Raw genomic sequence first — 56,071 nt, forward strand, 5'->3', positions numbered from 1 at the left:
TTCATTCGCCTTGCCAGCCGTATAAAAATCACCGTTACAAGCAAAGGTGGCACAGGCAGCGAAGAAATCATCAAGGCGGACGCCCCCAAGATCACCCTGCCGCTGACAAATCCGGCAGGCTCGAAGATCACTTTGGGAGCCAATGATCCCATCGGACAATACCCGGTGGCCACCAACACTGCCGACGGGGACATAACCGGCTATACCACTCTGGAAAGCACAGGCAACCTTACGGACGGCTTTACCGTCGGTTGCATCCTGCTTCCGATGCTGGAAGGCCAAAAGATTCCGGTTCGCATCGTTTTCCCATCGATCACCTTCAACGGGTTGGCAGAACAGACCGACAAGCTCTATACAGCAGAGGTCACCACTCCGGCGGGAGGATTCGCTTCCGGGAAGCAATATAATTACACGGTTAATATCACCGGTAACCAAGTCGGGTTTACCGGATTATCCATTGAGCCATGGAATGTTAACGATGGGCAACTCCCTAACGGAAACATAACGGAAGATTTCGACTAAGACAAAAACAGGAAGTACGATGAAGTATCTAAAAGTAACATATAAGTTTGTGAGTTTGCTATTCTTCGGACTATGCATTGGCCTGGTAACCGGTTGTACGGATGAACAAGCGGTCGAAGGTCCGGAGTCCGGCGTTATGTCGGAAATTCATTTTCAGACTTCCGCTTTCACTCGTGCGGATGGAACCAACTTGGAATCCGGAGCCCAAGTTCATATCTATCCTTATCACCAGAAAACGGGTGTTACGGCGCCTATCATTACCGGTGGTAAAGCCTATACGGTCAACGGAGCGGATTTAGCACCGGCAGGTGAAGAAGCTACCGCCATGCTCCTTCCTTCCGGCACATTCGGATTCTATGCCGTATCGACTAATAGTTCAAGCGAGGCAGTCCCGACGTTTGATACGACAGCCGAAAACGGGATACCCTTTAAAAATGAGAACAATACGAATACAGGCAATGGGAATAAAGGCATCACGACCGGTCTGAAAAATGGAGTAGACTACCTGTTTGCTTCGGCAACGCAGCAGATCCAGTATGGCAATGGGCAGAACATAGCCCTGAAATTCAAACATGTCACGACACAAGTCCAACTAACGATCGTATTCTCCGAAACAGCATGTGCAGTGTCGAACGACGCTGCTAAAAACTTTGCAAACGCGACTGTTTGCATACAACAAACCAGTACGGAGAAAGCTTATATGCGTTTATACGACGGACAAATCCGTTTTGAAAATATGACAGGGACAACACCTGTGGCTTGTGGTACTGCTGCCGCTTCTTTAAGCACATCCTCCATGCTTTCTATGGCAGTAGATAAAGAAACGGCTACAGTGCCGACAACAGCTGTTCCGGTCAACCAGATAGCCATCTGTAATATGATGCCTCTGAAAGAAAGCAGCGGCCAGAAGATGTGGATACGTGTAGTTATTGAAGGATTAAAGGTGGGAGATGAGACAAACGCGACTACACACACCTACACCGGCGAATTGGAAGCGGCAAACGGTTGGAAGGCTGGTGAAAGTAACCGTTATACACTGACGCTGTCAGGTGGTAAGGTTAGTTTTTCCGGCGCGACCGTACAACCCTGGGTAACCGGTTCCTCCGGTGGAGAAGTAGGAAACGTAACCGACAAAACGGAAACCGAGTAAAGAAATGCCGCTATGAGACAATTATCTGAAATACTTATTGCTTTAGGCAGTCTCCTGTTGTACGCCTGTACTGTGGAAGACTACCCGCAACCTGCCGGTGGGGAAACCGTTGAAGTCCGTTTCACCGCTATGGCCGGTTTCGCAACGACTAAAACGCCCACAGGTTCGGAGGGTCTCACACCGGAAGCCAAAGTAACAGTGCATGCCTGGAAAAACACTAAACCTTCGGGCTCGACAGCACCGGCTTATTCGACTAATTATAAGGTAATCATCAAGGAGGGAGCAGCCGACGTGCTGGAAACGGAGACTCCCATGAATTTACAAACTGGAGTGCCTTTCTTTTTCTATGCCTTGTCGACAAATGACGCCGTGCAAACAGTCCCGGTATTGAAAGAAGGTCCCCACACGGCTTCTTTGCGGAACGGTGTGGACTATCTGATGGCAGTAGCCGATAACGGTGGCAGCGGATATACATTTAACAAGGAAACTCCAACCATCCCCCTCTCTTTCCGTCACCTGGCAACCCGGGTGGAACTGACGGTTTCTGCGGCGGACAAGGATGGTTATACAGCCGCCTCCGGGCTATCGGTAGGAATTGCGGCGATCGACAGCACCGGCAGTTATATCGACCTGTCTGCCTCTTTTACATCAGGCAATACTCCCTCTTCCATGATTTTCTGGCCCTCTTCCGAAACGGATGCCGCCACGGGAGGCATACCGCTCGACCAGCCGGACGGGCAGCGGAAAGAGGCACAGCCGTCCGATACGGATTCGAAAATATTCACCGTTTCTTTTATCCTGCTTCCGGTCTCTTCCTCCGCACAGGGCGTTCCCCTGCAACTGGACTTTTCAGGGTTAAGTTTCGAAGAAAACGGCGCAAACCCGGTTGAAAAGAAAAGTTATACGGCAGAAATCATGGCAACCGGCGATGGGGTGTTGACACTAAAAGGGGGTTATACCTATAAATATGAAGTCAAGATCGCCCGCTATTCGGCCACATTCAGCGTACCTAAAGTGATTCCCTGGGAAGTACAGGGGATGGATATAGACCACATGGAAGAGGTAACAATAACAGAATAAAGATATGAAGATAAATTATATACTACTGACGATTCTCTTGCTGGCCATCTCTTGCCGGCAGGAGGAAGAGATAGACGGGGCTACTTTATATCCTGTCGATTTCAACTTGCCCGGAATAGAGGTTATTACCCGCGCAGCAAAAACAGAAAGCCTGCCTTCGGATGCCACCCTCACCATTGCCGCCTACAATTCGGACACGCATGAGCTGGCAGCCCAGGGTAACTATCAGGTGTCGGACGGCTCGCTCGTTCCGGCGGACAACGGCAAGCCGCTTTACCTGGCTGCAGGCACGTATGACTTTTGCGCCGTTTTTCCCGCCCAAACACTTGCCGACGACGGCAAGTCGGCTGCGATCAGTCGGGGAACAGACCTCTTAGGTTCCGTAACCCGGGCGCAGATGCAGCCGAAGGAAACAGCTATTACACTCGATGACCTCAGCCATTTGGCTTCACAAGTTAAATTTACTTTACGGCTGGTCTCTACGAACACGACACTCAAAACTTTCAAGGTAAAGACTATCGTAATCGGCGATATGGTAAAATCAGGAAAACTGTTATTGCCGGACAACAAACTATATATTCCGGAAACGGAAGTCACAGACCGTTACGAGTCGTTGACAATCGACAATTCCGACGGTACCCTGTTCAATTATTCAACTACGGCGCCAAGCGGACAGACCGGTAGCCATTATAATACCCAGAAAGAGCCTTTGCTGGTTTTTCCGAGGGCGGCGGAACCTTTTACGATTACGGTAACGGTGGAATCCCAGGAAGAGAAAGAGGCATCTGCAAGTGCTAAAACATACCGCGCCACCATCCCGAACATTGCATTTGAACCTGGCAAGCAATATCAGTTTATGGTGAATTATGGTTGGGATTATATGAATTTCACGGTATCCATATCCGCATGGGACAACTATAACAATACCCAAGATGAAACCGGTAGCGGGGAACAGGAAATCGCATCGTCCGTTACGGTGGATGAATGGGGAACTCCGGTCGATTTAGGGGGAAATTTAGGAGGAGAATGAACCATGGAGAAACGTTCTGAATTTTATATCGGCTTGCTGCTTCTGTGGATACTTTTAGTAGGAGGCTGCACGAAAGCAGAAGTTCCGGACAGCGCCGGCAATGAAACGGACGGCTTGGTTCCTATTGTGTGTACTCTCCACCAAGAGGCGGTTACTGTTGTGCAGATGTCGGACACGGAGAGCGATACAAAAAGTGTGGCTACAAAGGCCGGCGGTGATGAGACAATAAACGACCTGACCATCCTCCAGTTTACTGGTACGGATGACAATGCGCCGTGTATTACTTCACGTTACCTCTATAAACCGGTTCCGGAAGCGGGAACAACCGACCAGTATTCAATCGGTTTGCGTGCAACGGAGAATGAAAGCTATATCCTGTTTATTGCAAATGCCGGAAATGTTTTTGCCTCTTATGAGAACATGAATAAAACCTTGGGCGATTTTAGACAAGAGGCGATGGAACTGGACCAGAAGACAACTAATGACTTGAATATCCTGATGATTGGTGGACAAACAGTAACGATCGCTACGGGGAATACCAGTGATTTAATATCGATCGTACTGAAAAGACCGGTAGCCCGTATCCGCTTTACTTGGGAGGCGAAGCCGACTGTGACGAATACGCAATTTACGCCTTTAGCCCTGAAACTCCGGAATGTCCCGAAGACGTTTAAATATATGGACGCTGTAGAAAAAACAACGGAAGTATATCCGGCAAGTTCGGCTGAAAATTTCAAGGACTATACTTCAATCGTTGACCGTATAGACGAAGGTTTCACTTGGTATATCCCGATGAACCGCCGGGGCATAAAAGAAGATAAAGTGATAAAAGCGTGGGAGAAGACAGCCGGGAATGCCCCGGACAAGTATTGTACCTATATCGAATTGAGCGGCATCTTCCGTACCCCGAATATGCCGGACCAGTTGGCGACCTACCGTTTTTATATAGGAAGCCATACGGAACAAAACGGAACAGTCAACTACAACAATTACGATGTCGAGGCAAACGGGGCTTATGACGTAAAAGCCACAATCGTAGGAGTCAACACATTCGACCTCCGGGTGACGAAAAAGAATTTCGTCTATTCGGAACCAGCCAATTGTTTTATGGTATCTCCCGAAGCGGGAAGCGAAGTGTCGTTCAGCCCATACAGAGCGCCGGGCGTGGATGTGGCGGGCAGCGGAATCGTCTACACAGACCGGATGATAGAAGACCGGTATAGCAAGATAGCCGGTGTCAAAATCCTGTGGCAGACATCGGAGAACCTGATTACTGCTATTATCGCCCAAGGTATGATAAATGTCGTCCCTAATCAAGACGGCACCTCCGGCAATGCCCTGATTGCCGCATACAGTGAGGCGAACGAGATTCTTTGGAGCTGGCATATCTGGGTGACACCATACGCACATATTATTAATGATAACCGGGTAGATGTGTTGGTGGGAACACGGCAATCCTATAACGGGCAGGAATGGATGGACAGGAATCTGGGAGCCTCCAATACGTTAACGCCTGCTGTTCCGGAATTGATGTATCAATGGGGTAGAAAAGATCCGTTCCTGAAAAATTATTATACAAGTAGCACAGTTCCGACAACTGCCCCGTTAACCTCATCATTGAAGGAGCCGAATGTCTTTTATAAAGTAGCGGATGGCAGTCCCTGGTATAAAAAAAGTACGCAAACCGCACGTCTATGGCAGGACAACGTGCGAACTGTTTTCGATCCCTGTCCGCACGGCTGGCGCATACCGCAGAAGGGCAGTTGGGATGGTTTTACCCAGAATGTGAATTTTTTCACATGGCGTGCGGATCGGTATTCTTCTTACAATTTCGGATCGGGAGATGTTGCCATCTACCGGTTGGGAGGAAAAACAGCATATGATACCGGAAATTCAAATCTTCCTTCTTCTGCTTCTTCCGCCAGTGAAGGTTATTTATGGTCTTCCACAAATTCCGAAGGGAGTAATAATGCTTACTGTCTGTACCACCAAAGTCTGACAGCATCCGGAAATCAATCAAACGGGACAGTCAATCCTAATGCTTTATATAGCCAATCCTATGGCTTTCCGGTACGTTGTGTAAAGGTCAAAAATAATTAGTAATGGAAAAGAATCGATTAAAATCAGCAATCCGGTTTGCAAGCGCCTTATTGGGAGGAATACTTCTGGTAGCTTGTAGCCGGGAGACAGATATGCCTATAGTTGAAAAATACAGGACTGTAGAGTTAACGGTTAGTATGCATGTGGCGAGTTTTCTAAATTCTGCTGTTACCCGTACCCCGGAATCGCCATTACCTGGTGACCTGGGCGATGAAGAAAACAGGATTCACAATATTACAATTTTCCAGTTTGACGGGACCGGCGATGATAGCGACCCGTTGGTGGTACTACGCTATGCCGATTCAAATTTGGATAAACTGAATTTGGGATTGATGCAGCCTATAAGCAATCCCGGTAAGCAGCAGTTCCTTTATTTTGTAGCAAATACAGAAAACTTACAAAACTTTTCCGGGACATATGGTGAGTTGCGGCAACAACTGATTTCGGTTAATGAGAATGGTAAATCGGATGGTCTCATGCCGATGACGGCCTCATTGGTGACTGCTATCAATCCACAACAGCAGAGCCTATCTGTAAAGTTTAGCCGGAAATTGGCCAAGATTAATGCCACCTGTTCCATTGCTTCGGTTTTTTCGTTTACTCCTGTCCGTTTACAATTAAGAAATGTTCCCAAAACAACCAGCTTAATGAATAGGTCTGAAACCGTACCGGAAGCTACATCCGAAAAATTCCAGAACTATCTTTCCGTGTCAGAAAATATAACCGGAGGATATACCTGGTATATACCCGAAAACAAGCGAGGAAAAGGAACGGCGACCGGAGAAAAAGATAAAACAGATACGACCGCACCCAACGGACAGGGAGAGTATTGCACGTATGTCGAAATCAGCGGATTGCAGAATGATGGAATTGCCCCAAAATTGGTTTCGTACAGGATCTACCTGGGGAATGACAATGTTTCGGATTACAACGTCGAATCAAACCGGATTTATAATGTCGATTTTTCTCTTGCCGGGATGAATACGGCTGATAAACGGATACAAGTCGTAGAATTACCGGCGCCCCGTGATGCTGCTAATTGTTATATGGTTTTACCCGGAACAACTGTTTTGATTAATCTGTTGGTTGCTCCCGGTGCTGCGGTTTCAGGCATTGCTGACTATGCAACCTGTGTAGGTACCGCAGCTTCCTCTAAAATTAAAAGTATTGGAGTGGTTTGGCAAACGGCCGATACTCCCGACGGGCTGATACAAGACCTTACCTTTTTTGAAAGTACCGGCCAGGCATTGTTTAAAGCCTCTCCCGGAGCCTCCGGCAACCTGTTGCTTGCAGCATACAGTGAAGCAGGGCAAAAGGGAGATATACTCTGGAGTTGGCACATCTGGATATCCGATTATGATCCGGGCAAAGGAGCCACTACAGGCGAGGTCCCGGGTGGAAACGTTTATTATATCAGCCAAGATGGAGGAACCTGGATGGACAGGGATTTAGGGGCAACGACAGCTACACCCGGAGCCATTACAACTATCGGCTATGCGTATCAATGGGGTAGAAAAGACCCGTTCCCTTTAAGTAATGGTATTTCTTCCAACATTCTCCGTCCTTTATATAATGGGGAAGGAGATTATTTAAGATCTGGAACAGTCATAGAAGGTAGCGATAATCAAGCAAATTTGATACAAAAAGCGATTGCACATCCGGATGTATTTTATACGGATAATAGTAGTAGCGATATGGAAAAGGGAAAATGGTGGACAGAGTCGACTACTTATCCTTTATGGACAAATGATACAAAAACGATGTTTGACCCTTGTCCGGCTGGTTGGAAGATACCGTCTTCAGCTTTTATAGGAAATATGAAAGGTTATACTATGCAAAATTGGAATACTACGACACGCGGAGCCTATTATCGTGGCGTATCCTGGTACCAGTATTGCGGTTATTTGAGTTATATGAATGCAGGAATAGGAGAACCCGGCAGTACAAGCGTTTACTGGTCGTCGGCCCCTCTCAAAATGTATCAACTAAGTCAAAATGGTGGGCAATTATCTTCTTCCAATCGTCATTTAGGATTCGGATTTATCGGGCGGTGCGTAAAAATACAATCAACAAATTAACTAACAGCAATGAATAAAAAAGAACTATCACAAACCCTTTCCCACCGGTTGGGAATTACTTGTAAAGAATCTCAGCAATACCTCGACACCTTGTGCGACGTCTTTAACGAAGAGTTGCGGAAAGGTAATTCCATTTGCCTGCAAAACTTCGGCCAGTTCAGCTGCTGGCAACAGCCCGGCCGCATGGGGCGTAACCCGCGTACAGGCGTTCCAGCCCCCATCCCTCCCCGCAAGAGTGTCAAATTCAAGCCGGGCAAGGGGCTGATGAAAATTCTGAACCCTTGAACGCAGATCATTTATTGTTTTAAAAGAAAATAAGTCTGCGTTCCTCTGCGTAATCTGCGCCCGTCAGCGTCCGGTAAATACGAGCAAACGCACCGATAAATCAGCATTTATCATTTCAAAACAATATCAAAATAATCTGCACTAAATCGCATGGATAGATACGGAGAAGAATACATCTTGTCGGTTTTGATGGTTTCGCCGGAAGACAATTATATGGTGGAAATTGTCTTCCCCGGCGCACTGGCCACCAACTACGGAATCTGTCTTCCTGCCGTGCGGGAAATGAAAGCTGCGGCCGGAATCGTAATAGGAGAACTGCGTTTGACGGAGCGTTTCTTTCAACCACTGCGAAAGCTATAACCGATCTGTCCGGTGGCTTTTCGGGCGCAGAGGGAAAATCAGAATCTTCTGCGCCCGTTCTATGTATCAAGACTTAAAAGATTTATTTGGAAAGGAAATCCCTTCGGTCAAGAAGTTTAACCTTAAATTGAGTACATTACCCGCTGAAAAGCATCCTTTCTATTACAAGGCAGCCTATGATGCCGCTTTTACGGAGTGGGACACGCTTGCAAAAAGTTACCGTACGTTTCTAACAAACCTATTGTTGCACGACAAGCAACGTACAGCCGATTACCTGCGCCGGCACACGGTGTTCGGCTCGCTGGTCTACATCCTCCGCGAACCCGTCCTACTTCGGCGACTGCTCTCGCTATCGGAAGGAAAGGGCAACGGCGGCGTCCCGTCGTACAGGCATCTGTCTTTCTGCCTACTCCTCGCTTTCGACTTCTCCGAAACAGTGGATTACCTAAGCGACAAACTGCGCAAAGACTCCGCCACAACCGACGACCTATGCGACCTGATGGACCTGGTTCGCTTGGATAATGAGCCGGGACACCTCCGGCCGCACACGTTGTATTAGGTGTCAGTATCATCAGCAGCAAAAGGTTTGCTGGAAAAGGATTTCATCACTTTTGATAAAGGGATCTATCAAGTTTATGATCAATTTTTCTTGCTTTGGTTGCGCTACAAAGAAGGGGGCTTATTGTAAAAAAACATCCAAACTTCTTATTGCAAATCTTTCGCTCCGAAGCAAAGAGGCAACAACGATTCGGCACTCTCCGCTATAATCACTTCCTTTGTCCCGCATAACAACACCTTCATCGGTTTGCCGTAGCGTTGTTCTGTTTCCAACAAGACCTGGCGACAGGCGCCACAGGGTGAAATACTTTCTACCTGGCGGCCATTTGTGGCGGCAGCGATGGCAAGCGCAACAACCGGGACATCCGGATACCGATGGCTGGCATGAAATAAGGTCACCCGTTCCGCACACAAACCGGACGGATAGGCGGCGTTTTCCTGATTGCTTCCGGTCACAATCGTACCGTTTGCCAACAGGGCGGCTGCCCCTACATGAAACTTCGAGTAAGGGGCATACGACTGTTCCGTAGCCTTTACGGCTGCTTGCATCAACGGCAATTCTTCATCCGGCAACTCGACAAGCGGATATATTCTGATTCTTGTTTCCAGTTTGATCTCTTTCATAAGGCAACATTTAATGTGATATTGGCAAAAATACTAAAAATTAAGCCATAATTTGAACGCAGAGAGTTTTTCTTCGCTAATCGTCACTTTGGTTTTATAAGGCGGACGTACCGTTACTACGATCTTTCCGTTAAAATAAGGTTCCGCATGGTCGATAGCATCAATGCAAACAATGATCTGCCGATTAGCCCTAAAGAAACAAGCCGGATCCAATTGATCCGTCAATTTATTGAGAGATAAATCAATGATATGTTCCTGACCATTTTTCGTAACAGCAAATGTCACCTTGTTTTCCGAATAAAAATAGGCAATATCGTCAACCCGTAACGTCCAAAAACGATCGACTCCTGAAATCAGGAAACGAGACCGGTAACGTTTTTCCTTCTGTTGCAGTGCATCAAGTAAAGTCTCCAGATAATCCTGCGATTTGACATATTCGCCCCCCAGCAATGTCTCATATTTCAGAATGGCATCCGAAAGACGCTTTTCGTCTACCGGCTTCAGTATATAATCGATACTGTTGACAGCAAATGCCCGAACCGCGTACTGATCATAAGCAGTCGTAAATATAACAACCGAAGTAGGTTTGGCTACCGAAAGAAAATCAAACGAATTGCCGTCTGCCAACTGTATATCGAGAAAGATAATATCCGGATGCGGGTGTTCCCGGAACCACAGGACCGCTTCGTCTACACTGCCCGGCAGGACAGTTACGTTCCACTCCGGACGCAGGCGCGTCACCATCGAATTCAACAAACGGGCCGCCGGTACCTCATCTTCTATTATGACTACATTCAATTTATTCATACCAACAACGGAACTTTTACGATAAACATTTCTTTTTCATGTAAGGCCCGGATTTCCTCACCCAACATCAGCTTGCAACGATTTGACAAATTCTTCAACCCGATACCGGACGATTCCCTGCTTTTACGGGGCTGTACAGGGTTGGAAACGACCAGACGATCTTCCTGCACGAAAATATCGATCTTCATCGGCCGGGCGGAGGTAATCGTATTATGCTTGATCACATTTTCCACCAACAATTGTAAAGTAAGCGGAGGAAGCATCGCTTCCGTCAGGTCGGCAGGGATATCGCACACACAACTGATACAATCTCCCAGCCTCACCTTATGCAAAAACAGATACGAATCCAGGAACTCCAGCTCTTCTCCGAGTGAGACCAGCGTTTTATCCTGGCTTTGCAGGACATACCGGTATACACTGGATAAGTTTTTGGTAAAACGGACCGCATTATCAGGATTGTATTCGATTTCGGCAATCAACGTGTTCAAGCTATTGAACAGGAAATGAGGATTCAGCTGGTTTTGTAAAGCGGTGTAGCGTGCCGTATTGTTTTCCTTTTGCAACGCTGCGGCTTCCTGCTGCAATTTCAATGTGTTCTGGATAGAACGGTTCGCCAGCAACAAGCCTAAAATAACCAACTCGACCAACCAGACGACCAGCAGAATACGCCACCCTCCATTGGGAAAGATAAGCGGATCGTCCATACCGACCAGCATCTTGGCTACGACCAGCAGACTGTAATTCAACAAGAGCAACAACAACATTACGATCGCATAGATCACAACTATTTTCCATCTTTTCCGAATGTTCAACGCATACTGATCATTCATCCACGAACTGATCCTCAACGTCGAATACCCCAAGACATTGAAAGCTGCCACAAAGAATACAAACGCCCCTTTCGAATACAGAACATCCGCCACATGGGCGGATAGTTCCGTATAATTTACGAGTAAGAGATAGGAAAAAGCTCCTAACCCGGAAAACAACAAACCATATAAAATTGCATTCCACTTCATACCCGTTTCATCCAAATTACAGAATATTTATTTCACACACAATCAATATTTATTTAACGCCTTTATCAACCCGGAATAATAGCCCTGGGCAAGTGCTTTGGCTTGTACGTAATTTAGCTGCGAAGTCTGCCGGTACGCCTGTGCTTCTATCACTTCCACTACCGATATTTTCCCTTCCGCATAACGCTCCAAGGCCATCCGCTCGTTCTCGCGCGCTTTCCCCAACGAGTTTTCTGCCAGTTCCACCTGTTCAAGCGCCTGGGACAAAGAGGTGCGGGCTGTTTGCACTTCAAGGTTCACCTGATCTTCAACTTTGTTGATCTGATCGTTTGCCATACCAATTTTCATTGTAGAGGCCCGCTTCTCATTCCTGCGTTTTCCCCACTCGAACAAAGGTACGGACAATTTGGCATATACCACATAGTTAGGATCCAAATCCGCACGAAAATCATAACCCGGAGACGAGTAACTCCCGTCCAGCCCAATGTATAACTGTGGTTTGTAGCGGGAATCCGTCAACCTCAATGAGCTTTCCGCCATCTTCAACTGATCGTATGCCATACGGATCTCCGGTCTTCCTGCTCCGTCCGATATCCAGATATCATTCGTATAGCCGACCTCCGGAATGCTTCGGTCTATTTCGGTCGGATCCTGCAAATTCACTCCGATCAACGAATTAAGGGCCATACGGCCTGTCTCGAAATTACTTTTTGCCTGCAACAACTGATATTCCGCCTCATTCTTCTTTACCTCGACCATCAGTAATTCTTGCCGGTCAACCAAGCCCGCCTCTACCCGCTCGCGAATCGTTTGCTCTAAGGTAGACATCGAATTGCGGTACTCAAGCACCACATCGACAATTTCCCTCCGCGCCACCGTATTCCAATATTGCATATCCGTCTGGTAACAGACAGCCGAGCGAAACAATTCTTCCTGATTGGAGGCTAACGAATGACGATGTCCGGCCATACGGATCGATTCCAGAATCCGCCCTCCCGTATAAACAGGTTGAAGCAAAGAAAGGGAAACACCGTATTTCAAGTCACGGCCTTCAAACGTCATCGGTTGTTCAAGGGCAGGAAGATCCAATGTCAACTGGATCGGTTGCCCGGTATACTGGAAATTGGCATTTCCGGACAGCTTTGGTTTCCAGTCAGCCTTCGCCGCTTTTTCCAGCTCGATGCTGGCCGAAATATTCTTATCTGCCGATTTCAGATCATGGCTGTATTCCAAAGCCATAGACCGGTATTTCTTTAGCAATGAGCTTTGTTGGGAATAAGAAACTCCGGTCCAGAGCAGGAACACACTTATCAATAGATACTCTTTTCTCATATCTGTTCTTTTTTTACCTTATAAAATAGAGTATACAATGCCGGGGTTACAAACAAAGTCAACAGTGTGGCAAACGTCAAGCCGAAAATAATAGTAGCAGCCATCCCTCCGAACGCCACATCGAAAAGAAGCGGAACCATTCCGAGGATAGTAGTCGTTGCAGCCATCAGTACCGGACGTGTTCGGGAGACGGTAGCTTCGACAACCGCCGTGTACGGGGTAACACCTTTCTTTCGCTGTACGTTGATTTCATCCAGCAACACGATCACATTCTTTATAATCATCCCCAACAGGCCCAACCAACCGGCAATAGGAAAAAAGCCGAAATCAAAACCGGTCAACAACATTCCTACTGCCACTCCGATCAACGACAGGGGTAAAACACAAAGGATAATTACCGGTTGCCGGAAGTTTCCGAACAAAGCGACCAAGACAACCACCAACATCAAGAATGCCAGCGGAAAAAACTTGGCTATCGCCTGCATGGCTTCTCTTTGGTCCTTATATTGAGAGTCCCAGAAAAAAGAATATCCTTCCGGAAGTTTCATCCGTTCCACCTCATGACGAATCTCGCCATGTACCTCCGCCATCGTGTACCCCGGTTTCACACCGCACATGGCAGACATGGACAATTGCCGGTTATAGGTACGCACTTGCGGAAACTCCCAGGTTGTTTCAATCCGCTCCGTCACTTGCGACAAAGGAGCCGACCGTTCGCCGTTCCATACGGAAAAGTTTCCTAACGAACGGGCATCCGTCACCTCCGCCCCATCCGATTTTAACAGGACAGGAACCTTTTTCTCATTATCACGATAAATACCGACCAGCGTTCCATCGTTGATAGATTTGACGGATTCCATCATCGAAGCTTTTGTTATGCCTAACGCGCCTGCTTTTACCGGATCATAGACCGGACGGATCATCATCGACATATTTCCCCATTCATTACGGGCATCGGCCACTTTCGGATTACGCCGCATAATCTCTATAGCCTCTCCGACCAACGAATCCAACACTTGCGGGTCCGGTCCGAGGAAACGGGCTTCTATCACCGCCTCAGTCAGCGGACTCAACTCGAACTTATTGACTTTAATCAGCGGGCCCGGAAAACGTGTACGAATCGAGTCCTGCAGCAAGGCATGCAATTCCCGCGACTCTTTGGAGGATTTACATTTGACCAGAACTTGTGCATAATTGGACTGCGGCCCAAACGACACATTAGAAAGATAATAGCGCGGGGGTGTACGCCCGACATAAGTTGAAATCATTTCTGTTTGCTCATACTCCCGGATATAATCCGCCATTTCCGTCGCCAACCGGTCCGTCTCTTCTATCTTCACGCCTTCCGGCAACCAGATATCCAAGGTGAAATATTGTTTATCCAAGGCCGGGACAAACACTTTCGGGATAAACCTGAAGCTCCAGGCTGACAATACCAGCATCACAACCAAACTACCGAGCGTAACTGTCCGGTGCCGGATCACCCAATGCAGGGAAGAGCGGAACTTCTCATAATATTTACCGGAAAACAACGAATCCTGCAACTCTTCGGGACGCGGGCGGCGGACGTATTCCTGAATAAAGAAAGGCGTCTGCGTCAAAGCAAATATCCAACTGAACATCAACGAAACGCCGATAACGACCACTAACGAAGACAACAGTTCGCCGGTGATATGAGGCGAATAATAAATAGGCAGGAAGGTCAGGATCGCAATCACGGTAGCCGCCAACAAAGGAAGTGCCGTTGCCGAACAAGCCCGCATAATCGCCACCCGTTTACGCATACCGCGCTGCATATTGACCAATGCCGAGTCCGACACAACAATCGCATTATCGACCAACATTCCCATCGCAATAATAATAGCCGCCAACGACATTCGTTGCAAAGCGATTCCCGATCCGAACATCACGATCAAAGTCGCGAAAATGGAAAAGACCAATCCACTCCCGACGAGAATACCGTTCTTAAATCCGATAAAGAACAACAGGATCGCCACAACGGTAACAACCGATATGATCAGATTGAGGATAAAGCCCTGATTGGCGACATCCGATTCGTAACCCTGGTCGTATATGGATTGCAATTCGAATCCTTCGGGCATGGTTTCGGTTAACTTGCCGATACAGGTTTTCACTGCTTCCGCCATATCCACCACATTTCCCGTCGGGACGGTAGAGATGGCAATTCCGACAGCCGGCTTGCCATCTATCCGCATCAGGTTGGAGGCCGGTTGCTGATAACTCTCTTCGATCGTCGCGACATCGGCCAGACGGAAATGCTCTCCGGTACGCGAAACGATCGTCAGGTTCCGGATATCATCCAGCGAATAGAAATTACCGGTCGATTCGATCCGGATACGATTCTGTCCGGCATCGATGCCACCGGCATCCACCACTCGGTTCTGGGCATCAAAAGCATGGGCGATATCGGCTGTCGTAATACCGCTACGTGCCATCACGGAGGGACTTACAGACACATCGATCGTTGGCGTCCGGACTCCATATATTTCAATTTTAGCGACATCTTTAACCTTCAGCAGTTCGTTCTTGATCTGTTTGGCCTGGTCTTCCAGTTCACGATACGTATAACGGTCTCCCGTCAGGCCATAAAACACGCCCAGAACATCACCGAAATCGTCATTCACAATAGATGTACCGGCGCCAGCCGGTAACTTTCCCTGCACATCGTTCACTTTCCGGCGTAGCTTGTCCCACAATTGCTGCATCTCATCGGCACGGATTTCCTTTTTCACATAAACTGTGATTTTTGATAACCCTGCACGATTCTCCGTCTTCAGATAATAGAGTTCGCCAAGCGATTGAATCGCTTCTTCCAGCACATCCGTCACCTGCGACTGCACTTCCATCGGAGAAGCTCCCGGATAAGGCGTCAGTACCAAAGCCTGCTTAATCGTAAAAGGAGCATCTTCCAGCTTTCCCATTTTGACATACGAGAAAAGCCCACCGGCCAGGACTAAGACCAGCAACAGCACCGTGACAGCTTTCTTTTGCAGAAAATACTTGACCAGCTTCATCGTTTTCCTCTTTCTGAAATTGATACTTCCATTCCGTCCGACAAGAAACGAAGTCCGCTTGTCGCCACGACCTCATCCTTCTGCAACCCCTCTTCTATCCGAACAGTCCCGTCCGGCAACAATTCACCGAGCGTTACAGACTGCCGGGCAACACGGTTTGTTTCAGGATTTACTACCCAAACATAATCCCCTACCGAAGGACGATGACAGAGGGCAGCCTGCGGGATGGTTATATTCCCGGAAACCACAGGGGCAGATTTCAGGAAAGCCTTTCCGGACATACCGGACAACAATCTGTTATCCTCATTCGGCAAGATAGCCGTCAACAGATAGGACAGGTTATTGCGGGTCGTTCCTTTGGATATCTCGACCACGCCTGCTTTATATATTTGATCGGGTTGTGTATCGAAACGCAGGCGGATCGTATCGCGGGGCTGTATGGAACAGGCGATATCCTGTGTCACATAGACTTCTATTTTAAGCCGGTCGATATCGATAAAGGAAATCACAGGTTGGGAAGCTTTTACATCCTGAAACTTTTCCAGATAAACCTCTCCGACATAGCCATCGAACGGAGCGAGCAGTTTCGTGTCTTCCAACTCATTCACGGCTGTTTCGAAAGCAGCTTTTGCCGATGCATAATCCGCTTTAGCTTTCTCATAGACACTGGCCGCCACATTTTCTTTCTCAAACAAAACCTGTATACGCTCATATTCGGCTTTTGCTTGCAGAAACACAGCTTCCGCACGGTTACGGCGAATCCGGAAATCACGCGGATCGATACCGGCTATAATACTCCCACGCCTATACCGGTTACCGGTATACACGTCAAACTGGTCGACCGGACCGCTCACACGAAAAGAAAGTTCGGAGGTCCGGAACGGTTGGGCGATAAAGGCAAACTCCGTATCGCCATCCATAGAAACGGATGATACGCGGGCCGTATTCACCTCTATGCCCTGCTCTTTTTTTATATCCTTATCTTTACAGGAGACAAACAACAGGGCAATGCCTACAAGCAGGACGGGATTCAATCTAATCTTCATATCTCATCTTTTAAATTCCGTCCAAAAGTAAAAGACCTTTCCTGCTGTTATAGGAAATTAGTTTCCGAAACCGGAAAAAACACTTCCGAAAAGGAAATTCAGCCTGCCGGAACAAAAAGTTTCAGCATATTCGATCCTGTGAAACTTTTGTTTCATCGGCATGGAACTTTAGTTTCTCCGAGATGGATTTTTTGTTTCTTCGGCATGAAACTTTTAACCAATGCCGGAAATAATTATCTTTGTCTCTGAAATAATTACAATAACAGATCAGTCATGCGATTAACACTACGAATTCTTTCCATACTTGTGATATTTTCCATTACAGGGACAGTTCTGGCAGCAAGCCAGCGGAAAGTGCCGTCATACGAAAAGTACATCAAACAATATAGCAACCTGGCCATCCAGCATCAAAAGAAATACCGCATACCGGCGAGTATCACGCTTGCGCAGGGCTTGCTGGAATCCGGCGCCGGGCAAAGCGAACTGGCGCGCAAGTCGAACAACCATTTCGGCATCAAATGCCACTCCGACTGGCGGGGCGGACGCGTCTATCATGATGACGACCTGCGGGGAGAATGTTTCCGTAAATATAAGAATCCGGAACAATCGTATGAAGACCATGCCCGTTTCCTCGTCGATCGTCCGCGCTATGCTCCCCTGTTCAAACTAAAGGTTACGGACTACAAAGGTTGGGCACGGGGCTTGCAGAAATGCGGGTATGCAACCGACCGGGCTTATGCCAACCGGTTGATCAAACTGATCGAAGACTACGAGCTCTATCGTTACGACACCGCCAAGGGAGGCGCATCGAAACCAGCCAAGCAGCCCGCCCGCGTCTCCAAATACACGGTCTACCGGACAAACGGACTGCTGTATGTTTACTCCAACGGACGGGACAGCTTCGACGATATTGCCGCCAGCCTCGGCTTCCGGGTGAAAGACCTGAAGAAGTATAACGAAGTGCCGGAAGACTTCCCGCTGCAGAAAGGCGACATCGTCTATTTAGAAAAGAAAAAAAAGAAAGCCGACAAGCCGAATTACGACCATGTCGTGCAGGTGGGCGAATCCATGCATAGCATCGCGCAGAAGTACGGAATACAGATCAAGAGCTTATATAAAATGAATAAAAAGCACTATGATTATATTCCCGAAGAAGGAGATGTTCTAAAACTTAGATAAGTAAGACAAAAAAATAGTATCTTTGCAGGCAAATTTCAGAAAAAAATGAGTGACCAACGTTACAACCTACGCGGGGTATCCGCTTCGAAAGAAGATGTTCACAATGCAATAAAGAACATCGACAAGGGAATATTTCCCAAAGCATTCTGTAAGATCATCCCCGATATCCTGGGCGGTGATCCCGAATATTGCAACATCATGCATGCCGACGGAGCCGGAACCAAATCATCCCTGGCCTATATGTACTGGAAAGAGACCGGGGACTTGTCCGTTTGGAAAGGCATCGCACAAGACGCATTGATCATGAACATCGACGACCTGCTGTGCGTAGGTGCAGTCGACAATATATTAGTTTCCTCGACAATCGGCCGCAACAAACTGCTGATACCCGGAGAGGTGATCTCCGCTATTATCAACGGGACGGACGAACTATTGGCCGAACTCCGTGAAATGGGAGTCGGTTGCTATGCGACAGGCGGAGAGACAGCCGACGTGGGCGACCTGGTTCGTACTATCATCGTCGACAGCACGGTTACCTGCCGCATGAAACGCGCCGACGTGATCGACAACAAGAACATCAAAGGTGGTGATGTGATCGTGGGAATGGCTTCCTTCGGACAGGCCACTTACGAAAAAGAATATAACGGTGGAACAGGCAGCAACGGTTTGACCTCTGCCCGTCACGACGTTTTTGCCAAGTATCTGGCTAAAAAATATCCGGAAAGCTATGACGCTGCCGTACCTGATGAATTGGTTTACTCCGGCGGTTTGAAACTGACGGACCAGATCGAAGAATTAGGTATCGACGCCGGAAAGTTGGTGCTTTCCCCTACCCGCACATATGCTCCGGTAATTAAGGTGCTGCTGGACAAGCTGCGCCCGCAGATCGACGGGATGGTACACTGTTCCGGCGGCGCACAGACCAAAGTCATGCATTTTGTTGAAAACAAACGGATCGTTAAAAACAACCTCTTCCCCGTTCCTCCCCTTTTCCGGATTATCCGGGAACAGAGCGGTACGGACTGGAGCGAGATGTACAAAGTATTCAATATGGGGCACCGTATGGAAGTCTACATCGCGCCTGAATATGCGGAAGAAGTGATCAGCATCTCGAAAAGTTTCGGCATAGATGCACAGATTGTCGGCTTCGTCGAGGAAGCGGAAAAGAACGAATTAATCATCGAAAGCGAGAATGGTCGCTTTACCTATTAATTATAAATGGCCGAAAGCAATTTATTAGAGAAGTTAGACGGATTGGTGAGCCGTTTTGAGGAAGTCGGTACGTTAATTACCGACCCGGCAGTTATTGCCGACATGAAACGGTTCGTCAAATTAAATAAAGAATACCGCGATCTGGAAAAGATCGTTGCCGCTCGTGAGGAGTATGTCAAGGCATTGAACGGTATCAAAGAGGCCCGCGAACTGCTGGACAGCGAACAGGACCCGGAGATGCGCGAAATGGCCCGCGAAGAGCTGGACGCATGCAACAACCGCATCCCGGTATTGGAAGAAGAAATCAAGCTGCTTCTGGTTCCGACCGATCCGCAGGACGACAAAAATGCGATTGTCGAGATACGCGGAGGAACGGGAGGTGACGAAGCGGCGCTTTTTGCCGGCGACCTGTACCGCATGTACGTGAAGTATTGTGAGATGAAAGGCTGGAAAGTCGCCCTGTCCAGTTGTAGCGAAGGCGCAGCGGGAGGTTTCAAGGAAATCATCTTTACCGTCAGCGGGGAAAAGGTGTACGGCACTCTCAAATACGAATCGGGCGTGCACCGTGTACAACGCGTACCGGCCACCGAGACACAGGGACGCGTGCATACTTCGGCAGCCACCGTTGCCGTGCTTCCCGAAGCAGATGAATTCGACGTAGAAATCAATGAAGGCGAGATCAAATGGGACACATTCCGTTCGGGTGGCGCCGGAGGGCAGAACGTGAACAAGGTCGAATCAGGTGTCCGTCTGCGCTATGTATGGAAGAATCCGAATACCGGCGTGAGCGAAGAAATCCTGATCGAATGTACCGAGACGCGCGACCAGCCGAAGAACAAGGAACGGGCGCTTACCCGTCTGCGTTCGTTCATCTACGACAAGGAACATCAGAAATATCTGGACGATATTGCCGACAAACGGAAAACGATGGTCTCCACCGGCGACCGTTCGGCCAAGATCCGTACCTACAATTATCCGCAAGGACGTATCACCGACCATCGTATCAATTACACGATTTACAATCTTTCAGCCTTTATGGATGGGGATATACAAGGATGCCTCGATCAGCTGATCGTGGCAGAGAATGCTGAACGACTGAAAGAGTCTGAACTATAACATTATTTTTAGACTAATTTTTTACACGTAACAACATGAACAAGCAGCAATTATTCGAAAACATCAAGAAAAAGCAATCCTTCCTTTGCGTAGGACTGGATACTGATATAAAGAAAATCCCGCAGCACCTGCTGGATAAAGAAGATCCCATTTTCGCATTCAACAAAGCAATCATCGACGCTACAGCCGACTATTGCGTGGCCTACAAGCCGAACCTCGCTTTCTACGAAAGTCTGGGTGTGAAAGGTATGTTGTCTTTTGAAAAGACAGTCGCTTATCTGCGTGAAAACTATCCCGACCAGTTCATCATTGCCGATGCGAAACGCGGCGACATCGGTAACACATCCGAAATGTATGCCCGTTCGTTCTTCGATCATATCAAGGTAGACGCCGTAACAGTGGCTCCGTATATGGGTGAAGACAGTGTGAAACCTTTCCTGATCTATCCGGAAGCGTGGGTTATCCTGCTGGCGTTGACCTCCAACAAAGGCTCACAGGATTTCCAGATGACGGAAGATGCCAACGGCGAACGCCTGTTCGAGAAAGTACTGAAGAAGTCGCAGGAATGGGCTACTGACGAACAGATGATGTATGTCGTTGGCGCAACGCAGGGCAAGATGTTCCTCGACATCCGTAAACATGCTCCCAATCACTTCCTGCTGGTACCGGGCGTAGGTGCTCAGGGCGGAAGCCTTGCCGAAGTCGCACAATACGGTATGAACGATCAATGCGGACTGTTGGTCAACTCCTCCCGTGCCATTATCTATGCAGACAAAACAGAGAATTTTGCGACCGTAGCACGCGCTGCAGCAGAGGCCGTACAACGCGAAATGGCAGGTTATCTGCATGATAAAGGAATTATTCCTTGTAAAGCATAGGCTATCCCAATAATTTTCACCATTTTTGCAAAATGCCTTGGTGCAAGTCAGGTAATTGCATTTGAAATATATATAAAAAAATAAGTAATGGAGTTTTCAGCCCAACAAATAGCAAGTGTTTTAGGAGGAACCGTTGAAGGCAACCCTGAAGTGAAAGTGAACAACTTCTCTAAAATAGAAGAAGGTAAACCGGGAACATTATCATTCCTGGCCAATCCCAAATACGAACATTTCATCTACAACACTGAAGCAAGCATTGTTTTGGTAAACAATGATTTCACTCCTTCCGAACCGGTAAAAGCGACCTTGGTAAAGGTTGCCAATGCCTATGCTTCGCTTGCCATACTGCTGAATATGGTGGAACAGGCGAAAACGAAAAAGGCGGGAATAGATGCCACAGCCTTTATTGCCGGCTCGGCAACAGTCGGCGAAGACTGCTATGTCGGGAACTTCGCCTATATCGGTGAAAATGTGAAGATCGGCAAGAACTGCCGGATCTATCCGCACGCTTACATTGGCGACAACGTAACGATCGGAGAAAACTGCACGATCTATCCGCACGCAACTATCTATAACGGATGTGTGATTGGCAACAACTGTATCCTGCACGCCGGAAGCGTAATCGGATCAGACGGCTTCGGATTTGCTCCCGAAGGCGATAATTACAAAAAGATTCCCCAGTTGGGCAATGTCGTTTTAGAAGACGATGTCGAGATCGGAGCCAATACGACGATCGACCGTGCCGTTATGGACTCGACCATCATCCGCCGGGGTGTGAAACTGGACAACCTCGTGCAGATCGCCCATAACGTGGAAGTCGGCGAAAATACGGTTATGGCAGCCCAGGTTGGCATTGCCGGTTCCGTTAAGATCGGCAGCCATTGCATGTTTGGCGGACAGGCCGGATTATCCGGTCATATTCATGTAGCCGACCATGTCGTGTTCGGGGCACAATGCGGTGTGATCAGCGACGTAAAAGAGCCGGCTACTCTGCTGGGAGCGCCGGCCATCAACGCAAAGGCGTTCATGCGCTCGAGCGCCATCTTCAACCGTTTGCCGGACATGTACCGCCAGATGGGACAGATGCAGCGTGAGATTGAGCAATTAAAAAAAGAACTTAATAAATAAATCAGATAAACGTATGCAGAAACAGAAGACGCTTGCCACGAGTTTCTCTATGCAAGGAAAAGGGTTGCATACGGGGTTGGACATTCAAATCACATTCCACCCTGCGCCCGAAAATCATGGATATAAGATAAAACGTGTTGACCTGGAAGGAGAACCTGTAATCGATGCCGTAGCCGAAAATGTAGCCGGAACCCAGAGAGGGACTGTGCTCTCCAAAAACGGCATTCAGGTAAGTACCATTGAACATGCGATGGCAGCCTTATATGCCTATGAAATAGACAACTGCCTGATAGAAGTGAACGCTCCCGAATTTCCGATCCTGGACGGCAGCTCACGTTTCTTTAGCGAAGAGATCCAAAAAGCCGGTGTCGTAGAACAGAACGCACCGAAAGATTATTACATAGTAAAGCATAAAATCGAAGTGAAGGATGAAGAGACCGGTTCTTCGCTCATTATCCTTCCGGATGATAAGTTCAGTGTCAATGTACTGATTTCTTTCGATTCGCCCGTGCTTTCCAACCAATTCGCCACCTTGAACGATTTAAGCGAGTTCCCGGCTGAATTGGCGGCTTCCCGTACATTCGTATTTGTCCGCGAAGTGGAAATGTTGCTGCAGAACAACCTGATCAAAGGCGGAGACCTCGACAATGCGATCGTGATCTACGACCAGAAAGTGTCTCAGGAAGTACTTGACAACCTGGCGGACAAGCTGAACATCCCGCACAAGGATGTGAAAGACCTGGGCTACATCAACAACAAACCGTTAGTGTTCGACAACGAACCGGCACGCCATAAGCTGATCGACGTGATCGGCGACTTAGCATTGATCGGCAAACCGATCCGGGGCCGGGTGATTGCAACCCGCCCGGGACATAAGGTCAACAACCAGCTGGCACGCATGATCCGCAAGGACATCAAGCTGAACGAAGTACAGGCTCCGATTTACGATCCGAACAACGCACCGGTGATGGACATCAACCGTATCCGCGAGTTGCTCCCGCACCGTTACCCGTTCCTGCTGGTCGACAAAATCATCGAGATCGGCGGCAACTATATCGTAGGTGTAAAAAACATCACAAGCAACGAACCGTTCTTTACAGGCCATTTCCCACAGGAACCGGTTATGCCGGGCGTATTGCAGGTGGAAGCGATGGCACAGACCGGAGGACTGCTCGTTCTGAATTCGGTTGACGAACCGGAACGCTACTCTACTTATTTCATGAAGATCGACGGCGTGAAATTCCGCCAGAAGGTTGTTCCGGGTGACACGCTGATCCTGCGTCTGGAACTGCTGGCTCCGATACGCCGGGGTATTTCCACCATGAAAGGTTATGTCTTCGTAGGCGATAAGTTAGTGAGCGAAGCCGAATTTATGGCACAGATTGTCAAAAACAAATAATAATTATATAAGGTAATGAGTATATCCCCCTTAGCAGTCGTTCATCCCGAAGCAAAGATCGGTCAGAACACAACGATTGACCCGTTTGCCGTAATCGAGAAAGATGTCGTAATCGGTGAAAACTGCCGTATTCATTCGCATGTAACGATTCTGGACGGCGCACGAATCGGTAATAATTGTAATGTATTTCCGGGAGCCGTAATTGCCGGTATTCCCCAGGATCTGAAGTTCAAAGGAGAACAGACAATCGCCGAGATCGGCGACAACACAACGCTCCGCGAATGTGTGACTATAAATCGCGGAACAGCCTCCAAAGGGAAAACGGTCGTAGGCCGCAACTGCCTGATCATGGCTTATTCCCATATTGCCCACGACTGCGTGCTGAAAGACAATATCATTATCGGTAACGCTTCGCAGATTGCCGGGGAAGTAGAGATTGACGACTACGCCATCGTGAGCGGCGGCAGCCTGGTCCACCAGTTTTCACGCATCTCCAAACATGTAATGGTACAGGGCGGCTCGCGCATCGGCAAGGATATTCCTCCTTACACGCTGATCGGACGCGACCCGATCGTCTACTGTGGTATCAATATCGTAGGCTTGCGCCGTCGCGGTTTCACCAATCAGCAGGTATTCCTGATCCAGGATATCTACCGGACGCTTTACACGCGCGGCCTCAACAATACGGAAGCATTGAAAGCAATCGAAACGGAATACGAACCCAGCGAAGAACGTGATTTGATCCTCAACTTCATCAAATCATCTCAGCGCGGTATTGTCAGAGGTTCGATTGATGAGTAAATAATGTGATAATATGGCAATGTGCCAATGTGCCAATTAAATTCATACTCCCATTGGCATATTGGCACATTATTTTATTGGCACATTATTTTTATTTTACTACTTTTGAACCAACAAAAAACTAATAACGATTATGGTATTTAGATTTCTAATTCTATCAGATGAAGTTGACGACTTCAAACGCGAGATAAAAATCGACTCGGAAGCTACATTCCTGGATTTGTACAATGCCATTATGGACTCTGTTGGGTACACAAAAGATCAGATGTGTTCTTTCTTCATCTGCGATGACGACTGGAGCAAGAATACGGAAATCACCCTGGTTGAGATGGACACCACTTCCGAAGTGGACAATTATATAATGGAAGATACACGTCTGGAAGAACTCCTGGAAGACGAACACCAGAAGTTGCTTTTCGTCTTCGATTATATGACCGAACGCGCTTTCTTCATGGAACTCCGCGAGATCATCCCCGGAAAGGATCTGGACAAGCCCGTATGCAGCAAGTCTATAGGTGAACCGCCTGTGCAAATCATGTCGTTCGACGATATGGACCCGAAAGCCGGCAGCACCGAAATCGGCGAAGATTTCTATGGTGATTCCGAATATGATATTGACGAACTCGACAAAGAAGGTTTCGACGGACTCGGCGACGGACCGATGGACAATCCGTACGACGACGAGCGTTTCTGATTAATGAACTCCCTTGTCATCCTATTAGGGCCGACAGGAGTCGGCAAGACGGAACTGAGCCTGCGCATAGCAGAACATTTCGGTTCACCGATCATTTCTTCCGACTCCCGTCAGCTCTACAAAGACCTCCCGATAGGCACGGCCGCCCCTACGGCTGAACAAATGGCACGCGTGCGGCATTATATGGTCGGCACCCTGTCACTCACCGATTATTACAGCGCAAGCAATTTTGAAGAAGATGTGATGTCCCTGCTCCGGGAACTTCACCGCACACATCCGACCGTCGTCATGACGGGTGGCAGTATGATGTATATCGACGCTGTTACGAAAGGAATCGATGACATCCCTACCGTCACACCTGAAATACGAACTGCTATTTACAAAGAATTTGAAGAAAAGGGCCTTGCCCCTATCCTTGCCGAATTAAAAGAAGCCGATCCCATACATTATGAAGAAGTAGACCGCAACAACTACAAACGCGTGATCCATGCCGTCGAAATCTGTCGCATGACCGGCAAACCTTATTCATCTTTCCGCACCAATACCCGCAAAGAGCGTCCGTTCCGGATCATACAGATCGGGCTGACCCGTGACCGCGAAGAGCTGTACGACCGCATCAACCGCCGTGTAGACCAGATGATGGCTGACGGCATGCTGGAAGAAGCACGCCGCGTCTATCCTTTCCGTGAACTGAACTCCCTCAACACGGTCGGTTACAAAGAACTGTTTAAATATTTGGATGGTGAATGGACTTTGGACTTTGCCATCGAAAAGATCAAACGCAACTCCCGCGTTTATGCCCGCAAGCAGATGACCTGGTTCAAGCGGGACACTGATATTAAATGGTTCCACCCGGATAACGAAGAAGCAATACTCGCTTATTTAAATCAAAAAAAATTATAAATAATGCCGGAGTTCTGATAGAACTTCGTCGTTTCGTTGGCAAATATATGTAAATATTTACACCCGTAAATTATTCTTGCAAATAAATACTGGTTATTAATCAAAATTAACACAAAAAGTTTCATTCTCACTTCCGGTTTTTACCCAAGTTGCATACCGACTTTTATCAATCCGATTATAACAGTCAGAATACAGCCATTTTGGCTTTAGTTCTATCAGAACCACGTATAAAACAAAAACATAAATCGCCAAAAATATTCTCTCCTTTATTGTATTCGAGATATGATGGCATAAAAAATCGGACAGTATTCTTTTTAATCTATAATCCTATGTTGAAAAAGTTAAATTTAGTAAGTACTATTTTGCTAACGGGAGCTTTGGCTGTTCCGGGAGGAGCTTGGGCAGATACAGCCCCGGTAAAGCAAGGTGTCAGCATTTCCCAACAGAATGGGAAAGTAACATGTACAGTGGAAGATTCTTTCGGCCCTGTGGTCGGAGCTTCCGTAGTAATAAAGGGTACGACTAACGGAAACGTATCTGACAGTAATGGTCAGGTCGTTTTAGAAGGTCTGAAACGAGGCGATATCATCCAAGTCTCCTTTATTGGGTATATGACACAAGAGATCCCCTACACCGGACAGGCCAGTATCAAGATTGCCTTGAAAGAAGATTCCCAGGCCTTGGACGAAGTAGTAATTGTCGGCTATGGTGTACAACGCAAAGAGAGTCTGACAGGAGCTTTGCAGACACTCAAAGATGAAAAACTGACCGACATCACGACTCCGTCGGTTGAAAACATGCTGAACGGAAAAATATCCGGCGTTTTTGTTGCCCCGGGCTCGGGACAGCCAGGTGCTAAAGGCGCTGTAATGGTGCGTGGTAAAGCCACGTTGAGCGGCTCGACAGCTCCCCTATGGGTAATCGATGGCGTAATTGTCGGAGATGGAGCCGGTCTGTTGAATCCTGCGGATATCGAGACCATGACCATCCTGAAGGATGCAGCCTCTACCGCTATCTATGGTTCCGAAGGTGCTAACGGTGTAATTCTTATAACAACCAAATCAGCCAAAAGCGGTAAAATGCAGATCAACGCTTCTGCTAAATTGGGTGTCAGCACACTGAACAACGGTAATCTGAAAATGATGAACGGTGCCGAGTTGTATGACTATTACAATTCTTTCAACAACCCGGAAATGGTCAATTTCACACGTTGGAATCCGGAATTACGTAATTCCAATTTCGACTGGTGGGATCTCGCCACACACGCCGGATTCACACAGGATTACAATTTATCCATTTCCGGTGGGAACGAAAACTTAAAATCCTACTTGTCTGTAGGTTATTATGATGAAGATGGTGCCGTAAAAGGGTATGATTATTCACGTTATACGTTCCGCTACCGTTCCACCTATACCCCGTACAAATGGTTGACAATCAGACCGTCTATATCGGGTGGTATGCGCGATGTAGAAGATGCGCAATATTCGGTTACTGCCATGTACTCCATGCTTCCTTGGGATAGTCCTTATGATGAAAAAGGGAATTTAGTTCCGGACCGTTATCAAGGATGGGTGAATAGCCAGCAGACAAACTATCTGAATGACCTCTCGTATGGCAACCATACGGATTATAAAACATACGAATTCCTCGGTAATCTGGATTTCGACATCAAGATCACAGATTGGCTGACATTCCGTTCAACCAACAGCTATCAGTACACGAACTACTATTACCATTCCTACTCTGACCCCCGCAGTAACGGAGCTTTAGGCGTAAACGGACGTATCGAGGAATATCAAAGCAACACAACCCGCCGCTACACCAACCAGTTGCTGAACTTCAATAAGATATTCGGCAAACATTCGGTGGAAGCCATCTTGGCCTATGAGTTCAAAGACTATCAAGGCAAAGCGACAAAAGCTATCGGTACGGGATTCGCCCCGGGCTTTGAAGTACTGGACGTAACAGCCCTGCCCGAAAAGGTCGGAGGCAGTTTGAGCGAATCGGCAAGCCAGTCTTTCTTTATGCGCGCCAACTATTCGTACGACAACCGCTATGTAGCTGAACTATCTCTCCGCCGTGACGGGGCCTCTAACTTCGGAACAGATGCACGCTACGGTAATTTCTACTCCATCAGTGGCGGTTGGAATATCCACCGGGAACATTGGTTTAATGCGGATTGGGTAGATGCATTAAAGCTGCGTGCCTCTTACGGTACGATGGGTAACAGACCGGGTGAACTTTATCCGCAATATGCCCTCTATTCCGTCTCCGCCAACTACGACGGCGTACCGGGAACACTGATCAGCCAAGTAGGCAATCCGGATCTGACATGGGAACAAACTTCCACATTCGGATTGGGTCTGGATGCAAATCTGTTTGACAACCGACTGCATATCGTACTCGACTATTATAATAAATACACAACTGACGTACTTTACCGGACACCGATATCCGGTATTACAGGTGTAACCAGCCGCTGGCAGAATGTCGGTGAAATCAGTAATAAGGGTATCGAATTGACCATCGGCGGAGATATCATCCGTTCGAAAGACTGGAACTGGAGCTTGGAAGCCAATTTGGGTCACAATAAGAATATTGTCGAAAAATTGTACGGCGATGATCCTGATTTGGAAATCATCGGAGGTGGCGGTATCGGCATTGCCGGTGAAGCAGACAAAATTCTGAAAGTAGGTTATAGCAGCGATGCATTTTATATGCAAGAGTGGGCAGGCGTTAATCCGGAAACCGGAGCTCCACAATGGTACACGACAGACAAAGATGGCAGCCGCGTCATCACGGAAGATTATGCGAAAGCTGACCAGATAATTTGTCCGCCCTCCACTCCGAAGCTCTTCGGTGGATTCAACACCACGTTAAACTGGAAAAACATAGATTTGAATGCCGTATTCGGTTATTCGATCGGAGGTAAGATTTATAACTATTCACGTCAGGAATATGACTCCGACGGAGCTTATACCGACCGTAACCAAATGAAGCTGAAGGACGGTTGGAGCCGCTGGGAAAAGCCCGGTGACATTGCAACACACCCGGTTGCATCCTATAACAACCAGTCCGGCTCGCAGAAAGCATCTACCCGTTATCTGGAAAACAGCGACTTCTTGAAACTCCGTTCATTGACGATCGGCTACAACCTCAGCTTACCGCAATATTACATTCAAAACATGCGTATATTCTTCGCTGGGGAAAACTTGTTCACCATAACCGGTTATTCCGGTGTCGATCCTGAAATTCCTGCTAAAGACGGTACGACCGTAATTGGTTCCGTAGGACCATCTGTTTACCCGTCTACCCGCAAATTCATGTTTGGTCTTAATTTAACATTCTAACACGCAAAGCACGTATGAAAAAGATTATATCAAAATTTCTTATAGTAACTGCCTGCGCAGGTGTAGCATTGACTTCCTGCGACATCGAACGGTTACCGAATGGAAGCATGGCTGCCGAAGACATTACTTCGGACCCGAACACTTATCTCGACGGTCTGGTACGTGGCGCATACGCCCAATTGAAAACATGGTCCGACCCGATGCACCGTTTAGGTGAGTATGCCGGCGACAATATGATGATTCGCGGTTCTTCCACGGATGCCTTCTATGAATTCATATCCTATTCACGCACGGCCAATAACTACCGTTTGCAGAGTTTCTGGGATTCCGGCTACAAAGCTATCGCCCAGACTTCCAACGTCATCAAAATGATCGAAGAAGGACAAAGTACCGAGATCGATAATAAATTAGGCGAATGTTACTACATCCGGGGCATGATGTATTTCTATCTGACCCGTGCCTTCGCCCGTCCTTATTATCAGGCTCCGGACAAAAACTTAGGTGTCCCTATCGTCAACGGTACGCCGGACGACTTGAACAACTTGCAATTGCCCGACCGTGCAACCGTCACACAAAGTTACGCACAAGCGATCGCCGACCTCCGAAAAGCTGAAAATATGCTGACAGTCAACGATGGTCCCGCCTATGCCTCCAAAGGTGCGGCACAAGCCATGCTGTCGCGCGTATATCTTTATATGAGCGGTACCTATTTGAATCCGAACACGCAATATGCCGATTCTGCCGCTTATTATGCAACACAAGTGATCAATTCCGGCGAATACCAGTTATTGCCGCGCGAAGAGTTCATGTTCTACAACACCTATGTTCCAGAAAACAACAAGGAATCCATCTTCGTCGTTAAACGGGTTGCTTCCGAATTCTCCGGCGATGACCACTATTACGGCATCGGAGGTATGTATGCCAATATCGGAGGTATGGGCTGGGGTGAAATGTTTGCAAGCGCCAAATATATAGACTTGCTGAACGAAACCGGTCGTAACGACTGGCGTCCGGATCAGAAAAAGATTGTCGATGCCCGTGCGAACTTTATCGAACCGCAATATGTCGAAGACGACAACGGTAAATACACCGAAGTATTCCGTTTCATCAAGAACGTTTACGACGCAAGCGGCAAGCATACGAACTACAACTACGTACAGGCCGCATTGAACAAAAACGGGAACCAATACACCTGCTCGGAAACAGTTGGAGACGTAACAAACACTTATCCGATGACGCCGGTCAATGAAGCCCAGCAAATCTATTCAATCAAGTATTCCGACGGTAACACCTACACCGGTGTAATCGACTACCAGATGTCACTAAACCGTGTCTATCCGGAATTCTACATTACAAAATGCTCACGTGAAGGCGAAGACTCGCATCTGTACTCTCCGCTCATCTCCCGCCTGGGCGAACTTTATCTGAACCGGGCCGAGGCTTACGCAAAAATGGGACGTTACGGTGAAGCATTAAGCGACCTCAACACGATTCGCGAACGCTCTATCCCCGGCGCAGGTTATTCTTCACTGGATGCAACGACCGCCCCGACCTTGATCGATAAGGAACGTCAGTTGGAATTGGCCTATCAGGCAGAACGCAGCTACGACGTATTCCGTAACGGCGAAGCACTGACACGTCATTATCCGGGTCCGCAAAACGCGATGGAAGACATACCGGCAACAGAATACCGCGTAACCTATTTCATCCCGCAAACGGCTATAAACTCTTATCCGAGCGGTAGCAAACTAACACAGAATCCGTTGGATAACAGCGGAGTTATCCTGAACTAAATCTTTATATATAAGAGAGTATGCCTGACACACTTGGCATGCTCTCTTTTCTTTTCCGCACAGCCCATCACCCGGTAATTAATCCGCCATTTTGCCGACACCAACCGGCTTTTCTTCAGCAAAACAACACTATTCAGGTATGCACAAATGATGATTTAACGGTTCATTATTTCTTAAAACTTAACAAGCATGAAGGTCCTGACTCGTCAAGATCGCCTGCGAAATGGTATTGCAGTGCTTCATGGGTTTATAGTGCCGTAAAGGAATGAATAACCCGGCAGATAGAATGAACGATGCGGAATGTGTGCCCCCTCCGTACCTACCCGCTATTCATGTTACAGCCGTGAAACAAAAGAAATCCAACTGTAACAGAGAAGGAAGACAGTTGTGACATGCAAAGAAGACAACCGTAACATGCAATAGAGGACCGGTGTTGATCCGTTATTGATTCGCTATTTGCCAGATATGAAATATTAGTTCTGCAATTCTTCCCTGTTTACTTTTTAAACACCAGGTAAACAGCCGCCACCAGGAACAGGAACGCTAACGCATGGTTCCATTTGAACGATTCGCCTTTGAAGGCAATCGTGCTGAATCCGACAAAGACAACCAGCGTAATCACCTCCTGGATCACTTTCAACTGAATCAGGTTAAACGGGCCGCCGTTATCACGAAAGCCCATCCGGTTCGCCGGAACCTGGAAACAATACTCGAAAAAAGCTAAAAACCAGCTAAACAAGATAACACCGATCAACGGCAGATGCTCGAACCAACTGAACTGCTGTTTCATCTTCAGATGCCCGTACCAGGCACACGTCATAAAGACATTGGACACAACCAATAACAGAATAGTATAAAATCCCTGCATAATTTATTTTAGTTTGTGAGGCAGATAATCCTCCTGAATATTCGACATACTGCTCCAAAGGCTGTAGCGCGCCTCCGGGTTAATCGCTTCCAGCCGCGACAAAACCTCCTTCATATCCGAACGGCTGGAACCGGATTCGTATGGGCAATTCTTGATCTGCTTCCTGTAACCCCGCCACGCCGCAATGCGGACCAGCTCCTTCTCCTCCACTAAGCACATCGGGCGGATAATCTCCATATCGAACTTATCCATCTTCAGACGAGGAGGCATCGTCCCGATCGCCCCCTGATGGATCATATTCATCAGAAGCGTTTCGAGAATATCGTCCTGGTGATGCCCTAATGCAATCTTGTTGCAGTTGTGCTGCCGGGCAATGTCGAACAAGGCTTTGCGCCGTGTCCAGGAACAAAGGAAACAGGGAGATTTGCGGGTATCGGTCGAGGCGTCGAAACTCGTCTCGTGCACGAAAAAGGGAAGCCCGTGCTCTTCGGCGCATCCCTTCAGGTAGTCGAGATCCGAACGGTACGGGATGTTCGACATGACAATATGCGTCACGACCACTTCGAACCGGGGCCGGAAGATTTTGGAACGCCGTCCCAGCAGGTCTACCAGCGCCAACGAGTCCTTGCCGCCCGACAGTCCGATCAGGATACGGTCGCCATCCGCAATCAGGCCATATTCGAATATTGCCTTCTTAACCTTCTCTTCTACTTTTCGAAACAGGAGTTCTTCTTCCGTCAGCTTTGCCATACTCTTTTTTAATCGGGCACAAAAATACATATTTATCCCGCGAATTGCATCCTCTACTAAAAATATTATTATCTTTGAAACGGTATAATTATATCATACAATTAAGGTACTATGAATTGGTTATCACATAAACTGTTTTATACAATAGGAATTACGTTACTATGCGGCGGACTGCATGCACAAAGTCTGGCCGAAGCAAAGAAATTATATAATGAAGGGAAATATGCGGAAGCCAAGCCGGCTTTTGAAAAACTGGTCAAGCAGGCTCCCGGTAACTCATCTTATAATCATTGGTACGGTGTCTGCTGTTACGAGACCGGAGATTTAGCGGGTGCCGAAAAACACTTGCAAGTAGCTGTCAAGCGCAAAGTGCAGGAGGCTTATAACTATATGTCCAAGATTTATTACGAGACATACCGTTTCGACCAGGCAGCCGAAATGCTGGAGGACTACATCGACCTGCTGGCAAAAAAGAAACAGGACCCGCAAGCGTTCGAGGCAAGGCTCGACCTGGCGAACAATGCCCAGCGCATGATGGAGAAAGTGGAAGACGTGCAGATCATCGACAGCTTGGTTGTCGACAAAGAGGATTTCCTCTCCGCCTATATCCTGAGTGAAGAAAGCGGAACGCTCGAAACCTATAAGGATTTCTTCCAGACGAACGAGCCGGTGGGCTCGACGGTCTATAAGAACCAGAAAGGCGACAAGATATACTACGCCCATCCGACAGACGGCGACCGCTACTGCCTCTTCACACAATCCATGCTGATGGATGAATGGGGAGACGAAAAACAGTTGCCGATGAATATCAACAGTAACGATGACGACAACTATCCGTTTGTCCTTCCCGACGGTGCCACGATCTATTACGCCTCCAAAGGGAACGGCTCGATAGGCGGTTACGACCTGTTTGTCACCCGCTATAACATCAATTCCGATACGTATCTGGCCCCGGAGCAGTTGGGCATGCCGTTCAACTCGCCTTACAACGACTATATGATGGTGTTCGACGAGGTGAAGGGATTGGGCTGGTTCGTTTCCGACCGCTTCCAACCGGAAGGCAAGGCCTGCGTCTACCTCTTTATTCCGAATCCGGAGCACAAGCGGGTGGAGAGTGAGGACATCGATCTGAAGCGGGCCCGCGCGGCGATCACCTCCATCCAGGAATCCTGGAAGGAAGGTTCCGACTATGCCGAGCTGATCCGTCTTTCCCATACGGAGATTCCTTACGGGGAAGAAAAGATAGAAAAGGATTTCGAGTTTATCATCGGCAATGACATTGTCTACTATAAGTTGGATGATATCAAAAGCCCGGAAGCAAAAGGATATTACGAAAAGGTGGTCGCTCTCAATAAGCAGATCAAAGAGCTGAACGGAAAGCTGGACGGCCTGCGCGCATCGTACGCCCAAGGGAACAAGGCCCGCAAAGACCAGTTGAAGCCGACCATCCTCGAAGCGGAAGAGCAACTGAACTCGCTCATGGATCAACCCGGCGAACTGGAGAAGAAGGCTCGTAATGCAGAAATCAAATATTTGACAAACAAACGATAATACGACTCTTATGTTATTCGAAACGCTTATCATCGCTTTCCTTATGGTTGTGGCCATCGTGCTCGTCCTGCTGGAAATATTCATGTTGCCGGGAATCACGGTGGCAGGTGTAGGAGGATTCCTCTTTGCAGCCGGAGGACTGATTTATGCCTACTCGGTAAGTGTATGGATGGGAAATATAACGTTAGGCGTTTCGCTTTTGGTGTTTATAGCTTCATTTGCATGGCTGCTGCGCTCTAAATCGTTCAACCGGGTGGCTCTGAAAACGGACGTAGACTCGAAGTTAGTGTCCAGCCGGGATTTAGGAATCGTACCGGGTGACGAAGGGATAACGCTTTCCCGCCTCGCTCCTATCGGCAAAGCCCGTATCAAAGGGATCACGGTGGAAGCCAAGTCGATGGACGAACTGATCGATGAAGGCACACCGGTCGAGGTGATGCGCGTAGACGGTTACAACGTACTGGTAAAAAGGAAAAATAATTCATAATTCATAACTATAATTCTATTCACATGGAAATGACCTTTGTTCCGATAGCCCTACTGGGCGCAGCGATACTGCTGTTGGTTATATTCTTTTATTATGTGCCGTTCCTGCTGTGGATCTCGGCAAAAGTTTCGGGTGTCAACATTTCGCTGATACAACTCTTCCTGATGCGTATCCGTAATGTACCGCCTTACATCATCACCCGTGCCATGATCGAAGCCCACAAAGCCGGTCTGAAAACATTGACCCGTGATGAGTTAGAAGCGCACTACCTGGCTGGCGGACACGTGGAAAAGGTCGTCCATGCCCTGGTTTCGGCCTCCAAAGCAAACATAGACCTGCCTTTCCAGATGGCTACCGCTATCGACCTGGCCGGACGTGACGTATTCGAAGCCGTGCAGATGTCTGTAAACCCGAAAGTGATCGACACGCCTCCTGTGACTGCCGTTGCCAAAGACGGTATCCAGTTGATCGCCAAAGCGCGCGTGACGGTTCGTGCCAATATCAAGCAGTTGGTCGGTGGTGCCGGCGAAGAAACAATCCTGGCCCGTGTAGGCGAAGGTATCGTTTCGTCCATCGGTTCGTCCGAAAGCCACAAGACGGTATTGGAGAATCCGGATTCCATCTCCAAGCTGGTACTCCGCAAAGGGTTGGATGCCGGGACTGCTTTTGAAATCCTCTCCATCGACATCGCCGATATAGATATAGGTAAGAACATCGGTGCCTTCCTTCAGATGGACCAGGCACAGGCCGACAAGAACATTGCCCAGGCAAAAGCCGAAGAACGCCGTGCGATGGCCGTTGCACTCGAACAGGAAATGAAAGCCAAAGCGCAGGAAGCCCGCGCCAAAGTGATCGAAGCCGAAGCACAGGTTCCGCAAGCTATGGCAGATGCATTCCGTTCCGGCAACTTAGGCGTCATGGACTACTATAAAATGAAGAATATCGAGGCTGACACCAGCATGCGCGAAGCAATCGCCAAGCCGACAAGCACGCCTTCCAAACCGTTAAAGGACTAACAAAGTTATGATTGCACCTTCTGAACTCATTATCAATCCCGATGGCAGTTGCTTTCACCTGCATCTGAGACCGGAACAGTTGGCCGACAAGATTATTATGGTCGGCGATCCTGATCGTGTGAATACGGTTGCGGCTTACTTCGATACGAAAGAGTGCGAAGTGTCGAGCCGCGAGTTCCATACGATCACCGGAACGTATAAAGGAAAGCGCATCACAACGCTTTCCCACGGCATCGGGACTGATAATATCGACATCGTCCTGAACGAATTGGACGCACTGGCAAACATCGACTTTGCCACGCGTACCATCAAACCGGACTTCCGGCAACTGACAATGGTACGTGTCGGTACTTCAGGAGGCTTGCAACCATTCGTCCCCGTCGGCACATACGTGGCAGCCGAGAAATCGATCGGCTTCGACGGGGTGTTGTATTTCTATGCCGACTCTGCCAAAGTACGCGACAAGGCATTCGAAGCGGAACTCCTTAAACAATTAGAGTGGAAACTAAGCGGCATCCAGCCGTATGTAGTTTCGGCCGATCCTTCGCTGATCGAACAGATCACGCAGGGCGACATTATCCGGGGCGTAACGATTGCCGCCAACGGTTTCTACGGTCCGCAAGGCCGCCAACTTCGTCTGCCGCTTGCCGATCCTGAACTGAACCGGAAAATCGAAGCATTCGACTATAACGGCAGCCAGATCACGAACTTCGAAATGGAAAGTTCATCGCTTGCGGGACTGTCCGCCCTGATGGGACACCGGGCAATGACTGTCTGTTGCATCATTGCCGGACGGGTTGCCAAAGACATGAACACCGAATACAAAGGTTCCATGACCGGCCTGATCGAAACAGTATTAGACCGGATCTGAGAACCGAATCTTCCCGCCGGTTGTTGACATTATATATAATGTATATGGATCATGGAATGGGGAAAGACTATATTATCATCTTTGGAGTGGGGTAAATCCATCTCCAACAGAGAAGAGAAAGAGAGAGTGGCGAAGGTCATTTCCTCTATGGTGAATGATGGGGATATTATCGGTGCAGGCTCCGGCTCGACCGCTTACCTGGCATTAACGAAGATTGCTGAAAGAGTCAAAAACGAACAGCTGCACATCCGCGCTATCCCGACCTCGCAGGAGATCCGCATGACTTGCGCCCGTTTAGGGATTCCCGTCACCAGCCTGTGGGAGCATAAACCGGATTGGACATTCGACGGCGCTGACGAAATAGATACGGAGCATAACATGATAAAAGGGCGCGGCGGAGCGATGTTTAAAGAGAAGCTACTGATCAGTTCCAGTCCCCGGACCTATATTATCGCTGACCCATCCAAGATGGTCACGAAATTAGGTACCCGCTTCCCGGTTCCCATAGAAATATTTCCCGAAGCACTTACTTACGTGGAAGAAGTACTCCGGGCTTATAATCCAAAAGAAATCAAATTAAGAATGGCAGAAGGGAAAGATGGTCCCGTAATCACAGAGAACGGAAACCTGATTCTCGATGCCTGGTTCGACAACATCCCCGATAATTTAGAGAGATCGATCAAATCGATTACCGGGGTTATCGAAAGCGGGCTGTTCATGCACTACAACGTGCAGATCATCTCATAAAGCCCTGGTCTTTCAAGACCTTCAACAAGACATCCGAGAAATATTCATTGTTGGCCTTCGTATAGCGCACATCCGTAAATACCTGGGCCAATGTTTCTTTCTCATTTTCCCGTACGAATTGCTTGTTGACCTCCAGTTCTTCTTTGTCGTGGTACAACGCATCAATAGAGGCAGGCGTATAATCCGTATAAGTTTCCTGATGGATAACAGCGTCAAGCGGCAGGCGTTCCACCTGTTCAGGCATTCCGTCCGGATAACCGACTGTCACTGTCACGATAGGCACAACCAGACGGGGAAGCGAAAGGGCTTCAATAATCTTATCCGCATTATAGGCAGTCGTTCCTAAGTAACAGATTCCCAACCCTTTTTCTTCCGCAGCCGTGCAGAAACTCTGTGCAAACAACATCGCATCGATCGTAGAAGCGATAAAAGTCTGGAAGTTGTCGAAACCGGCCACAGCCTTACGTTGTTCCGCCCACTTGACAAAGCGGTTGGCATCGGCACAGAAAGTCAGCACAACCGGAGCAGTCGTAATCATCGGCTGATTGAAATGGGCGGGAGCCAGCTTTTCCTTATTCGCCTTATCGCGGGTAATAACAACGCTATACAACTGCATATTCCCCGTATTGGAGGCACGGGCCGCTATTTCCAATAATTCATTCAGCAATGTATCCGGGATGTCCTGAGTCGTATATTTACGGATCGTCCGTCTGTTCTTCATATTTTCCAACATAACTTAGTCTATTTAGTTTATGACACAATCTATTAATAGCAAAGACCGAGCGCCCAGATAGGGATCTTGTTTCCTACGCTCTTCGGCTGTCCGTGAATGGCGGCAAAGGCATTCTCCACATCCTTGATCCGATCATAATCCATCAACGGATCGCCGATCATAAATGTATATTTATCATTTACCCGATAATCGCCATTCTGCAAAAGCTCAACCGTTCCGCAGTTCGACATCTGATCGACAAAAAAGGTTTCACCGAGATAAACGCGTTCCATTTCCCGGAAAAGGCTTGCCATCAGATTGGTGTTTGCCGTGAACGACCGGTAGGCACGGGACAGGCCGCCTTCTTCTTTCGTTGCCTGCAAAAGCCGGAGGACGCCTATCTCTTCCGCATAATCCAGCAATTTATGCACACGCGTATTATCTAATTCATATTTCGACGACAAGGCTTGCATGCGGGGTACTTCGGGCGCTTCTTTACCAAGCTGCACCAGCAGTTGTTTCATCTTACGGAACATTCCGAAATTCATCGGGTGGACAGAAACCAAGTCTATATCGACCGAGTCACGGACCATATCTTGCAAACGGAAAATAAAAGCATCCGGATCTTCCCAATAGAAAGGATAGCAACCATGTTCCAGGTAATTCCGGAAGATCGGAACGACATTGATCTCATCCATCACCTGCTGTGTCACTTCCGCATGGTTAAGCAGCAGTTCATCCAGAGGGACCGGCTTAAGGTCAAGCGCTCCCTCGTAGGACAAATATTCACGGAACGACATCGTATGCAATTTGTACCAATCTCCTTTCCCAGCAAAAGGCAGTTCCGCCTTATCACCCTCAAGCAATAAAGGTGCGGCAAATACGATCTGCATCTCAGGGTAAGTTTCATATAAATGCACTATCGCCCGCTCCCAGTCACCATAGCGGTGGACACTATCCAGAAAAAGGTGCCTGCCGCCATCCTCGTAAAACGTCTTCACGATCTCGGGCAACATTTGCTGTTCCTGAAACCATATATTGTCGAGTGGCAAATACAATGCTTCATCCGAATCCCCATAAGCGGATTTGATATGCTGAAGCAACAAGGTTGTTTTTCCGACACCTTTTGCACCGAAAATACCGATCAACCTCTTGTCCCACTTGATCTGCCGGGATAAATAACGTTGGAAACCCAAATTGACACCCTTGAGCAATTGCTCATGGTTTAGCCGATACATGTCCATACTATAACTGATTTGAGACAAAAATACTATATTAAAGCCAATCTACAAAACCAACAACTCACAGGAAGAATAGTTTTTTTCGTACCTTTGCATTTCTAAACCAATAAACAAATGGAAACATCTAAAGTTTATTTCACCAATCTCCGCACTACTCCGTCCAGTAACCTGCTGGACAAGATGGAACGTCTTGTAAAACGTGCCGGGATAGCAAGCATTGATTTCCAAAATCAATTTACAGCGATTAAGATCCATTTCGGCGAACCGGGAAACCTGGCATATATTCGTCCGAACTATGCTGCCCGGATGGCAACGTTACTTCGCAGCCTCGGAGCAAAGCCTTTCCTTACTGATTGCAACACCTTGTATTCAGGCCGTCGTGCCAATGCCGTGGATCATCTGGAGAGCGCTATGGAAAACGGTTTCAATCCTATTTCCGCCAAATGCGATGTGATTATCGCGGATGGCCTGAAAGGAACGGAATACCGGGAAATTGAGATTAACGGTGAGTATTGCAAAGCTCCTAAAATCGGTTCTGCCATTGCAGATGCGGATATCGTCATCACGATGAACCACTTCAAAGGGCACGAACAGACCGGATTCGGAGGTGCTTTAAAGAACATCGGTATGGGATGCGCCAGTGTCGGCGGAAAGCTGGAGCTTCATTCGGCTTCACAGCCCAGAATCGACATCGAAAGTTGCAAAGGTTGCAATATCTGTGTCAAGCATTGCCGCCACGATGCCATTCATCTGAATGCGTCGCATAAAGCGGAGATCGACTACACAAAATGCGTCGGTTGCGGTCAGTGTGTCGCTCTTTGCCAATACGACGGCGCCGTCATGGGCGAAGGGGATACTTCCGAACGTCTGAATTATAAGATTGCCGAATATTCCAAAGCGGTATTATTAGGTAAAAAGCATTTCCATGTCAGCTTCATCATGAACGTATCGCCGGAATGTGACTGTTGGAATCATAATGACGCGGCTATTATCCCGGATTTGGGTATCGCAGCCTCTTTTGATCCGGTTGCCCTTGACAAAGCGTGTGCCGATATGGTGATCAAAGCTCCGATCCTGGAAACGGGCAACCGTCTTTCAGACGCTCCACACCATGATCATCTGGAAGATTGCGACAAGTTCCACATCATGCACCCGGAAACCAACTGGCAAGCAGGTCTGGAACATGCCGAAAAGATCGGTCTGGGAACACAACAGTATGAATTAATAACCGTATAAAACCGTAGGGGCGGTTCGCGAACCGCCCTTTATTATTTATTTTTCACATGATCAATCAAGATACCATCTGCGCCGTATCAACCGCCCCTGGAGCCGGGGGAATTGCTGTAATCCGTGTCTCCGGGCCGGAAGCAATCACGATCTGTAACACGATATTCGTACCGCGTACAGCAGGAAAAGACCTGTTGTCACAGAAAGCCTATACGTTGCGCTATGGTAGTATCCGGCGTGGAGAAGAACTGATAGACGATGTCCTGATAGCCCTTTTCCGTGCCCCCCACTCTTTTACCGGAGAAGATACGATTGAAATCACGTGTCACGGCTCCGTTTATATCCAGCAGCAAATCATGCAGCTTCTGATCGAAAACGGTTGCCGCTCCGCCCTGCCTGGCGAATATACGCAGCGTGCTTTCATGAACGGCAAAATGGACTTGAGCCAGGCGGAAGCTGTTGCCGACCTGATCGCATCGACCTCAGCCGGTCAACATCGCCTGGCACTGAACCAGATGCGCGGCGGTTTCAGCAATGAATTAAAGAATCTGCGTGAACAGCTTTTACATATAACTTCCCTCATGGAACTGGAACTGGATTTCAGCGACCACGAAGAGCTGGAATTTGCCGACCGCAGCGAACTGAGTGCTTTAGCGGCTCATATCGAAACGGTCATATCACACCTGGCTAATTCCTTCAGTGTGGGAAACGCAATCAAGAATGGTATTCCTGTTGCGATTATAGGTGAAACGAATGCAGGAAAATCCACCTTACTAAACGTTTTACTGAATGAGGAAAAAGCTATTGTAAGTGATATTCACGGTACGACACGTGACGTAATCGAAGACACGATCAACATCCAGGGCATCACATTCCGTTTCATCGATACCGCCGGCATCCGTGAGACGCATGACGCTATCGAGAGTATCGGCATCGAACGTACATTCCAGAAACTCGACCAGGCAAATATCGTCCTTTGGATGATAGATGCGGCCGATGCATCCCAACAAATCGCCCAATTGTCCGAAAAGATTCTACCTCGTTGCGAAGGGAAGCAATTGATCCTTGTTTTCAACAAGGCCGACCTGCTTGCCGATACATCCGGCCTCATCCCTGCCGACCTTCCCGAAAACATTCAAACCATCTTTATCTCCGCCAAGCAAAAAGAGAATATCAACGAGCTGCAGGATCTATTAATCCAAGCCGCCCATATCCCTTCTCTATCCCAAAACGATATTATCGTCACCAACATCCGCCATTATGAAGCCCTAACCCACGCCCTCGACTCCATCCACCGCGTCCAGGAAGGCCTCTCCTCCAACCTCTCCGGCGACTTCGTCTCCCAAGACCTCCGTGAATGCATTTTCCATCTTTCAGATATTGTCGGCGAGGTTACGACGGACCAGGTGCTGGGGAATATTTTTGAGAGGTTTTGCATCGGAAAATAGGTAGTGATTACCAACGATTAGCATATATCACCAATGATTATTAAGGCGTTCATTTTGAGCGCCTTTCTTTTTAGCCTTATAAGTGATGGTTATCGTTTATAGGGCTTTTTCCGCTCATTTTTGTACCGCATTTGTTGCTCGCTTGTTACTCTCCGATTTTAGGTCGGAAAGGTCGTGGAGAAAGTTGACTGTGGTTGACTATGATTGACGATAGTTGAACAAAATGGAGAAATAACAAGAGAAATAAACCTCTAAAAAGTAACGAATATGGCAACAAGTAAAATGAAAACCAAAAAGGTATGCGAGTGGTGTGGCACAACATTTTATGCCCAAAAGCTAACAACACGCTTCTGTTCTCATCGGTGCAATAACCTTGCATACAAAGAAACGGTACGGCAGAAGAGAATACAAGAAGTAGAAACCAAAGTCCAAACGATCATCAGTGAACAACCCATATCCGATTTCAAGGATAAAGAATATCTATCGTTCAAAGAAGCTGCGACTTTATTAGGGCTGAGTAAACAAGCCGTATATAAAATGGTATATGCCGGAAAGCTGCAAGCATTCCGCATCAGTAGCAGGTTGTCTTTTATCCGTAAAAAAGATATTGACCGGATGGTAGAAGCTCGTCCTTATGAACAACGACATCCGAAGGACACTATTCCCATCACTGATTTCTATACCACAGCCGAAGTGAAGGAGAAATACCATGTAAACGAGTCATGGATATTCTTGGTAGCTAAGAAGAATAACATACCTCGGACTTTCAATCGTGGCAAGACCTACTGGAGCAAGAAGCACATGGACGCTTACTTTACCAAGAAAGCCCCGAATCCCGACATTACAGAATGGTACAGCACACAGGAAATGCAGGAGAAATTCGATATGACCTTATCTGCTATCTACACTTTTGTTTCCAAGAACGCCATCCCGAAGAAGAAAGAAGGCATCATGGTTTATTATTCCAAGAAGCACGTGAATATAGCCAAAGGTGTGGCTGCACCCGAAGAACCACTGTATTATACGGTAGCCGAAGCAATGGAGAAGTTCAATCTTACCCGTGACCAACTCTATCATTATGCGAAATATCATAATATCCCAAAGGTCAAGAAGGGCAAATACACACTTATCTCCAAACCTGAATTGGATAAGCTACTTGCAGCCCCAAAGATTGAATAAGTTATTTATCGGTGAATGTTGTCACCATTGAATCACCTTATTCCTTTGCACCAAACAAATGTAAGACTCTAAATATTAATCAGTATGACACACACGTGTACAAAAGTAACAGTTCGTCAGAGAGCGATTCGGAATAATCGCATCTCCTTGTATCTGGATTATTATCCGGCAGTTCGTAACCCTGAGACGATGCAGATGAGCCGTCGGGAATATCTCGGCATCTACATCTATGCCCATCCTAAAAATGAAATGGAACGGGAATTCAACAACGATATGCTGAACAAGGCAGAGGCTATCCGTTGTATCAGAGTGCAATCGCTCATCAATGAAGAGTTCGGCTTCTTAGACAAGACCAAACAGAAAGCCGACTTTCTCGCCTACTTCAAAAAGATGTGCCGAAGCAAAGACCAGAAATGGACGTTTGTCTATCAGCATTTCTACAACTTCGTCAAAGGGCAATGTACCTTCGGCGAAGTGAATGTGGATTTATGTAAGAAGTTCCGTGAGTACCTGTTGAGTGCCAAGCAGCTCAAACACAGCAATCGTCCCATATCTCTCAATTCGGCATCCGGCTACTACTCTACTTTCAGAGGATTGTTGAAGATTGCTTACCGAGACAAATGGCTTCGAGAAAACATCAATGACTATCTTGACAAGATTGAACCACAAGATGTGAAGAAAGAATATCTGACACTGGACGAAGTGAAGCAACTTGCCGTCACTCCTTGTGACATCCCAGTTCTTAAAGCCGCCTCATTGTTTGCTTGTCTGACAGGTTTACGCATCAGCGATATTCTCAATCTTCAATGGGAAGATTTTGCCATTGCTCCCGACCAAGGCTATTGCTTGCGTATCAGAACACAGAAAACCCAAACAGAAGCGACACTCCCCATCAGTTACGAAGCCTACGAACTATGTGGTACGCCCGACACAGGCAAAGTATTCAAGGGCTTAAAACGGAGCATGATTAACTATCCGCTGAAGAACTGGCTCAAAAAGGCAGGAATAACGAAGCCGATAACCTTCCACGGATTTCGTCACTCTTATGCGGTCATACAAATCTCTTTAGGCACGGATATTTACACGGTTTCAAAAATGCTAACCCACAAGAACGTTTCCACTACTCAAATCTACGCAGATTTGGTCAATGTAAAGAAAAGAGAGACAGCCAATAAGATTTCATTAAAATGAATATAGCCATGAAACGAGGAATCATAACAAACAACGGACATGGCATCCATATTTCTGATGGAGAAGTATGGATGACCGCTTGGGAGATTGCCGACTTGTTCTATACAACAGTTGGATCAATCAATTCCCGTTTAAAAGCAATATTGAAAGCCAACGTCTTAAAGGGGTATGAAGTTTGCCAATACATAAAGTTGGAGAATGGGAATAGTGCCGATGTGTATAATCTCAACATGATTATAGCCCTATCCTATCAAATAGACACTGGACATTCTGCTGAATTCAGAAAATGGCTTATCAGTAAAGTTGCCTCCAAACAAAAGGGCATATCTCTCTTTATTCCTATAAGCGCAGCTAACATACACAATTGCTAATACCTTTGCTAAAAGTCCAACTTGGTTTTTTTTCTACGTTGGACTTTTCTTTTCTATTTTGGCACAGTTGACCTAGAATAATACTACCTTTTGGTGACAAATGCTGCCACTTTCAGGGAAATGTATTTATACATCTTGCTAATGATATATATTTGCACACAAACGATTAGCATATATTATTATGAAGCAGAAAAAGATAGAACATATTACTTTGAATCTGATTGTTTTCGGGACAATCGCTATCATTGGTGTTTTAGCCCGCCAGACCGTACTTCACTATGGTTGGGATGAGTTCAGCAGTTACCTCATTTTAGTGGTATGCTCCATTATCATGGGAGCTATCTATCTCAATCTGCAAATGGTATTCAGTCAAATTCTTTCGCCAACAATAGAAAAGTGCTTTATGAGATTTGAGTGCTACCGCAATAAGTTTGTGGTAGTTGAAACTCCAATTGCACGCGCTGAACTTGTCGAAAGTTCTATTATTTCGGAATCCTGCATTTCAGAACCAAAAATTGAAATAGAAACGACATCTGACACAACAGAAGAAGTTTCTATTTCATCGTGTTCCAAACTCAACGAAGAAGTGGCAGAGCTTCCAAAGGAAGAAGCCACACCTTCTACCATCAACAATATATCCATCGAAGAATCCAATCAGCCAACAGAATACGAGATATTCCGTGCCAACGCTATGGCTGAAAAAGAACGAGCATCGCAAGAAAAATTAGATAAAGTTCTCTCATATACGAAACAGAACTTGGCTCTCTACCTTAGCGAAACTGATCTCAATCGTCTATGTGGATATATCACGGAATACTTCCTATCCGATTCCTTACCTAAAGTGGAGCAGATAAAGGTTGACACTCAATTAAGAACCATTGACATCATGCACTTTGGCTGGAATATAGGTAAGGCATTTGGCAAGCCACGCCTACAGACTGCCACATTTATAAAGAAAGTATTCGCTCATACTCTACGTGATTCGGAAATATCCACCATTGAGCGCAAAATGTCGCATACGGAATCAGAGTGCAAGATTAAGCTGGATAGAAAAATTGCATAAATAGCCCTTATACAATTATCTTTTTACTATCTGATTTCAAATAGAGCATGTGAAAATTACGGTTTTCATACTGCTCTTAAAAAGAGACTAATGAAGCCCCCCAGATGGTAAGTTTTTAGTTAAGGATATTCATCATTGTGTGCGTACAATAGTATGCGACATTGCATCAATGCGATTTATAACTTCATTGAATTCAGCGTCACAATCATGCCTATTTTGTTGTTCTGCTTCATCTAAGCCAATATGAGCAAAATACAAAGCTTCATTTATGTGTCCCATTGAGAAATGAGCAACTGAAAGATTTGAAAGATTTTGTACATTGTGAGGCTGATAAAGGAGAACGGTGTTGAAGTCATTTAATGCTTGCGGCATTTTCCCTATGAGCCTATATGCTATTCCACGTTGAAGGATTGCCATTATAAATTCCGGACGGAAGGTTGGTTCAATGACATTTGTCAACACTTCCGCTGCCTCTGCATTTTTATTGTCTTCGCGAAGTAATGCTGCTTTGTTGATATTAGAATCATAAAAATAGGGCATTATCTTGATACAGTGATTGAGATATGCCATACATTTCTCTTTCCATAATTCTTCTTTCTTCTCTTTGGTAAGTTTAGCTTTGTTATAGTATGCCATTGCTAAATCCGGATTGAATGTTAATGCCCTATCATAATAGGCATCAGCCTTAGCATATTCACCCATCGCGGAATATGAATTGGCTATATTCATCAGCAAGCTATCATCTTGCGGGTCAATTTTCAATCCTTCTTTATAAATTTCAATACTTTTGAGATAATCCTTCTTCGTGACATAATAATGTCCTAATGCAAAGAAAGGGACAACTGTCTTGGTATCTAGTTTTGCAGCCATCTCGAAATCTGATAACGCTTTGTCATCTCTTGACAACATAAGATAAGCATTCCCTCTACAGATATACACATAAGCATAATTAATACCTTCGATATCTCCGCTTGTTCTTAGGAAATGTGTATATTCTTGAACCTGCCTACCAAAATCGGGTTCATTGGCTATTCTTGTAAGAGTATCGTAGAAGTTTTGTCTGTATGTACTCTTATCCAAAATTCGCTTAATCTGTTCCTCGGCTTGCTTTACAATATCTCTCTGGGCTTTGTCAGCCTCCAGCATCACCTCACGGTTCTTGGTCTCAATGCTATCGAACTTGTCGCCAATGCTCCGTTTCATCTCATTGAGCTCTTGAATCTTCTGGTCTACATTCCAAAGGGCAAGAACTGAGAATACTAAAAACACAATGGTGGTGACTGTACCCCATAATGAAATAGCATCACTGGGAGTCAGTTCAGATATATGCCACCCTAAACCCGTCGTGTGGAACCATACAACCAGCTCAACAATAGCAAATTGCAGTATAACAAGTAAAAAGTATTTCAGATATTTCATAAAGGAGGTTTTAAAATAAATAATCATACTTGCTCTATTATTTTTGCACGTCACACCACAAATAGGCAAGATTTGCGTAAAAATACGAATAATAAATGGAGGTCTTGTCAAATCTTATCATTTTTCTTTTGATATCTGTTTATCCCCTAATAATAATCACCGTTGGAGGAATTAAAAACACTGAGACGCAGAATACTCCCAGCAACTAACATAGCCAACATTACTACGCATTAAATATTCACTTATTATCAATAACTTACCACCAATAACCACCATCAAAAAGTTATTCATCAGTTATATTTTGGTGAATGATTCCACCATTGAAACACCTGTTTCCTTTGCCATCGAACAATTAAAAACGATTGGCGTATGCAAAAAGAAACAGTAACATTTGATAAGCTGCCCGAAGCGGTAGGTTATCTGACCGAACAGGTCATCGAGTTGAAAAAGATGGTAGCAGAACTCCAGCCACCAGCATCAGACAAACACGTGTTGGTTGAAATTGAGGATGCTTGCCGTATCATACGAAAAGCCAAGCCTACCATTTATACATTGGTACGCAAAGGGCAGCTTCCTGCCTATAAGAAAGGCAAGAAACTCTATTTCTACGAAGACGAACTTCTGACATGGATTGAGAATGGTCGAAGAAAAACTTCCGAGCAAACATACGAAGAGATGCTTGCCAATATGCAAGACGGTGTCCGTCATAAACCCAAATCATCCGTGAAACTTTAATAGATGTAGCTATGGATACGTATTCTATTAATCCGGTATCTATCATTGATGAAGCGATTGATTTAAGCACAAGATTGTCCGGTACGGCATTCCCCGTCAGCATATTCCCAAACAAAATCCAACGCATCATCCGTGAAGTACACGAATGCCATAACTACCCTACTGACTATATTGCCGCAGCCATCCTCACGGCAATAGCAGTTGGCATAGGCAACACGCACCTTGCCCAAATCAAGCAAGGATGGACGGAGAGCCCCATCCTATATATGGCATTGATTGGAAGACCGGGAGCTAACAAAAGCCATCCGCTCAGCTTTGCGATGAAGCCGTTTCTTGATTATGATTACAAACAGAATCAAGAATTTGAGAAAATGCTTGCCAAGTACGATGAGCTGATGAGCATGAGTCGCAAGGAACGTGCGGAAAGCGGTAGTGAGCAATTTCCACAAGAGCCTATCCGCAAACGCTTCTTGGTTTCGGATGTAACGCCCGAAGGATTGAGCCTCATTCATGCTCAAAACAAACGTGGGTTATGCTTGTGGGCAGATGAATTATCCGCTTGGTTCAAGAATTTCAACCGCTATAACAACGGTTCGGAGGAACAGTTTTGGCTCTCAGTATTCAGTGCAAAGACTACCATATCCGACCGCAAGAACGCCAAGAGTTCCATCTTCATCAAGCGTCCGTGCATATCGGTTATTGGAACTATCCAAAAGAAAATCTTGAATGAGTTGGCTAAAGGTGAACGTTCCAGCAACGGGTTTATCGACCGCCTCCTGTTTGTAATGCCCAACCTGCAACAGAAAGCACGTTGGAATGACAAGGAACTGCTGGAAGATATAGAGCAAGAGTGGAATGCCATCATTGACAAGCTGATACAATCAGAGTGCCACCTCAATGAACATGGAGAGATTGAACCACAAATCCTTTTTTTCTCAGAGGATGCCAAGAAACGGCTTTACGAGTGGCAGCACCATTTTTCTGAGCTGTGCGACCGGGAAACAAACGACACCATCGTAAGTATCTATTGCAAGCTGGAAATATACATCATCCGTTTCTGTCTGATTATCCAATTAGCACGATGGACTTGCGGAGAATGTGATAAGACCTGTATCGACCTGTTGACAGTGGAACGAGCAATCAAACTGACGGAGTATTTCAAAGAGTCTGCATTGAACGTTCAAAATATCCTCAATGAAAATACGCTCAACAGCCAACAACAGACAATAGTCAATCTGCTTCCTCCATCCTTTACAACCGCCCAAGCTATACAGATAGCCGAGCAAAACGGGATGAAGGAGCGCACGTTTCAACGCTTTCTCAATGACAACATCGGGACATTGTTTCGCAAAGAGAAGCATGGAGAATATTCAAAGATTAACCCGTGACATTTTTGTCGGTATTGACACTATCCAAGCGAAAACGACAATAACGACAAAAGTGACACCCCCAAAAAGAAACATACAATGAGTACACATAGATTCATATTAGAACCCTACAAAGGTGTCAGCACTCGGCATACTTGCCCGAACTGTCACCGCCAAAGATGCTTTTCTAAATACATTGATACAGAGAAGCAAATCAAGTTCCCTGAATACGTGGGGCGTTGTGATCATGAGCAGAAATGCGGTTATCACTTCACGCCTCGTGATTACTTTAAGCAGAATCCATCTGAGAAAGAAAAGTTTGCAGAGAATAGCTTCGGAAGTTATACACCTATTAAAGAAGTAAAACCGATAGCCATCTCCTACATGGATTTGGATATAGTCAACCAATCATTACGAGGCTATTCTGCGAACAAGTTATTTCAGTTTCTATCGGCTCAATTCGGAGAGACGGAAACATTGAATCTTATGAAGAGATACAAGGTTGGTACATCCAAGTATTGGGATGGTGCAACTGTATTCTGGCAAACGGACAATCAGAGTAAAGTCAGAACTGGTAAGATAATGCTTTACAATTCCGAAACGGGTAAGCGAATAAAAGAACCATACAACCATGTTACGTGGGTGCACTCCGTATTACACAAAGGTGATTACAATTTGAAGCAGTGCTTCTTCGGTGAGCACCTGCTTTCCGAAGACAAAAGCTGTCCAGTTGCGCTGGTCGAAAGCGAGAAAACGGCAATTATTGCATCTTACTATCTGCCGCAATTCCTATGGATAGCATCAGGTGGAAAGAACGGTTGCTTCAATGTCAACAGCCTATCCGTTCTGGCAGGAAGAAGCGTTGTATTATTCCCTGATTTAGGTGCAACCGACTATTGGCAGAGCAAAATTAGCCTGATGAAAAGCTGCGGAATTGAAGTACAAATGTTCGATTATTTGGAAGCCAACGCTACCGAAGACGAACGCAAAGAGGGGTACGACATAGCTGATTATCTACTCAAAGTGAAGCCTGACGAAGCCATTCTTCAACAAATGATAAGGAAGAATCCTATCTTGAAAACACTGATAGATACATTCGATTTAAAGCTCATCAGCGTACAACAAGGCACTCCACGACCGAAGGTTTTACCACCCAAGAAGCGAGGATTCAGACTTTGAACTCAGGGAGAAGAATCGAGACTTTTTTACTGTAGCAAGTTAATGTCGGTGTATTACATTCCCCGACCACTTGCTCCTCAAAAAGTCTGAGGAGGCGGCTCCCGATGGTCACACATTATTCACTAAAAACAGATTCAAATGGAAAAGAAATATACAGTAACACTCCGTCTGTCATATCAGCAATACGCATGGCTTGGTGCGCTTTGCAGACGGAGCAAGCAGACTCAAAGCGAAGTGATCCGTTCGCTCATCGAAAACGGTTCGGTACGTGAACGAATCACGCAAGAGCATATTCACATCATCCGTCAACTGATTGGCGAAAGTACTAATCTTAACCAGTTGGCAAGACAGGCAAACACCTACGGTTTCTTCGCCGTAGCTGACAGATGCAAGGAAATGGCTCAGCACATTAACCTACTTATAAAACGGTTGAAAGATGATAGGTAAACAGACTAAAGGGACATCGTTCGGTGGCTGTGTTAGCTATGTTCTCAAAGAGGAGAAATCCAAATTGCTGGAAGCAGTTGGAGTAGAAGGTACACCCGAACAGATTGCGGAGCAATTTGAGTTACAATCGCTACTCAATGATAAGGTAAAGAATATTGTCGGACATACTTCGCTCAACTTCTCACCAGAAGACAGCGAACGCTTGAAACATGATGATGAACTGATGTTGCAAATTGCCCACGACTACATGAAACTGATGGGAATCGAAAACACGCAGTACATTATTGCCCGGCACATCGACCGTGAACATCCGCATTGCCACATCGTCTTTAATCGAGTGGACAATGACGGCAAAACGATTAGCGACAAAAATGACTTTCGCAGGAATGAGAAAGTTTGCAAAATGTTGACCGCCAAATATCGCTTGCATTTTGCCAATGGTAAAGACCATATCAAGGAGGAACGATTGCGCCCTTATGACCGAGCAAAGCATGAGATATACAAAGCGTTGAAAGAGGAACTGTCCCAAGTACAAAATTGGGCTGACTTAAAGGATGCACTTGCCGACCGAGACATTGATATGAAATTCAAGGTCAGCCGAACTACACGGGAAATACAGGGTGTAAAATTTGAGTACAACGGTTTTTCTTTCTCCGGCTCTAAGATTAGCCGAGAGTTCAGCTACTTGAATATCGACAACCGACTAGAAGAGAATGCTTGTGCATCCTTGTTTGAATCACCCAAACAGGAATCCAGACATAAGGAAGAAAATGTACAACAAAGCGTTTCCCATTCCGATGATGGCTCAAGCATCAGTCTCGGCTTGCTAAACGGCAACTCATCCTACGATGCCACTGCCGCAGAAGAAGCCGAGTTCAATCGGCTGATGAAAAAGAAAAAGGCTAAGCGCAAGCGAGGCTTTCATTTATAATCCACTTTTTATTAACACTTTAAATTCAATTATTTATGGAAGATTTGATTCTTGATTTCAATCTCTACTTGTGTGAGAAGTTCGGCTACAGAAACAGTTGTAGCGTGATGCAAAATGCCAATGGCTTTTGTGTGAACATCAGTGAACGTGATCTGGACTGCTACATCCGCTTTTGGGAGTATAGTTGTGGAAGAGGCAATTTCCCCGACTGGTCTATCATCATTGTGCGCAGTAACTTCAAGAAGAACCAAGAAGAAAGCCTGAAAGATTTGGCTCGCTTCTTCAAGGAGTACATGCCACGCTACGGTTACAAATACCTCTGTACCGAAGGTGATAACTACAAGTATTATCAGACACTCGGTTTAAAGCTCATCTATCGAGGATTCTTTGACCAAAACAATTATGGATTGCCGATGAAGGACTTAAATGTCTGACACATCGTTTAGAATCGAGGAGGGGGACTTTTCCTCTCCTTTTCTTATATACCGATAAATCAGAATTTAGAGGCGATGGCAAAACAGCTTTATGATTATTGGTTTGTGCAATTTGACTTTCCGAATGAAAACGGAAAACCTTATAAGTCAAGTGGTGGCAAAATGGTTTGGAATGAGAAGCTGAAAAGAGAAATTCCAAAAGGATGGAATGTCTTAAAACTTGGCGAGCATTGCTCTTTCAACAAAAGAACGAGTAACGGTTATTTCAATCACCCAATCCTTTATTTGGATACGTCAAATATCACCAATAATACAATTGATGAACTACAATTTCTGAATCCTTCGAGTGATATTATTCCGAGTAGGGCAAGGCGATTAGTGCAAGAAGGCGATATTGTTTACTCAACAGTGCGCCCAAATCTTAAGCATTTTGGCATTATTATGAATCCCGATTATAATATGGTAGTTTCCACGGGATTTGCCGTAATAACTGCAAATTGGAGTGCATATCGTTACTTCATTTATCAGTTCCTTATTCAAGCTGCAACAATAGAGAATTTATCTACTATTGCACAATCAGCCGTAAGTGCCTACCCTTCAATAAACACATCTGATATAGAAAATCTAGATTTAGTAGTACCTCCTGATTCTATGATAGAGAAGTATGCAAAAACAGCTTGTAGGTTGTATTTACAGATAGATACAAATTATAAGGAAATAAAGTCTCTTACTAAGCAGCGAGACGAACTTCTCCCACTTTTGATGAACGGTCAAGTATCGGTAAATTCTGATTTAGCAGTCTCTTATATTATATATAAGAACAAAATTATCAGAATTATGAAAGAGAACATCATTCAGGCGATAGTTGCGAAAATGCAGCGTGACTTAGATTGCCGACAAATGGCACGGCTTAAAGCTGTGCTTACATCAGAACTGCATAATGTAGAAATCATTGAAAAGAGCGATTGTGCCACTCAGCAAACGCAGGAGAATGAACATCTTCTTAACTCTTTTATATCAGCCAAAAAGATAGAGGGATGTTCAGATAAGACATTAACTTACTACCGTAATACCATTGAACGGTTGTTAGTCACGCTTTCATTGGCAATTTGTCACATTACGACAACAGATATTCGTACTTATCTATCCGATTATCAAGAAGAACACCAATCGAGCAAAGTGACCATTGACAATATGCGACGCATCTTTTCCAGCTTCTTTGCATGGTTGGAAGATGAAGATTATATCGCTAAAAGCCCGGTAAGACGCATTCACAAAGTTAAGACAGATTCACTTGTAAAAGAGGTGCTTTCTGACGAACAGTTGGAGCAACTTCGAGATAGTTGCACGACCAAACGAGACCTTGCTATTATAGACTTTCTTTCATCCACGGGCATCCGTGTGGGTGAGTTGGTCAAACTGAGCCGTGAAGATATAGATTTCCACGAACGGCAGTGCGTGGTGTTCGGAAAAGGTAACAAAGAACGTGTTGTTTACTTCAACGCCCGTACCAAACTACATTTGCAACAATATCTTAATGAGCGAACAGACAGCAATCCAGCCTTATTCGTTTCCCTCAATTCACCACACTCACGACTGACTATCAGCGGTGTGGAAGTTAGAATCAGAAAAATGGGGCAAGCCCTTTCTATGCCAAAAGTTCATCCTCACAAGTTCCGTCGTACCCTTGCAACAATGGCTATCGACAAAGGTATGCCCATTGAACAGGTACAACGTTTACTTGGTCATGTACGCATTGATACTACACTGCATTATGCCATTGTGAACCAAAACAATGTAAAGTTAGCTCATAAGAAGTATTTGGGATAATAACCGTGCTGATTTCTACTTTAAAATTTGTACTTTTGCAATCTAATATGGAACGCTAATAAAAGCACTATGGACTTGCAGAGAATCAATAAACATAAGCAATCGTTTGATGACATTTGCCATTATATCGAAGACGATAATGGAGCGGATAAAGTAGAAGTATGGTTTGCGAGAGAATTGCAGATTATATTGGGATATGCAAGATGGGAGAATTTTCAAGTAGCATTGACTCGCGCTGTTGAATCATGTAAAACACAGAATATCAACATCGACGACCATTTTCGTGAGGTCACGAAAATGGTTACTTTGGGTAGCGGAGCTAAGCGTGAAATACAAGATTTCATGCTGACTCGTTATGCGTGCTATCTTGTCGCACAGAATGGCGACCCCAAGAAAGAAGAAATAGCTTTTGCACAAGGTTATTTTGCCGTACAAACTCGACGCGCAGAACTTATTGCGGAGCATATAGAACAATTGTCGCGACTTGAAACGAGAGATCGTTTGCGTTCTTCCGAAAAACAATTATCACGTAATATTTATGAGCGCGGAGTGGATGATAAAGGTTTTGGACGCATTCGTTCTAAAGGTGATGGTGTGTTATTCGGTGGGCATACAACAGAAGATATGAAGAACCGGCTTGGCATTAAATCGACACGCCCATTAGCAGATTTTCTTCCAACTCTTACAATTGCAGCAAAAAACCTTGCCACAGAAATGACAAATTACAATGTCGAACAAAAAGACCTTTATGGTGAGCATAGTATAACTACCGAACATATGGACAACAACCGCAGCATCCGACAAATGCTCGGTCAGCGAGGCATACGCCCGGAAGAACTGCCAGCAGCTGAGGACATCAAGAAGGTAGAACGACGCGTTGCTTCCAATGAAAAGAAAATTGAGAAGTCTTCTTCAAAACTCCCTAAACTTAAACCTGAAGACAACGAATGAAATTAATTGACATTATAGAAGTATTCATTGCTGGAGATTGGGGCGAGGAAACTTACTCTAAAGAAACACCTTGTGCGGTAACTTGTGTACGTGGGGCTGATATTATTCCAATATCAGAATATGATTTCTCGGCAATTCCAGTCCGCTATATTAACCAACAAGCATATGCAAAAAAATGTCTTCAAGTAGGAGACATTATCATTGAAAAGTCAGGTGGTAGCCCAACTCAATCCACAGGGCGTGTATCTTTGGTATCACAAGAGCTGCTTGACCATGCCGGGGCTGTTATATGCTCCAATTTTTGTACTGCCTTTCGAGTAAAGAAAGGTTGGAATCCCCTCTATGTCTACTACTATCTTCAGTTTATCTATAATCTTGGGGCGTTTTTTAATTTCGAAGGCAAAACATCCGGTATAAAAAATCTCCAATTGGATGCAGCCTTTGCTGCTATACCAATTGAAGATATTAGTGAAAGCATCCAAAACAATATTGTAGCTATTCTCCAAGGTTTAGAGAGGAAAATCGCTATCAATCGTCAGATAAATCAGAATTTACCGATACTTGACCGTTCATCAAA

51 protein-coding genes and 3 pseudogenes are annotated in these 56,071 nt (G+C 46.2%); 43 read left to right on the forward strand and 11 right to left on the reverse strand.

All coding sequences use genetic code 11. The annotated features are described in order from the left end of the window. From DWU89_RS12615 to DWU89_RS21095, 10 genes and pseudogenes are all read left to right on the forward strand, one after another. On the forward strand, positions 1-522 hold a 522-nt coding region (locus DWU89_RS12615), incomplete at its 5' end, for a fimbrillin family protein (RefSeq protein ID WP_147292115.1). Positions 523-541: 19 nt separating this feature from the next. Further along, a complete protein-coding gene (locus DWU89_RS12620) occupies positions 542-1,672 on the forward strand; it encodes a fimbrillin family protein (RefSeq protein WP_115500001.1) in 1,131 nt (376 codons plus the stop codon). Positions 1,673-1,684: 12 nt separating this feature from the next. Continuing rightward, positions 1,685-2,752 carry a fimbrillin family protein gene (locus tag DWU89_RS12625; protein WP_115500002.1) on the forward strand — a complete coding sequence of 356 codons (1,068 nt, stop codon included), beginning with the start codon at positions 1,685-1,687 and terminating at the stop codon, positions 2,750-2,752. A 4-nt stretch (positions 2,753-2,756) separates the two neighbouring features. Next, positions 2,757-3,782, forward strand: coding sequence for a BF2992 family fimbrillin-A clan protein (locus tag DWU89_RS12630; RefSeq protein ID WP_115500003.1), 1,026 nt, complete (start codon positions 2,757-2,759; stop codon positions 3,780-3,782). A gap of 3 nt (positions 3,783-3,785) precedes the next feature. Next, complete coding sequence (locus DWU89_RS12635; protein ID WP_115500004.1) at positions 3,786-5,882, forward strand: FISUMP domain-containing protein; 2,097 nt, start codon at positions 3,786-3,788, stop codon at positions 5,880-5,882. Between the two features lie 2 nt (positions 5,883-5,884). Beyond that, on the forward strand, positions 5,885-7,960 hold the full coding sequence (locus tag DWU89_RS12640) for a DUF4906 domain-containing protein (RefSeq protein ID WP_115500005.1): 2,076 nt from the start codon (positions 5,885-5,887) through the stop codon (positions 7,958-7,960). 9 nt (positions 7,961-7,969) lie between these two features. Further along, a complete protein-coding gene (locus DWU89_RS12645) occupies positions 7,970-8,245 on the forward strand; it encodes an HU family DNA-binding protein (RefSeq protein WP_115500006.1) in 276 nt (91 codons plus the stop codon). Positions 8,246-8,395: 150 nt separating this feature from the next. Further along, entirely contained in the window at positions 8,396-8,605 is a 210-nt protein-coding gene (locus DWU89_RS12650; RefSeq protein ID WP_187574937.1) for a hypothetical protein, read from the forward strand. Positions 8,606-8,666: 61 nt separating this feature from the next. Further along, positions 8,667-9,164, forward strand: coding sequence for a hypothetical protein (locus tag DWU89_RS12655; protein ID WP_115500007.1), 498 nt, complete (start codon positions 8,667-8,669; stop codon positions 9,162-9,164). Between the two features lie 3 nt (positions 9,165-9,167). After that, positions 9,168-9,293: pseudogene (locus tag DWU89_RS21095) on the forward strand (ATPase); the annotation flags it as partial. A 17-nt stretch (positions 9,294-9,310) separates the two neighbouring features. Here DWU89_RS21095 and cdd read toward each other — a convergent pair. Genes cdd through DWU89_RS12690 form a run of 6 tightly spaced genes read right to left on the reverse strand, consistent with a single transcriptional unit; the run spans position 9,311 to position 17,026 of the window. Continuing rightward, positions 9,311-9,787, reverse strand: a complete 477-nt coding sequence (gene cdd, locus DWU89_RS12665) for a cytidine deaminase (protein WP_115500008.1) — start codon at positions 9,785-9,787, stop codon at positions 9,311-9,313. Positions 9,788-9,820: 33 nt separating this feature from the next. After that, complete coding sequence (locus DWU89_RS12670) at positions 9,821-10,594, reverse strand: LytR/AlgR family response regulator transcription factor (RefSeq protein WP_115500009.1); 774 nt, start codon at positions 10,592-10,594, stop codon at positions 9,821-9,823. Further along, a complete protein-coding gene (locus DWU89_RS12675) occupies positions 10,591-11,613 on the reverse strand; it encodes a sensor histidine kinase (protein WP_115500035.1) in 1,023 nt (340 codons plus the stop codon). The genes DWU89_RS12670 and DWU89_RS12675 overlap by 4 nt, the downstream gene beginning before the upstream one ends. 42 nt (positions 11,614-11,655) lie before the next feature. Then, on the reverse strand, positions 11,656-12,945 hold the full coding sequence (locus DWU89_RS12680; protein WP_244205907.1) for a TolC family protein: 1,290 nt from the start codon (positions 12,943-12,945) through the stop codon (positions 11,656-11,658). Beyond that, positions 12,942-15,980, reverse strand: a complete 3,039-nt coding sequence (locus DWU89_RS12685) for an efflux RND transporter permease subunit (RefSeq protein ID WP_115500010.1) — start codon at positions 15,978-15,980, stop codon at positions 12,942-12,944. The genes DWU89_RS12680 and DWU89_RS12685 overlap by 4 nt, the downstream gene beginning before the upstream one ends. Next, positions 15,977-17,026: an efflux RND transporter periplasmic adaptor subunit gene (locus tag DWU89_RS12690; protein ID WP_115500011.1), complete on the reverse strand. Its 1,050-nt coding sequence runs from the start codon at positions 17,024-17,026 to the stop codon at positions 15,977-15,979. The genes DWU89_RS12685 and DWU89_RS12690 overlap by 4 nt, the downstream gene beginning before the upstream one ends. A 273-nt stretch (positions 17,027-17,299) precedes the next feature. Between DWU89_RS12690 and DWU89_RS12695 the strand changes: the two genes are divergently transcribed. The 11 genes from DWU89_RS12695 to DWU89_RS12745 all read left to right on the forward strand — a co-directional run bounded on the left by DWU89_RS12695 (position 17,300) and on the right by DWU89_RS12745 (position 31,479). Then, on the forward strand, positions 17,300-18,205 hold the full coding sequence (locus DWU89_RS12695) for a glucosaminidase domain-containing protein (RefSeq protein WP_115500012.1): 906 nt from the start codon (positions 17,300-17,302) through the stop codon (positions 18,203-18,205). Between the two features lie 45 nt (positions 18,206-18,250). Continuing rightward, positions 18,251-19,417: an AIR synthase related protein gene (locus DWU89_RS12700; protein WP_115500013.1), complete on the forward strand. Its 1,167-nt coding sequence runs from the start codon at positions 18,251-18,253 to the stop codon at positions 19,415-19,417. Between the two features lie 6 nt (positions 19,418-19,423). Then, complete coding sequence (gene prfA / locus DWU89_RS12705) at positions 19,424-20,533, forward strand: peptide chain release factor 1 (protein ID WP_115500014.1); 1,110 nt, start codon at positions 19,424-19,426, stop codon at positions 20,531-20,533. Positions 20,534-20,568: 35 nt separating this feature from the next. Continuing rightward, positions 20,569-21,411: an orotidine-5'-phosphate decarboxylase gene (gene pyrF, locus DWU89_RS12710; RefSeq protein ID WP_115500015.1), complete on the forward strand. Its 843-nt coding sequence runs from the start codon at positions 20,569-20,571 to the stop codon at positions 21,409-21,411. An 87-nt stretch (positions 21,412-21,498) separates the two neighbouring features. Then, entirely contained in the window at positions 21,499-22,539 is a 1,041-nt protein-coding gene (gene lpxD / locus DWU89_RS12715; RefSeq protein ID WP_115500016.1) for a UDP-3-O-(3-hydroxymyristoyl)glucosamine N-acyltransferase, read from the forward strand. Positions 22,540-22,552: 13 nt separating this feature from the next. Next, positions 22,553-23,938 (forward strand): bifunctional UDP-3-O-[3-hydroxymyristoyl] N-acetylglucosamine deacetylase/3-hydroxyacyl-ACP dehydratase, encoded by a 1,386-nt coding sequence (locus DWU89_RS12720; RefSeq protein WP_115500017.1) that lies wholly within the window; start codon positions 22,553-22,555, stop codon positions 23,936-23,938. A 15-nt stretch (positions 23,939-23,953) separates the two neighbouring features. Then, positions 23,954-24,739 (forward strand): acyl-ACP--UDP-N-acetylglucosamine O-acyltransferase, encoded by a 786-nt coding sequence (gene lpxA / locus DWU89_RS12725; protein ID WP_115500018.1) that lies wholly within the window; start codon positions 23,954-23,956, stop codon positions 24,737-24,739. Between the two features lie 133 nt (positions 24,740-24,872). Next, positions 24,873-25,433: an IS1096 element passenger TnpR family protein gene (locus DWU89_RS12730; protein ID WP_115500019.1), complete on the forward strand. Its 561-nt coding sequence runs from the start codon at positions 24,873-24,875 to the stop codon at positions 25,431-25,433. A gap of 3 nt (positions 25,434-25,436) precedes the next feature. Continuing rightward, the gene (gene miaA / locus DWU89_RS12735) at positions 25,437-26,336 is read left to right on the forward strand and encodes a tRNA (adenosine(37)-N6)-dimethylallyltransferase MiaA (protein ID WP_115500020.1); all 900 of its coding nucleotides are present in this window, start codon (positions 25,437-25,439) and stop codon (positions 26,334-26,336) included. Between the two features lie 329 nt (positions 26,337-26,665). Continuing rightward, a complete protein-coding gene (locus DWU89_RS12740) occupies positions 26,666-29,686 on the forward strand; it encodes a SusC/RagA family TonB-linked outer membrane protein (RefSeq protein ID WP_115500021.1) in 3,021 nt (1,006 codons plus the stop codon). 14 nt (positions 29,687-29,700) lie between these two features. Continuing rightward, positions 29,701-31,479 carry a RagB/SusD family nutrient uptake outer membrane protein gene (locus tag DWU89_RS12745; protein WP_115500022.1) on the forward strand — a complete coding sequence of 593 codons (1,779 nt, stop codon included), beginning with the start codon at positions 29,701-29,703 and terminating at the stop codon, positions 31,477-31,479. Between the two features lie 496 nt (positions 31,480-31,975). Here DWU89_RS12745 and DWU89_RS12750 read toward each other — a convergent pair whose 3' ends face one another. Continuing rightward, on the reverse strand, positions 31,976-32,347 hold the full coding sequence (locus tag DWU89_RS12750) for a DMT family protein (RefSeq protein ID WP_115500023.1): 372 nt from the start codon (positions 32,345-32,347) through the stop codon (positions 31,976-31,978). 3 nt (positions 32,348-32,350) lie between these two features. Beyond that, positions 32,351-33,097, reverse strand: coding sequence for a tRNA 2-thiocytidine biosynthesis TtcA family protein (locus DWU89_RS12755; RefSeq protein WP_115500024.1), 747 nt, complete (start codon positions 33,095-33,097; stop codon positions 32,351-32,353). 111 nt (positions 33,098-33,208) lie between these two features. On the opposite strand from DWU89_RS12755, the gene DWU89_RS12760 reads away from it, so the two are divergent. The 5 genes from DWU89_RS12760 to rpiA are packed head-to-tail and all read left to right on the forward strand — an operon-like array spanning position 33,209 to position 37,769. Continuing rightward, entirely contained in the window at positions 33,209-34,648 is a 1,440-nt protein-coding gene (locus tag DWU89_RS12760) for a tetratricopeptide repeat protein (RefSeq protein WP_115500025.1), read from the forward strand. A 10-nt stretch (positions 34,649-34,658) separates the two neighbouring features. Next, a complete protein-coding gene (locus DWU89_RS12765) occupies positions 34,659-35,135 on the forward strand; it encodes an NfeD family protein (protein WP_115500026.1) in 477 nt (158 codons plus the stop codon). 23 nt (positions 35,136-35,158) lie between these two features. After that, positions 35,159-36,151 carry a flotillin-like protein FloA gene (floA, locus tag DWU89_RS12770; protein WP_115500027.1) on the forward strand — a complete coding sequence of 331 codons (993 nt, stop codon included), beginning with the start codon at positions 35,159-35,161 and terminating at the stop codon, positions 36,149-36,151. Positions 36,152-36,158: 7 nt separating this feature from the next. Continuing rightward, positions 36,159-37,022 carry a nucleoside phosphorylase gene (locus tag DWU89_RS12775; RefSeq protein WP_115500028.1) on the forward strand — a complete coding sequence of 288 codons (864 nt, stop codon included), beginning with the start codon at positions 36,159-36,161 and terminating at the stop codon, positions 37,020-37,022. 51 nt (positions 37,023-37,073) lie between these two features. Next, the gene (gene rpiA, locus DWU89_RS12780; protein ID WP_115500029.1) at positions 37,074-37,769 is read left to right on the forward strand and encodes a ribose 5-phosphate isomerase A; all 696 of its coding nucleotides are present in this window, start codon (positions 37,074-37,076) and stop codon (positions 37,767-37,769) included. Here the strand turns inward: rpiA and DWU89_RS12785 are convergent. After that, positions 37,759-38,502: a nitroreductase family protein gene (locus DWU89_RS12785; RefSeq protein WP_115500030.1), complete on the reverse strand. Its 744-nt coding sequence runs from the start codon at positions 38,500-38,502 to the stop codon at positions 37,759-37,761. The genes rpiA and DWU89_RS12785 overlap by 11 nt on opposite strands. A gap of 32 nt (positions 38,503-38,534) precedes the next feature. After that, positions 38,535-39,725 carry an ATP-binding protein gene (locus DWU89_RS12790; RefSeq protein WP_115500031.1) on the reverse strand — a complete coding sequence of 397 codons (1,191 nt, stop codon included), beginning with the start codon at positions 39,723-39,725 and terminating at the stop codon, positions 38,535-38,537. A gap of 111 nt (positions 39,726-39,836) precedes the next feature. On the opposite strand from DWU89_RS12790, the gene DWU89_RS12795 reads away from it, so the two are divergent. From DWU89_RS12795 to DWU89_RS12820, 6 genes are all read left to right on the forward strand, one after another. Next, on the forward strand, positions 39,837-40,958 hold the full coding sequence (locus tag DWU89_RS12795) for a DUF362 domain-containing protein (RefSeq protein ID WP_115500032.1): 1,122 nt from the start codon (positions 39,837-39,839) through the stop codon (positions 40,956-40,958). 50 nt (positions 40,959-41,008) lie between these two features. Continuing rightward, positions 41,009-42,397, forward strand: coding sequence for a tRNA uridine-5-carboxymethylaminomethyl(34) synthesis GTPase MnmE (mnmE, locus tag DWU89_RS12800; protein ID WP_187574938.1), 1,389 nt, complete (start codon positions 41,009-41,011; stop codon positions 42,395-42,397). A gap of 267 nt (positions 42,398-42,664) precedes the next feature. Further along, positions 42,665-43,576 (forward strand): helix-turn-helix domain-containing protein, encoded by a 912-nt coding sequence (locus DWU89_RS12805; RefSeq protein ID WP_077154853.1) that lies wholly within the window; start codon positions 42,665-42,667, stop codon positions 43,574-43,576. An 84-nt stretch (positions 43,577-43,660) separates the two neighbouring features. Next, the gene (locus tag DWU89_RS12810; protein ID WP_077154854.1) at positions 43,661-44,767 is read left to right on the forward strand and encodes a site-specific integrase; all 1,107 of its coding nucleotides are present in this window, start codon (positions 43,661-43,663) and stop codon (positions 44,765-44,767) included. Between the two features lie 8 nt (positions 44,768-44,775). After that, the gene (locus tag DWU89_RS12815) at positions 44,776-45,138 is read left to right on the forward strand and encodes a lipofamily protein (RefSeq protein WP_077155877.1); all 363 of its coding nucleotides are present in this window, start codon (positions 44,776-44,778) and stop codon (positions 45,136-45,138) included. 181 nt (positions 45,139-45,319) lie between these two features. Continuing rightward, complete coding sequence (locus tag DWU89_RS12820; protein ID WP_077154855.1) at positions 45,320-46,201, forward strand: mobilization protein; 882 nt, start codon at positions 45,320-45,322, stop codon at positions 46,199-46,201. Positions 46,202-46,333: 132 nt separating this feature from the next. Here DWU89_RS12820 and DWU89_RS12825 read toward each other — a convergent pair whose 3' ends face one another. Continuing rightward, the gene (locus DWU89_RS12825; protein ID WP_158543379.1) at positions 46,334-47,620 is read right to left on the reverse strand and encodes a tetratricopeptide repeat protein; all 1,287 of its coding nucleotides are present in this window, start codon (positions 47,618-47,620) and stop codon (positions 46,334-46,336) included. 369 nt (positions 47,621-47,989) lie between these two features. On the opposite strand from DWU89_RS12825, the gene DWU89_RS12830 reads away from it, so the two are divergent. The 11 genes and pseudogenes from DWU89_RS12830 to DWU89_RS12875 all read left to right on the forward strand — a co-directional run. Next, positions 47,990-48,355: a helix-turn-helix domain-containing protein gene (locus DWU89_RS12830; RefSeq protein WP_077154857.1), complete on the forward strand. Its 366-nt coding sequence runs from the start codon at positions 47,990-47,992 to the stop codon at positions 48,353-48,355. 11 nt (positions 48,356-48,366) lie between these two features. Next, on the forward strand, positions 48,367-49,743 hold the full coding sequence (locus DWU89_RS12835; RefSeq protein ID WP_077154858.1) for a DUF3987 domain-containing protein: 1,377 nt from the start codon (positions 48,367-48,369) through the stop codon (positions 49,741-49,743). A 78-nt stretch (positions 49,744-49,821) separates the two neighbouring features. Next, positions 49,822-50,901 (forward strand): DUF6371 domain-containing protein, encoded by a 1,080-nt coding sequence (locus tag DWU89_RS12840; protein WP_077154859.1) that lies wholly within the window; start codon positions 49,822-49,824, stop codon positions 50,899-50,901. A gap of 138 nt (positions 50,902-51,039) precedes the next feature. Further along, the gene (locus DWU89_RS12845) at positions 51,040-51,348 is read left to right on the forward strand and encodes a MobC family plasmid mobilization relaxosome protein (RefSeq protein ID WP_004316509.1); all 309 of its coding nucleotides are present in this window, start codon (positions 51,040-51,042) and stop codon (positions 51,346-51,348) included. Continuing rightward, positions 51,338-52,279: a relaxase/mobilization nuclease domain-containing protein gene (locus DWU89_RS12850; RefSeq protein ID WP_077154860.1), complete on the forward strand. Its 942-nt coding sequence runs from the start codon at positions 51,338-51,340 to the stop codon at positions 52,277-52,279. Before DWU89_RS12845 ends, DWU89_RS12850 begins: the two co-directional genes overlap by 11 nt. 35 nt (positions 52,280-52,314) lie before the next feature. Continuing rightward, on the forward strand, positions 52,315-52,713 hold the full coding sequence (locus DWU89_RS12855) for a hypothetical protein (RefSeq protein ID WP_074713715.1): 399 nt from the start codon (positions 52,315-52,317) through the stop codon (positions 52,711-52,713). A gap of 54 nt (positions 52,714-52,767) precedes the next feature. Further along, positions 52,768-52,921: pseudogene (locus tag DWU89_RS21285) on the forward strand (restriction endonuclease subunit S); the annotation flags it as partial. Then, a pseudogene (locus DWU89_RS21100) lies at positions 52,906-53,364 on the forward strand (restriction endonuclease subunit S); the annotation flags it as partial. The pseudogenes DWU89_RS21285 and DWU89_RS21100, both read left to right, overlap by 16 nt. Before the next feature lie 186 nt (positions 53,365-53,550). Continuing rightward, complete coding sequence (gene xerA, locus DWU89_RS21105) at positions 53,551-54,543, forward strand: site-specific tyrosine recombinase/integron integrase (protein ID WP_049703213.1); 993 nt, start codon at positions 53,551-53,553, stop codon at positions 54,541-54,543. A 69-nt stretch (positions 54,544-54,612) separates the two neighbouring features. Continuing rightward, complete coding sequence (dinD, locus tag DWU89_RS12870) at positions 54,613-55,494, forward strand: DNA damage-inducible protein D (protein WP_015532556.1); 882 nt, start codon at positions 54,613-54,615, stop codon at positions 55,492-55,494. Continuing rightward, the coding region (locus DWU89_RS12875) for a restriction endonuclease subunit S (protein ID WP_115500034.1) at positions 55,491-56,071 on the forward strand (581 nt) is incomplete at its 3' end. The genes dinD and DWU89_RS12875, both read left to right, overlap by 4 nt.

The sequence above is a fragment of the Parabacteroides acidifaciens genome (genome assembly GCF_003363715.1).
GTDB lineage: Bacteria > Bacteroidota > Bacteroidia > Bacteroidales > Tannerellaceae > Parabacteroides > Parabacteroides acidifaciens.

What these genes read in the sequence shown, in the direction of transcription:
- DWU89_RS12620 (WP_115500001.1), top strand. Translation starts at nt 542, where the DNA reads ATGAAGTATCTAAAAGTAACATATAAGTTTGTGAGTTTGCTATTCTTC.
- DWU89_RS12625 (WP_115500002.1), top strand. Translation starts at nt 1,685, where the DNA reads ATGAGACAATTATCTGAAATACTTATTGCTTTAGGCAGTCTCCTGTTG.
- DWU89_RS12630 (WP_115500003.1), top strand. Translation starts at nt 2,757, where the DNA reads ATGAAGATAAATTATATACTACTGACGATTCTCTTGCTGGCCATCTCT.
- DWU89_RS12635 (WP_115500004.1), top strand. Translation starts at nt 3,786, where the DNA reads ATGGAGAAACGTTCTGAATTTTATATCGGCTTGCTGCTTCTGTGGATA.
- DWU89_RS12640 (WP_115500005.1), top strand. Translation starts at nt 5,885, where the DNA reads ATGGAAAAGAATCGATTAAAATCAGCAATCCGGTTTGCAAGCGCCTTA.
- DWU89_RS12645 (WP_115500006.1), top strand. Translation starts at nt 7,970, where the DNA reads ATGAATAAAAAAGAACTATCACAAACCCTTTCCCACCGGTTGGGAATT.
- DWU89_RS12650 (WP_187574937.1), top strand. Translation starts at nt 8,396, where the DNA reads ATGGATAGATACGGAGAAGAATACATCTTGTCGGTTTTGATGGTTTCG.
- DWU89_RS12655 (WP_115500007.1), top strand. Translation starts at nt 8,667, where the DNA reads ATGTATCAAGACTTAAAAGATTTATTTGGAAAGGAAATCCCTTCGGTC.
- cdd (WP_115500008.1), bottom strand. Translation starts at nt 9,787, where the DNA reads ATGAAAGAGATCAAACTGGAAACAAGAATCAGAATATATCCGCTTGTC.
- DWU89_RS12670 (WP_115500009.1), bottom strand. Translation starts at nt 10,594, where the DNA reads ATGAATAAATTGAATGTAGTCATAATAGAAGATGAGGTACCGGCGGCC.
- DWU89_RS12675 (WP_115500035.1), bottom strand. Translation starts at nt 11,613, where the DNA reads ATGAAGTGGAATGCAATTTTATATGGTTTGTTGTTTTCCGGGTTAGGA.
- DWU89_RS12680 (WP_244205907.1), bottom strand. Translation starts at nt 12,945, where the DNA reads ATGAGAAAAGAGTATCTATTGATAAGTGTGTTCCTGCTCTGGACCGGA.
- DWU89_RS12685 (WP_115500010.1), bottom strand. Translation starts at nt 15,980, where the DNA reads ATGAAGCTGGTCAAGTATTTTCTGCAAAAGAAAGCTGTCACGGTGCTG.
- DWU89_RS12690 (WP_115500011.1), bottom strand. Translation starts at nt 17,026, where the DNA reads ATGAAGATTAGATTGAATCCCGTCCTGCTTGTAGGCATTGCCCTGTTG.
- DWU89_RS12695 (WP_115500012.1), top strand. Translation starts at nt 17,300, where the DNA reads ATGCGATTAACACTACGAATTCTTTCCATACTTGTGATATTTTCCATT.
- DWU89_RS12700 (WP_115500013.1), top strand. Translation starts at nt 18,251, where the DNA reads ATGAGTGACCAACGTTACAACCTACGCGGGGTATCCGCTTCGAAAGAA.
- prfA (WP_115500014.1), top strand. Translation starts at nt 19,424, where the DNA reads ATGGCCGAAAGCAATTTATTAGAGAAGTTAGACGGATTGGTGAGCCGT.
- pyrF (WP_115500015.1), top strand. Translation starts at nt 20,569, where the DNA reads ATGAACAAGCAGCAATTATTCGAAAACATCAAGAAAAAGCAATCCTTC.
- lpxD (WP_115500016.1), top strand. Translation starts at nt 21,499, where the DNA reads ATGGAGTTTTCAGCCCAACAAATAGCAAGTGTTTTAGGAGGAACCGTT.
- DWU89_RS12720 (WP_115500017.1), top strand. Translation starts at nt 22,553, where the DNA reads ATGCAGAAACAGAAGACGCTTGCCACGAGTTTCTCTATGCAAGGAAAA.
- lpxA (WP_115500018.1), top strand. Translation starts at nt 23,954, where the DNA reads ATGAGTATATCCCCCTTAGCAGTCGTTCATCCCGAAGCAAAGATCGGT.
- DWU89_RS12730 (WP_115500019.1), top strand. Translation starts at nt 24,873, where the DNA reads ATGGTATTTAGATTTCTAATTCTATCAGATGAAGTTGACGACTTCAAA.
- miaA (WP_115500020.1), top strand. Translation starts at nt 25,437, where the DNA reads ATGAACTCCCTTGTCATCCTATTAGGGCCGACAGGAGTCGGCAAGACG.
- DWU89_RS12740 (WP_115500021.1), top strand. Translation starts at nt 26,666, where the DNA reads ATGTTGAAAAAGTTAAATTTAGTAAGTACTATTTTGCTAACGGGAGCT.
- DWU89_RS12745 (WP_115500022.1), top strand. Translation starts at nt 29,701, where the DNA reads ATGAAAAAGATTATATCAAAATTTCTTATAGTAACTGCCTGCGCAGGT.
- DWU89_RS12750 (WP_115500023.1), bottom strand. Translation starts at nt 32,347, where the DNA reads ATGCAGGGATTTTATACTATTCTGTTATTGGTTGTGTCCAATGTCTTT.
- DWU89_RS12755 (WP_115500024.1), bottom strand. Translation starts at nt 33,097, where the DNA reads ATGGCAAAGCTGACGGAAGAAGAACTCCTGTTTCGAAAAGTAGAAGAG.
- DWU89_RS12760 (WP_115500025.1), top strand. Translation starts at nt 33,209, where the DNA reads ATGAATTGGTTATCACATAAACTGTTTTATACAATAGGAATTACGTTA.
- DWU89_RS12765 (WP_115500026.1), top strand. Translation starts at nt 34,659, where the DNA reads ATGTTATTCGAAACGCTTATCATCGCTTTCCTTATGGTTGTGGCCATC.
- floA (WP_115500027.1), top strand. Translation starts at nt 35,159, where the DNA reads ATGGAAATGACCTTTGTTCCGATAGCCCTACTGGGCGCAGCGATACTG.
- DWU89_RS12775 (WP_115500028.1), top strand. Translation starts at nt 36,159, where the DNA reads ATGATTGCACCTTCTGAACTCATTATCAATCCCGATGGCAGTTGCTTT.
- rpiA (WP_115500029.1), top strand. Translation starts at nt 37,074, where the DNA reads ATGGAATGGGGAAAGACTATATTATCATCTTTGGAGTGGGGTAAATCC.
- DWU89_RS12785 (WP_115500030.1), bottom strand. Translation starts at nt 38,502, where the DNA reads ATGTTGGAAAATATGAAGAACAGACGGACGATCCGTAAATATACGACT.
- DWU89_RS12790 (WP_115500031.1), bottom strand. Translation starts at nt 39,725, where the DNA reads ATGGACATGTATCGGCTAAACCATGAGCAATTGCTCAAGGGTGTCAAT.
- DWU89_RS12795 (WP_115500032.1), top strand. Translation starts at nt 39,837, where the DNA reads ATGGAAACATCTAAAGTTTATTTCACCAATCTCCGCACTACTCCGTCC.
- DWU89_RS12805 (WP_077154853.1), top strand. Translation starts at nt 42,665, where the DNA reads ATGGCAACAAGTAAAATGAAAACCAAAAAGGTATGCGAGTGGTGTGGC.
- DWU89_RS12810 (WP_077154854.1), top strand. Translation starts at nt 43,661, where the DNA reads ATGACACACACGTGTACAAAAGTAACAGTTCGTCAGAGAGCGATTCGG.
- DWU89_RS12815 (WP_077155877.1), top strand. Translation starts at nt 44,776, where the DNA reads ATGAAACGAGGAATCATAACAAACAACGGACATGGCATCCATATTTCT.
- DWU89_RS12820 (WP_077154855.1), top strand. Translation starts at nt 45,320, where the DNA reads ATGAAGCAGAAAAAGATAGAACATATTACTTTGAATCTGATTGTTTTC.
- DWU89_RS12825 (WP_158543379.1), bottom strand. Translation starts at nt 47,620, where the DNA reads ATGAAATATCTGAAATACTTTTTACTTGTTATACTGCAATTTGCTATT.
- DWU89_RS12830 (WP_077154857.1), top strand. Translation starts at nt 47,990, where the DNA reads ATGCAAAAAGAAACAGTAACATTTGATAAGCTGCCCGAAGCGGTAGGT.
- DWU89_RS12835 (WP_077154858.1), top strand. Translation starts at nt 48,367, where the DNA reads ATGGATACGTATTCTATTAATCCGGTATCTATCATTGATGAAGCGATT.
- DWU89_RS12840 (WP_077154859.1), top strand. Translation starts at nt 49,822, where the DNA reads ATGAGTACACATAGATTCATATTAGAACCCTACAAAGGTGTCAGCACT.
- DWU89_RS12845 (WP_004316509.1), top strand. Translation starts at nt 51,040, where the DNA reads ATGGAAAAGAAATATACAGTAACACTCCGTCTGTCATATCAGCAATAC.
- DWU89_RS12850 (WP_077154860.1), top strand. Translation starts at nt 51,338, where the DNA reads ATGATAGGTAAACAGACTAAAGGGACATCGTTCGGTGGCTGTGTTAGC.
- DWU89_RS12855 (WP_074713715.1), top strand. Translation starts at nt 52,315, where the DNA reads ATGGAAGATTTGATTCTTGATTTCAATCTCTACTTGTGTGAGAAGTTC.
- xerA (WP_049703213.1), top strand. Translation starts at nt 53,551, where the DNA reads ATGAAAGAGAACATCATTCAGGCGATAGTTGCGAAAATGCAGCGTGAC.
- dinD (WP_015532556.1), top strand. Translation starts at nt 54,613, where the DNA reads ATGGACTTGCAGAGAATCAATAAACATAAGCAATCGTTTGATGACATT.